This is a genomic window from Fibrella aestuarina BUZ 2, assembly GCF_000331105.1.
Lineage (GTDB): Bacteria > Bacteroidota > Bacteroidia > Cytophagales > Spirosomataceae > Fibrella > Fibrella aestuarina.
Map to the genome: position 1 here is coordinate 5,546,833 of NC_020054.1, position 57,671 is coordinate 5,604,503.

The window sequence follows — 57,671 nt, forward strand, 5'->3', positions numbered from 1 at the left end:
ACGGCACCACGATGGCGCTGACGCCCCAGCCCGTACCGGCACCCGCCTGACCCGCAATGAAGATCAGCGAAAGCAAGCTCAGAATGATGATGTGCCCCGCCGTGATGTTGGCGAACAACCGGATCATCAGCGACAGTGGTTTCATGATCAGGCCAACAATTTCGACCGGGATCATGATCGGCAGCAGCGCAACGGGTACGCCCGTCGGCTTCACCAGGTGCAACCAGTAGTGCTTGTTGCCGCTCAGGTTAGTGACTAGAAAAGTAATCACGGCCAGTACCAGCGTTACGGCAATATTACCCGTCAGGTTGGCACCGCCGGGCAGCAGCCCCAGCAGGTTGTTGACGAGGATAAAGAAGAACAACGTCAGCAGATAAGGCAGGTATTTTTCGTACTTGGGACCGAGGTTTGGCTTGGCAATTTCGTCCCGTACAAACACGACGATCGGCTCCAAGAAGGATTGCAGCCCTTTGGGTGCTTTTCCCTTATTCTTACCATAGGCACCGGCAATTGACGTAAACACGACCAGCAGAATAACGGCACTGAGCATGAGCGCAGCTACGTTTTTGGTGATCGAAAAATCACGAACGTGAACACCTTCAACCGGTTCACCCGCTTCAGTGACGCGGTGAATGTGACCGTGTTCTGATTTGTAGCCGTTGTAGATGGCCCCGTGGTTCAGACGCGACGACGAGAACACTTCCAGACCCCGATCGGCTGAATATAGTATGATCGGCAGGGGCAACGTAACGCCATGAGCAAACTCCCAGCCACGATCATCGCTGATGTGGTGAGTGATCATTTCCCCCACGTTGAATCCTTTCTTCTGTTCTTCGTGAGTCTCCTGACCGTCGAGGGTGTGTTCCTGCGCGAAGGCACCAGCTACCGTACTGATGATCAGCGCGAAGGCTAAAACCAATTTATTAATTGACGAGCACATCATATGAAATAAGTAGGCGTTTCTACGAATCGCGCCGCAATTTACGCGCAAGGGCGTAGATTTCAAAGCTCGTATAAACTAAATACAGTACAAGAAAGGTAATTACGAAAGTCTGGCGATCGGGTACACCATAATAGAGCAGTACGCCCATAAACAACAAGCTCAAAACGAGCTTAGCCGTGATGAACGTCATGTAGAATGAGGTGAATTGCGCTGATTTCGGGTCTTTTACAAAAGACATGAGTCGGTGCAGCAGCGCCGATATAGCCACATAAAAGAGCAGCAGATACGTCCAGTAGGGATGTACCCAGGCTGCGTTAAAATATTGTTTGGCTACAAAAAATACAATTCCAAGAAGAGCCGTAAGAAAGAGAGAGTATCGCATAGTTTTGTAGAGAAGAGTCTCTACTTGCTTCGCTCGATGGTGTACTGAATCAGGCCGTCGAGCGAATCGCGGTAAGTCGAGGGCGGCAACGTGTGCAACAACTCCTGTGCCTGCCGGACATAGTCTTCCATGGCCCGCGTGGCGTAGTCGAGCCCACCCGACTGCTTCACGAAAGTGATTACCTCGTTGACCCGTTTGGGCTCGTCGCTGTGGTTTTTAATGGTATTGATGATGCGCCGTTTCTCGCCCGACCCGGCCTGACTCAACGCATAGATGAGCGGCAATGTCATTTTCTTTTCTTTGATATCGATCCCCAGCGGCTTGCCTACTTCGGCGGTACCGTAGTCGAAGAGGTCATCTTTAATCTGGAAGGCGATGCCCACTTTTTCGCCAAAAAGCCGGGCCGTTCCCAGCACCTCGGCCGAGGCATTGGCAGAACGGGCGCCCATCGCGCAACAGGCCGAGATCAGCGACGCCGTCTTCTGCCGGATAATCTCGTAATAGACCGCCTCGGTGATGTCGAGGCGGCGGGCTTTCTCGATCTGCAACAGTTCACCTTCCGACAGGTCGCGGACAGCTTTTGAGGCGATACCCAACAACTCGAAGTCATGGTTGTCGACCGACAGCAGCAAACCCCTCGACAGTAAATAATCGCCGACGAGGACCGCAATTTTGTTTTTCCAAAGGGCGTTTACCGAGAAGAAACCACGTCGGTAGTTGGAGTCGTCGACCACATCATCGTGCACAAGCGAAGCCGTATGCAGCAGTTCGATCAGGGCGGCGCCCCGGTAGGTCGAATCGTTGATCTGCCCGCACACGCCCGCCGTCAGGAAGACAAACATGGGGCGGAGTTGTTTGCCTTTCCGCCGCACGATGTACGTCATGATCTGATCGAGCAGCATCACATCGCTTTTCATCAGGTCTTTGAATGTTTGCTCGAAACGGTCCATTTCGGCAGCAATGGGAGCCTGTATGTCAGCAATAGAAAGAGCCATTCGGGTACGTTATGTAGAGACGTTATCGGTGGCGTCTCCTGATGCATCAGCCAATTCAAACGCGGCAAAAGTAGCCATGAAATGATGAACTGTACGTAAAAATTGCAATCTTGAACAGGTTTGCGATTGGGCATTTTGTGATTTTGGGTTGTGCCACAAAATGATCATCTGGGTACGTCCTGCGCCAGCCCAACCCGTTACGCATTACTGTCAAAACCAATGCTCGACCAACCGACCATTCCCGCCGCCGAAGTCCATTCCTCTCCCCTACCCACTTCCTGCGGCCGAACCCTGGTACTGGGGGGCGGCTCACTGAAAGGTGCCTTTCAATGCGGCGCCATCCTGGCCGTTCTGGAAAGAGGGTTCAAACCCGAGTCGATCTATGGCATCTCGGTGGGTAGCCTGAACGCCACGTTCCTTACCCACGAAGCCAACCGGCAATTTGCTAAAACAGGGCAGATCGACTGGCCAAAAGCCGGTCGGGCGCTAATGGAGTTCTGGGTACGTAACATCACCAAGCCCGATGATGTTGCCGTGATCCGGTCGCGCTTTCTGACAGGCTACAACACGTTGATGAGCCGGTTCGATGGCTATCTGGATAATACGCCCCTCCAGAACCTAATTCGGCGCCATATCGACGTAGCGGTGTTACGGCAGGGACCGATCAAATTAAAGGTAGGCGCGGTGAACATTATCGAAGGCGATATGGTCTACGTAGATCCCAGCGATGAGCATTTTCTGGAGTATGTGTTCGCCAGCAGTTCGCTGCCGTTTCTGATGCCGGCCGTGCAGATTGGCGGCGACCACCGCAAGGCGTTTCTCGATGGTGGCCTGCGCGAAGTAGCGCCCGTGCGTGAGGCGATCGACGACGGTGCCACCGAGATCATGTGCATCGCCTGCCACGCCAAGCGGGTGTTCAATGAGGCCTTCAACTACCGCAGTTTGCTCAACCTGATGGAGCGGGTGAAAGACATCACGGTCAATCAAATCGTGAACAACGACATTGCCTGGGCCGAGCGCTTTGTGGAGCGGGAAAAGCTGCGGGGTCATGCGTTCAGCCTCACCGTCATCCGCCCGACGGTACCCTTAACGCTGAACCTTCAGAAATTCGACTCCAACGACATCAGTAAGCTCATCGTGCAGGGCTACGAAGCCGCTACAGCGGTGCTTCAGCAACCTGCTAAGGCATAAAAAAATCCCCGACCAGTTGGCCGGGGATTTTCGCAGGTACGTTGGTTACATCTTAGTTGAAGATGTAACGCACACCAAATTGCGCCTGCCAAACGGCGTTCAGCGACGAGTTCGGCGTAAATGAATCACGCAGTAAGATAGTTCTCTGCGCATTTCCCTCGGTGATCGACTGAGTTGCCAAGCGATACGATAGTGTACCGTTTGAGTTCACAGTAGCGGCAAGCGGGTTGAACGTTGTTGTTACGTTGCCCACACCCCATTTGTCGTTGAACAGGTTGCCAACATTCAGGATATCTGCACGCAATTGAATCGTGTTCCTCTTGTTTTTCTGACCCACGGCAACATAGAACTCCTGAATAAATGTGAAGTCAACGCGGGTCAACCAAGGGAACGCACCACCATTGCGCTCAGCGTATTGCCCCCGGCGCGTCTTCAAGTAGTCGTTGCCATCGATGTATGCATCAAAAGCTGCTTGCTGCTGTGCAGGCGAGTATGTAACCGATGAGGCTGGCGTAGTGCCTACTCCTGGCGTGGTAACTACCAGCGGCAGGAATGTCAGATCCGATGCCCGGTTGGGGACAAAGATCAGATCTTGGTTAGTCTGACCATCCCCGTTTACGTCCTGCGCATAGGTGTACGAGATTTTCGAACCACTGTTCGATACCAGACCCAGCGAGAACGTTGACGAACCACCTATTTTGCCACCATAGTTCAGGCGGTAGTTTAGGAAGCCGACAATCCGGTGACGCAGATCATTGTCTGAATACGTCAGCGGCAAGTAGTTCTGTCCCACGACCGTAGGTACGTTAGCCTGCACCGTGCTGCCAACAAAGGCAATGTCGCGTGCTTCACCATAGGTGTAAGAAATAAATCCTCCAAAGCCACGCGAGGCTGGCTTTTCCAACTTAATTGTTGCGATGTACGAGTCTCCTTGGTTCGTATTTTTCAATACAAAGGCATTGCTGATCGTCGGATTGATGAAACGAGCATTGGTAGCTGCTGAACCTGATAAACCCGAGGCAGGAAAACGTGGGCGATTGTCGGGACCTGTCAGTGTACTGGTCGGAGCAGCCAGGTTGGCGTCGATATACCGCAGACCATTCAACGTTTTGTTGTAGATAAACTCAACCGTACCAATCAAGCCCAGGGGCAAACGCTGATCGACAGCGATGTTTGTTTTCCAGATCTGCGGGTATTTGAGTTCTTGATCTGAAGCGTTAATGGTATAACCTGTTAGCTTAGAGGGATCTTGCCGATCAGGCAAAATACCAGCAGGTAGCTTGCTAGGATCAGTCACGAAAGGAACCCGTTGATCAATCAAGTTAAAGACAGCTGTATTGATACCATTGTTACCTAACTGGTTAGAGATCAATACCTCTGGAATACGCGATACAAAGAAGCCAGAACCACCACGAATTTGCGTTGTCTTATCGCCTTTTACATCCCAGTTAAATCCAATACGAGGCGAAATGAGCAGGCGTGGCTTGGGGAACGAGCCTGTCGTGATTTTGTACGGATTTCCATTTTCATCACGGAATGTGAGCTCCGTTACCTTTTGGTTATTAAACGAAGCGGCATTTGAATCATCATAAGCAAATACGTCACCTCGTAATCCGAGCGTCAGTTTAAAATTCGGCGTTACCTGAAATTCATCCTGGATGTAGGCACTATACAGATCACGATCCAGGCGTTGCAGTGGCTCAGCCCCTCCATCGACCAACGAATAACGCAGGTTGTAACGTGGAACTATTACAGGTGACGTTGTGCTGTTTGGGTTCGTGATTGATGCCAACGCAGCTGTTTGGAAGTCAGCAATTGAGTTGTAGACATATACACCATTTGATGCCGGGAAGAATACGTTGTTCGACGTGAAATGTTCGTAAACCAGACCAGCCGTCAGGGTGTGTTTGCCGGCATAGTAGCTGAAATTATCCGTGATGTTAAATGTCGAATAATTCAGTTTATTGTTAGGCGTAAACGGATCAAACCCGATTGAGGTTAACGTACTGCCGCCAACGCCATTCAGAATATCGATCGTTGGGAACAAGCCCGTCTTGTATGTTCTGTCTTCAATCTGCTTGTTATAGGTAACAATCAGGTCGTTGGACATCTTATTGCTGAATGTTGACGTCAATTCCGCCGCGATAGAACGTGTGTTATCGGCAATGATATAGCCAGAGCTTTCAGGCGATAAAGCGTCACGTAGGTTAGTCCGGTTGCCATTACCAGCTGTGTTACTGCTGCTACTGTTGCTGATAATTTGATCCGACTGCGAATCGTGGTGAGAATATCGTACTGACAGTTTGTGGTTGTCGTTGATGTTATAATCGATACGTGCCAACCCTTTCAAACTCTTAACCTGGTTGTTGAAACCGTCGAACGGCCCCAATGTCCGGTTGAAGTTGGTCTGCATAAACTGCGTCAGATCATTAGCTTGTTCCAGTGTCAGACGAGAAACGTTGCTACCAGGCGTTCCTCTGTTGAGCGAGAATGTCAACGCAGGTGTGCTGCTAGTGAATTGCTCACCATTGACGAAGAAAAACAGTTTGTTTTTAATGATCGGACCACCCAACCGGAAACCATACGTTGTTTCGCTCAAATTAGGAGCCGGTGTGATCGTTACCCCATCTACCGTTTTGCCGACAATCTTATCTGACCGGAATAGCGTATAAGCAGACCCCGAAAATTCGTTCGTACCTGAACGTGTTACAGCGTTGATACCGGCCCCAGTGAAGCCTGATTGCCGAACGTCATAAGGAGCTACGTTAACCTGTACTTGATCCAAGGCGTCGAGCGATACGGCGGTTGTACCCGTACGACCACCAGCCTGTGCTGAGCTACCTAGACCAAAGCCGTTGTTAAATACGGCACCATCAATAGTGATGTTGTTAAAACGACTATCCTGACCAGCAAATGACTGTCCATTACCATACGGGTTATATTTGGTAATGTCGTTGATCGTCCGTCCAATAGTAGGAGTCGTGTTGATCGTTTCACGGCCAAATGAAGAAGCCGCCCCTGTACGGTCTGAGCTAAAGATGTCAGAGCGGTTGGTGGTAATGACTATTTCATTTAAACTAGTGCTTACATCTGATAGTCGGAAATTAGCATCAGTTGCCGTTCCAAGGTTTACTGCGATATCCGACAGTTTCTGTTCCTGATAACCTACGAACGTAGCCGTAATGGTGTACGGTCCGCCAACACGCACAGTTGGTAGCGTATAACGGCCTGAGGCATTTGTTGTGATGCCGTAGCGCGTTCCTGAAGGTTCATGAACCGCAACGACAGTTGCGCCCGGAAGACCCTCTCCCTTTGCATCGGTAACGATACCGTTGATGGCACCGCTTGTCACCTGCGCTAGGGCTTCACTGCCGAAACCCACAGACAACAACATACTGCCAAGCAGTAGGAAAGCTGCCCGGAAGTGCAGTAGCTTTTTAAACATAGAAGTGTTTGGTTTGATTGTTAATGCAGTCTGGTCCATACAACTGGACACTAGGTTGTTTCCAACACAAATGTCACACAACTTTTCGGGACCGCCAAGTACCGATTCTCCAAAAAGTCATATAAAAGTGTTAGCATACGGCTGTTTTCTTTAAAAATTCCATATTTCTCTTTCAATCAGGCAGGTTGGCCTTTGTTATGTTTTTATTAAGTAGCCAAAACCTTATGTAACCCGCTTTTGCCTAATCAAAATCCGGGCCGCGTTTTATGACGACAACTGACCAAGTAAAATTAACCCAGTATAGCCACGGAGCTGGCTGTGGCTGCAAGATCGCCCCCAAGGTACTCGACCGGATTCTGCACGCTCAAACGGCGGGCCCTGCCTCTGCTAGTCAGGTATTTAGTGCGTTACTGGTGGGCAATGATGCCCGCGATGATGCCGCCGTGATGGACATCGGTAATGGCGACGCCATCATCAGTACGACCGACTTTTTTATGCCTATTGTCGACGATGCGTTCGACTTTGGCCGTATCGCTTCGGCCAATGCCATCAGCGATGTGTATGCCATGGGCGGGCAGCCGATTATGGCCATCGCCATTCTGGGTTGGCCGATCGACAAGCTGACGCCTGAAATAGCCGGGCAAGTGATTGCAGGCAGCCGGGCAATCTGCGCGGAGGCGGGTATTCCGCTGGCAGGTGGGCACAGCATCGATTGCCCTGAACCGGTTTTTGGACTAGCAGTAACGGGCCGGGTGCGAATCGATCAGTTGAAACAGAATAATACTGCCACCGAAGGCTGCCGCCTGTATCTGACCAAACCACTGGGCGTGGGCATTCTGACGACGGCGCAGAAGAAAGGCATTCTTCAACCGGACCATGCCGATCTAGCTCCCCGTCAGATGGCGCAACTCAACTCGTTTGGGGCCGTGCTGGGTACGTTGCCTTACGTGAAAGCGCTGACCGACGTAACGGGATTCGGACTGCTGGGGCACCTGGTCGAGATGGCCGAGGGAAGCGGGCTGAGCGCCACTGTGTCGTTTGACGACGTACCCAGACTGGCCGTTATCGACACGTATCTGGCGCAGAACAGCATTCCGGGCGGTACGCACCGCAACTGGGATAGCTACGGCCACAAAATTGCCGACCTGACCGATCAGCAACGCTTTGTGCTGGCCGACCCGCAAACATCGGGCGGGCTGTTGATTGCCGTTGCCCCCGACAGCACGACCGAATTTGAGCGCGTCGCGGCCGAGAACGGCTTCAGCCTGAAATCCTTTGGCGAGCTGGTAACAAAGCGCGATAAAGTCGTGTATGTGAATTAAACGATGACCGCAAAGGCGCAACGGGTTCGCCAAGAGCGCAACGTATTTTTGCTGATATTAAAAAGCATTGCGCTCTTGGCGAACCCGTTGCGCCTTTGCGGTCAAAACTAGTATGAAGCTTTACTATCGTGAGGTGGGCGACCCATCCGCTACGCCTCTTCTCATCGTCCACGGCATTTTTGGCTCGTCGGACAACTGGCTGACGATCAGCAAAACTATTGCCGAGCAGGGCTACCGCGTGATCCTGCCCGATCAGCGCAACCACGGCCAATCGCCCCGCAGCGACGATTTCTCGTATGCCCACCTGGCCGACGATATCCATGAACTGATTCAGGACCTGAAGTTGGATAAGCCCATTCTGGTGGGGCATTCGATGGGCGGCAAAACCATGATGCAGTACGTCATGCAGTATCCAGGTACGTTCCAGGCGCTGGTCGTCGTGGATATTGCGCCCAAATTCTATCCGGTGCACCACAGCGACATTTTGCGCGGTCTGGCGGCGATTGATCTGGCGACAATCCGCACCCGCAACGATGCCGATGACATATTGAGTGCTTACGAACCGTCGCCAACGGTACGACAGTTTCTGTTGAAGAACTTGTACCGGGAAATGGTCAACGGCACGTCGCAGTTTGCGTGGCGGCTCAACTTGCCCGTTATCAGCCGGGAGATTCACGGCGTGGGCGAAGAACTGACCGGCACACATCCGGTGACCGAACCGACCCTGTTTATCCGTGGCGAACGGTCGCCCTACATTCTCGATAGCGACTGGCCTGCTATCCAGCGTCTTTTCCCCAATGCCCGGCTCGTCAGCATTGCCGACGCGGGCCATTGGGTGCAGGCCGAACAACCCGCCGCCTTCGTCGACGCGCTGATGGGCTTTTTGAATGAATAATGAACGATGTACATGTACAATGGCCCGAACGCCATCAAGTTAGGGAGCCATTGTACATTGTACATCGTTCATTATTCATTCAGATTACCGTCCCGCCGTCGGCGTAGAAGAGGCTGCCGGTGCAGTAAGATGAGGCCGACGACGCCAGGAACAGGGCCATGGGGCTGATCTCGTCGGTAGTGCCCATGCGGGCAATGGGGAGCCGTTTGGTGAAGTGCGCCAGGATTTTTTCGTCCTGCCACAGCGCCTGGCTGAATTTAGTTTTGATCAGGCCGGGGCAAATGGCGTTGACGCGGATGCCATCGGGTCCCCACTCCTTCGCCAGCACTTTCGTGAGCATGTTCATAGCCGCTTTGCTCACGCTGTAGAGGCCCAGGCCGGGGTCGGGCGTATGGCCGGCGATGCTGCTCATCATGATGATGCTACCGCCGCCCCGCGCTTTCATGCTGGGGTAAACCAGTTTGCTCAGTTCAAAAGGAGCCTTCACGTTGGCCTGCATGATTTTGTCGAACGCCCCGCCATCGGCCTCCACCGACGGGCCAAATATGGGGTTCGAGGCGGCGTTATTGACCAGAATATCCACGCCACCGTAGGTTGCCAGCGTTTTGTCGACCAGTTGTTGCAACTGCGCCATGTCGCCCACGTGGGCGGCGATGCCGGTGGCCTCACCCCCATCGGCGTTGATCTCGGCGGCGAGGGCATCGCAGGCGTCCTGCTTGCGGCTGCTCACCACCACTTTGGCACCAAATTTGGCGTACATACGTGCGATGTCTTCGCCAATGCCTTTGCTGGCACCGGTGATGATCGCCACCTTGTCGGTCAGGTCGAAAATGGCCTTTTCAGGTTGGGGGGATGTCATGGATTTGTTCTGGTTTTGTAGACTCGTAGTTTTGACGAAAGATAGTCGTAAAACGTAAAGGGCCTGAAGCAGGAGGCATCAAGTAGAATCGCCGACCCTGCGCCCTATGTACCAAACCCCTACCCTATGCCTCAACCCGCTGACTCGCCGCTTTTTGGCTCCTGGAACCGTGCCTATGCTGTCGTGCTGGGTGCGTTGTTGCTCGAAATGGTGCTGTTTTACGGCTTAATGCGCTGGTTTTCATGAGTGAGTTAGACTGGTGGGTACTGGCCGGTACGTTGGTCGCGCTGGTGGTATATGGGTTGTACCAAAGCTGGGGCAAGCAGAATTTCGACGATTACATGCTGGCTGGGCAATCGCTGCCCTGGTACCACGTCGGGCTGTCGGTGATGGCCACACAGGCGAGCGCCATCACGTTTCTATCAGCGCCAGGCCAAGGGTTTGCTGACGGTATGCGGTTCGTGCAGTTCTACTTCGGGTTGCCGCTGGCGATGATCGTGTTGTCAGTCACGTTTGTGCCCATTTTCCACCGGCTGAAAGTATACACCGCCTACGAATTTCTCGAAAACCGCTTCGACGGTCGGGTACGTTCGCTCACGGCGGGGCTGTTCCTGCTGCAACGCGGGCTGTCGACAGGCCTTTCTATCTACGCCCCGTCGATTATTCTGTCGACGATTCTGGGCTGGAACATCTACTGGACCAACACGATCATGGGCGGACTGGTGTTGCTCTACACCGTCACGGGAGGTACCAAAGCCATCTCACACACGCACCTGACGCAGATGCTCATCGTGACGGTGGCGATGGGGCTGGCGGGCTGGCTCACGGTTAGCCTCCTGCCCGACACGGTAGGCCTCAGTGAAGCCCTGCACGTAGCTGGCAAAGCGGGGCGGATGAACCTCATCGACACCAAATTCGACATTCAGAATCGGTACAACATCTGGTCGGGGCTGATCGGCGGGTTTTTCCTGCAACTATCCTATTTCGGGACGGACCAATCGCAGGTGGGGCGCTACCTGACCGGCGACACCGTAGCGCAAAGCCGTATGGGCCTGCTCATGAACGGGCTGCTGAAAGTGCCGATGCAGTTTCTGATCGTGCTAGTGGGGGTACTCGTCTTCGTCTTTTACCAGTACAACGCCTCGCCTATTTTCTTCAACAAACAGGAGGCCGACGCCCTGCGTAACAGCCCGTTGGCAGGGGCGTTTCAACAGCTCGAAACGCAGCATCAGGCGCTCACCGTTCAGCGGCGCACCGACGTGGAAGCGCTGCACGCGGCCCTGCAAGCCGACAACGATGCGCAAACCGATGAAGCGGGGGCGAAGCTGAAAGCGACGGATAAAGCCATTGCCGATCTACACAGCAAAGTGGGCGACCTGATCAAACAGCACAACCCGGCGGCCGATACCAAAGAGGTCAACTACGTCTTTCTGCGCTTCGTGCTCGACTACCTGCCCCATGGCCTGATTGGCCTGCTCATCGCTGTCATGTTTGTGGCGTCAATGGGGTCGATTGCCTCGGCCTACAGTTCGCTGGCCTCGACCACGGTGGTCGACGTGTATAAACGCATTTGGCCCGTGGGTACGTTGGACGACGTGGCCCTGTCGCGCTGGATTACGGTCGGCTGGGGCGTGTTCTGCATTGTGGTGGCGCAGTTTGCCAACCGGCTGGGCAGCATGATCGAGGCCGTCAATATCCTAGGCTCCTTATTTTACGGCGTCATTCTGGGCGTTTTCTGCGTCGCTTTTTACGTTAAATCGGTAGGCGGACGGGCTACGTTCTGGGCAGCCGTGATCGCCGAGGCCGTGGTGGTGGCGTTCTATTGGTTCGACCTGATCGCGTTTCTCTGGCTCAACGTGCTGGGTTGCCTTCTGGTGGTATTCCTGGCCTGGGCGCTGGCGAAGCTACCCGCCCGCTCCTGATTTTCGTTCGACCAACCTATCAACGGTCTGTTCTGTAAGCGTATGCATACCACGTCATCAACGGATTCAAGCGATAAACTCAAACGGCTGGAGCAGAAATATGCCGCCATGGGGCAGGATATGGCCTCGTACCTCGACGGCCTGCTTCAGGCCGACTACCTGACCTACTGGGACTACGTACACCTCGACACGCTGCTGTCGCTGCAACAGCCCCGCACGGCCTATCCCGACGAACTGATTTTCATCACGTACCACCAGATTACCGAGCTGTATTTCAAACTGATCCTGCACGAGGTCCGGCAGATCATCGACCACCCGGCGCTGACGCCCGATTTTTTCGAGCAGCGGATGGTGCGCGTGAACCGGTACTTCGACATTCTCGAACGGTCGTTTGCGATCATGATCGAAGGGATGGACCGGGAGCAGTTTCTGAAATTTCGCATGGCCCTGCTCCCGTCGAGCGGCTTTCAATCGGTGCAGTTTCGGCAGATCGAGATTTTGTCTACGGATTTCGCGAACCTGCTGGCTCCCAACCACCCGCTTCCACCCAACGCGCCCATCGCCGAGCAATATGACTGGCTGTATTGGAAACAGGGTGCTACCGAGTTGGCTACGAACCAGAAAACGCTAACGCTCCGGCAATTTGAGCAGCAATACGGCGACACGCTGATCCGGCTGGCGCAGAACGCCCAAACCCGCAACTTGTGGCAATGCTACCAGCGCCTTGAGGCAGCCGGCCAACCGCCAGAAAACCTGATCGCCCAACTGCGCGACTACGACGACCGGGTAAACGTGCGCTGGAAACTGGCGCACCTGCGGGCGGCGGTAACGTACCTGCACAAGGAGCCGGAGCAGATCAAAGCCACGGGCGGCACCAACTGGCAAACGTACCTGCCACCCGTTCAACAGCAGCGCCGCTTCTTCCCCCATCTCTGGACCGAAGCTGAGCAGCAACAGTGGGGAAAACGTTGACTGTCAATGCGCAACGGATCGGCCTTATTCTATGTTAAGGTATTCGTAACTTCCAGCAGTTTATCCGCTTATAAACGCCATTCCTATGCAGGCAATTAGTGAAATCATCGACCTTGACGGTCCGGAGCTGCATTATACGCTGCCTGAAGGATTTGAGGCCAAGCGGATACAACTGATTATTCTGCCTGCCGACGGTCCAGAAAATCCTCCTAAAAAAAACCGCATTCAGTCGTTGCGGGGTAGCGTTACGGGGGCCGCCGCCACCAGTCTGGCGGCTCATTTACAGGCAGTTCGTAACGAATGGTAACTCGTTATCTGATTGATAGCTCGGCGATTAGCCAATACCTCGAAGCCCGTATGCCAGAAAGCGGCTTACAATTCATGGACAACGTGTTTGCTATCGAAAGCAACCTGTCTGTGATCACGCAGATCGAGTTACTGACGTGGCAACCGCCTGAAACCGACCTAGCAGAAAAAATTACCATCTACATTGATGATTCGACCGTATTCGAGTTGACACCTGCTGTCGTTGCAGAAACCATTCGGCTACGGCGTAAGTATCGGATCAAGACTCCCGATGCAATTATAGCTGCTACCGCGCTCGTCAACGGTTTTCAATTAATTACCGATAACGAGCGGGACTTCAATAACATAAAAGGGCTGCGCGTAATTAATCCGAACCGACTATGACCTTTCCCTGTCCGGTTCGTCTTAAAAAATCCTAAAGACAGCACCAACCCCACCCGGCCTTCGTTACCAAGCCATCCATCTTTCGTAACCGTGAGCATCCGTTTTCTTCTCGTCGCCTGCTTCTTCCTGCTTGCCAACCTCACCGCCCTGGCCCAGACGCCCCGGTTCATCATTGGAAAAGTACTCGATCAGGAAAACGGGAAGGGCGTCAACAATGCGACGGTGATCAACCCACGTACCCAGGCCATCGGTCGCACCAACACGTTGGGTGCTTTCTATCTGGAAGTGAAACCCGGTGATTCGGTGATCGTAACCAGCCCGAGCCACGGGCGGGCGGGCCTCAAATGGGATGGCGTGACCAAAGAGCCGCAGTTGGCCATGAAACGGCAACTCTCCGACGACGTGGTGAACCTGCCCACCCTGACCGTACGGGGTAAGCGGGAGGCCGAAGTTCGGAAAGAGCTGGAGCAGATTCTGCGGGAACCCGAGGCGCGCAAAAACCTGTCGGTCGACGAGGCGTTCAGTTTGGCGCAGTCGCCCATCACCTTGCTTTATGAACTGTTCAGCAAGCAGGCGCGGGCCAGCCGGAAAGCCGCCGTGATCAGTCAGCAGCACCGCAAACGCATGCTGGCCAACTACCGCGTGGAGTTGATTGCCCAACGCGCCACCGACCTACAGGGCGAGGCGATCGAGCAATTCCGCGATTATTGCAATTTTAACGACGACTTTGTGCTGCAATCCAGCGAGTACGATCTGACGTTTGCGCTCCTGCAACGGTATAAGCAGTATTCGCGGCGCTAACTGGCCGTAGTTCGTTACAAAACAGCCACATAGACCTGCCTTGTTATCAGGCTGAACCGAACGTTCGGCGGCATCTGGTTGTTCTCTTTGTAGACCACTTCCTACCGTTTTACTGCCCATCACTGCTTGCGCCGTTGGCGCGATATGATCGGTTTGCGTCTATATTTGGCCGCAACCTATCCTGTTAGCCTGTATTTACCCGACGTATGAAACGCGAAGTTGTATTCCATATCATCAACTGAAAGACACTTTATGTCGAAGAACCTAGTCATTGTCGAATCGCCCGCAAAGGCAAAAACAATCGAGGGCTATCTGGGCCACGACTTCACCGTCCGGTCGAGTTTTGGCCATATTCGTGACCTGCCCAAAGATGGCCTTGCCGTCGACGTGAAGAACGGCTTTGCCCCTTCTTACCAGATTTCGCCCGACAAAAAGCAGTTGGTGAGCGAATTGAAACGACTGGCCAAAGACGCCGATGAGGTTTGGCTCGCGACGGATGATGACCGCGAAGGCGAAGCCATTTCGTGGCATTTGAAAGAAGCGCTGGGCCTGAAATCCAATACCAAACGGATCGTTTTTCGCGAGATCACGAAAAACGCGATCCAGAAAGCCATCCAGCAACCCCGCACCATCGACCTCGATCTGGTGAACGCCCAACAGGCGCGCCGCGTGCTCGACCGGCTGGTGGGCTACGAGCTCTCGCCGGTGCTGTGGCGTAAGATCAAAGGCGGTAGTACGGGCCTCTCGGCGGGCCGGGTGCAGTCGGTCGCGTTGCGTCTCGTGGTTGAACGTGAGCGCGAGATCGACAAGCACAACGCCAAATCAAGCTATAAAGTAACAGCACAGTTTCTGGTTGATGGCGGCAAAATTCTGAACGCCGAACTGCCCAAAAACTTCGCGACGGCAGACGAAGCCCGCAGCTTTTTGGAGCAGTGCATTGGGGCTACCTTCACGATCCGGAATCTGGAGGTGAAGCCCGCCAAAAAGTCGCCGGCGCCCCCGTTTACGACCTCTACCCTGCAACAGGAAGCCTCGCGCAAACTCGGTTATTCGGTAGACCGCACGATGCGGATCGCCCAGAACCTATACGAGGCCGGTAAGATCTCCTACATGCGGACCGATTCTCTGAATCTGTCGGAAGAAGCCGTCGAGAAAGCGACGACCGAGATCCGGGCCGCGTTCGATGAGCGCTACGTTCATCAACGGCATTTCAAGAACAAAAACGAGTCGGCGCAGGAAGCCCACGAAGCCATCAGGCCGACCAATTTCAGCGACCATAGTGCGGGGGCCGATCGCGATCAGAAGCGGCTGTATGAGTTGATCTGGAAACGGGCCATTGCCTCGCAGATGGCCGACGCCCAACTCGAACGCACCACCGTTACGATCAACATCCGTACAACCGGTCGCCCGACCGAGAATTTCCCCAGCGACCTTATCGCGCAGGGCGAAGTGATCAAGTTCGACGGCTTTCTGAAGGTCTACCTTGAATCGAAAGATGATGAGGATGACGAAGATGCCAAGGGGATGTTGCCGCCGCTCACGATTGGGCAGGAACTGGACCTGAGCCAGATGAAAGCGTCGGAGAAGTTTACGCGCCCGCAGCCCCGCTACGCCGAAGCCTCGCTGGTGAAGAAACTAGAAGAAATGGGTATCGGCCGTCCATCGACCTACGCGCCAACCATCTCGACGATTATTAACCGTGGGTACGTTACCAAACAGGATAAACCCGGTCAGGAACGTGCTTTCCGCGAAATCACGCTGGAACGCGACGCCCTGACGGAGAAAGTCGGTAAGGAAACCTATGGTTCCGAGAAGGCTAAACTCTTCCCAACCAACACGGGCATCGTGGTCAACGATTTCCTGGTCGAATACTTCCCCGACATTGTTGATTACAAGTTTACGGCCAACGTTGAGCAGGAATTTGACCTGGTGGCGGGCGGCAAGCTCGAATGGCAGCGGATGCTGGAAGCCTTCTACGGCGATTTCCACAAGAACGTAGAAGAGATACAGGGGTCCAACGTGGCGTCGTTCAAAACCGGCGCGCGCGAACTGGGCATCGATCCCAAATCGGGCAAGAAAGTGTCGGCCCGGCTGGGCAAATACGGAGCCTACGTGCAGATCGGCGAATCGACCGACGAGGAAAAACCGCAATACGCCAATCTCCGCGACGGTCAGTTGATCGAGACTATCTCGATCGAGGATGCGCTGAGCCTGTTTGCGCTACCGCGCGAAGTGGGTTTCTTCGAAGATCAGGCGCTCACCATCGGCATTGGCAAGTTTGGCCCTTACGTGAAACACGACGGCAAATACGTCTCGCTCACGAAGGAAGATGACCCCTACACCATCACGGCGGAGCGCGCCATCGAACTGATTCAGCAGAAGCGGGCCGAGGCCGTCAGCGATACGCTGGGTGAGTTTGAAGGCAAACCCGTCGTTACGGGCAAAGGCCGTTTTGGTCCCTACGTGAAGTTTGAAGACAAGTACATTTCGCTGGGCAAAGGCGAACAGTTGGCGGGCCTGACCCTCGAACGGGCCATCGAACTGATTCAGCAGAAGCGCAACGCCGAGGCCAACAAATACATCAAGGAGTTCCCCGAACGGCCTGAAGTGAAAGTGGTCAACGGGATGTATGGGCCGTATCTGGCCGTGGGTAAACGTAACGTGCGCCTGCCGAAAGACATCGACCCCGCCGAACTGACGCTGGAAAAATGCCTCGAGCTGGCGGGTGAAGACCCCAAGGCCGAACCGGCAGCCAAGAAAGCGGCTCCGGCGAAAAAAGCCGCGGCCAAGCCCGCCGCTAAAGCACCGGCGAAGAAAGCCGTTGCCAAGAAAAAATAAAGGTAACTGTGAGACCGAAGCGCCAGTTTCGGCAGGCCAAATGGGATACAGATCGTGCCCCAAGCCTGCCGAAACTGGCGCTTTTGCTTTACCAATGACCCGTAATCTGCGTATCTTGTTCCTATGAAAACGCGTAAGAAAATCGTCGTTCTGTCGGGGGCGGGTATCAGTGCCGAAAGTGGCATCGCCACCTTCCGCGACTCAAATGGGCTCTGGGAAAACCACCGGATCGAAGACGTAGCCACACCCGAAGCCTGGCGACGTAATCGGGAACTGGTGCTCGATTTCTATAACCAACGCCGCAAACAAGCCCTTACCGTTGAACCCAACGCGGGGCATCAGGCGCTGGTACGGCTGGAAGAGGCCTACGACGTGACCATCATCACGCAGAACGTCGATGGGCTGCACGAGAAGGCGGGTTCGTCGCACGTACTACACCTTCACGGTGAACTGTCGAAGGCACGGAGTTCGGTGGATGAGTCGCTCATTTACGAGATCGACGGCTGGGAAATCAAACTGGGTGATACCTGCGAAAAGGGCTCACAACTTCGCCCGCACATCGTGTGGTTTGGCGAAGCCGTGCCAACGATGGAGGAAGCTGTCGACATTGCCATCACGGCCGATATGTTCATCGTCGTGGGTACGTCGTTGGTCGTCTACCCAGCGGCGGGGCTGGTCGATTTTATCCCCGACACCGTACCCATCTACGTAGTCGACCCGAATTTGCCGGAGGTACGTCGCCGCCCTAACCTGACGCTCATCGGCGAACCCGCCAGCACAGGCCTAACCAAGCTGGCCGATCAGCTTTTGGCAGAGGCACAGTAAGAGTAAATTTGTTGGTACTACGGGTGCCACTCCCTCGTAAAACCCGCCGTTGACGGTGTAACCGAGTTTCATTCGGCATGACTCAACAGGAGAAAACGCTACTGGCGCACGAACGGCTCAACGAGGCGTATGGCATTCAGCCGGTTCGGGGGCGTAAAGACCCGATGCACGAGTTGATCGGGACGATTCTGTCGCACCGGACCACGCACGCCAACGAAGTGACGGCCTACCGCACCATGCGCGAGCGATTTCCGACCTGGGAGGCGGTTCGGGATGCACCGCTGCCCGACCTGATCGACGCTATTCAGACGGCCAATTACCCCGAAATAAAAGCACCTTACATTCAGAACGTGCTACGGGTGCTTATTGCCGAACGGGGCACCGCCAACATTGATTTCCTGCGTGAGTTGTCGACCGAAGAGGCGATGCAGTGGCTCACGAACTTACCCGGTATTGGACCCAAAACGGCGACTTTGCTGCTCCTGTTTGCGTTTCAGAAGCCCGTGCTGCCGGTTGATACCCACGTGCACCGGGTAACGCAACGTATCGGGGCTATTGGCCCAAAAGTCAGCGCGGCCAAAGCGCACGATCTGCTGCTGAGCTACCTGCCTGCCGACGCACCGGTATTGTTCAATTTCCACAAGCATTTTTATTGGCACGGTCAGCGCGTCTGTACCTGGTACAATCCCCGTTGTGAAGCCTGCGTGCTTGCCCCTGACTGCGATTACCTGCAATCGGGTAAAACGATGCTGCTGACCAGCACGCCCTCAAAAAAGCCAAAGGGGTAACAACCCTTGTTGCTACCCCTTTGGTCCGGCTCAGGTACGTCCTAGGCTCGGCTGCCGTACTTTCTTTCGTAAAAAGCCTGCGACTGACTCACCCAATTGTCGCGCTCGATGCGGCCGGGAAAGAACTCGATAATCTCGTTGACCTTGTCGATGTCTTCCTTCGTGAAATTGGCCACCTGCCGGAACGTGTAGATACCGAGGCTATGTAGCTTGCGTTCCAGAAACGGCCCTACACCCACAATGTCTTTCAGGTCATCGGCGTCGGCAGCGGTCGCCCGGCCAATCCGGTCAAAGTTGATTTCGCTCGCGCGGGCGGCAATGCGGTTCAGCACGGCATCTTCGCTATTGCCAGCGGTTGACGGCGGTGCAACGGGAGTGACATTGGCCGTGGGTACGTCGGAAACGGCTACCACCGGCGCAATTTCGACCGGCACATCGAGCACGGGCGCTGCCATAACGGGTACAACGGGAGGCGCCGCGATAGGGTCGACAACCGGCAGGGCTGCTGGCTTGTCGACGGGGGGCGGCGTGGGGCGAACGGGCTGTAGCGGGGCAACGGGTTTACTGGCTTTGCGCCGACGGCAGTCTTCGAGCTCGCTTTCCTTCTGGGCAATGTCGGCCTGAAGGGCATTGATCCGGCCGTTCAGGACAAGTCGGCCCAACAGCCATCCGATAAAAGCAGCCAACGACAGAAGCAGCAGGATTTCGGCAACGGCAACGGGGCGGCTAAACGGGTCTAATCCAAACATGGTATTTTGTGCGGTTAAGGCGGTCTACATTCGTTTCTTACGCTCAAATTCGGCCGATTGGCCTACCCAATCGTCGCGTTCGATGCGGCCGGGGAAAAACTCGATGATGTCGTTGACTTTATCGACATCGTCTTTGGTGAAATTGGCGATCTGCCGGAACGTGTAGATACCGACGGCATGCAGCTTCTTTTCCAGAAACGGCCCCACGCCCACAATATCTTTGAGGTCATCGGCGTCGGCAGCGGAGGCAAGGCCAATGCGCCCAAAATCGAGCTCCCCGGCCCGCGCCCGTACCCGGTTTAGAATTACCGCTTCCTGATCGGCGGGGGCCGCCGGTACGCGCTGGCAGTCGGCCAGTTCACGTTCAGTACTGGCCAAGTCGCCTTCCAGTTGGGCAATCAGGCCTTTGCGGGACACATAACCGATAATAAACCCGAGCGTGCCCGCCACAAACAGCATGATCGCGTGCTGAAGGGTCGCATCGGGGAAACTTAAAGGGTTCATCTCAAACATAGCTGTGCAAAAGTAGAGGTGATGGATGCGCTTATTGAACGACAACGGTTACGCGGCGGTTGGCTTTGCGGCCTTCCAGGGTGGCGTTCGACTCTTTAGGTTCGGTTTCCCCCTTAGCGTTTACCTCGATCTGATCCGTTTTGATACCGGCCCGGGTCAGGCGGTTCTTTACGGTAGAGGCCCGCGCTTTCGACAGTTCGAGGTTAACCCCTTCCGGTCCCCGATCGTCGGTATGGCCGGTCAATACCAGTTTTTTGTCAGTATGCTCTTTCAGGTAAGCTTCGGCTTCCTTGAAGAATTTTTTGGTATCCTCGGTCTGAATGTAGTTCGACTGCCCCAACTTGAAATACAGATCGATCGGCTCGAATACCGACGTGAATTTCTGGGCTTCGGCCAGCGCTTCTTCGGTTTTGGGCTTCTCAGCCACCGTCGTGTCGGCTTGGGCCGCTTCGGTCTTCAGTCCATCGAACGCAAAAGCCAACCCACCATAGAGCGAGTCGCCCGGCGTGTTATAGGGCATTTGATTCGTATCCGTAGCCTGTACGCCACGGGTTGCCAGTTGCGCAGCCGGTACCCCCAGTGCGACCAGTTTCGCCTTAATGCCCTCGGCACGGGCTACACCCAGGTTAGCAAGGGTGGTTGTGTTCTGCTCGTCGGCATGGTAATAGCCGGTCAGGGTCAGCACCCGCCCCGGATTGGCTTTGAGGTAGTCGGCCACCGTCTGCAGGGTGTTGCCCACGGCTGCTTCACTGGCGACAGCACCCGACTTGGCAAAGCTGAAATTACCAGGTACGTTCCAGTTCAGTTTATCACCGTCGACGACAATCAGCGACGGCATGACAGCCGATGCGGCAGCAACAGGGGCGGTAGCGCTGGGCGGTGAGTCGCCGCATAGCTGCTTGATTTTGCAGACGTGCCACCAGGTCGAACCGCCCATCCAGAGCAGCAGCAGGACAATCCAAGGGGTTTTGTTCGTGAACATAAGGGTGGTTAACTAGGGCTAGTATTCCCGCTCATGGGCGCACCATTAAAGCGCAAACGTATGACGGGAGGTTAGTCGGTCAAAAATAGGCCCGTTCCCCATAATTGCAACACTGTCAGGGATTTTGCGGCGGTGGCAAGCTTACTTTTTACTTAGTATCACCCGCCTAAATCCATGCATAAACAAAACGCCCCTTCATGGCGAAGGGGCGTCGGAATCACGGATCAACTGAGAGTGCTGGAAAGCCCTTTACCGGCCTACCTCGGTGAAATGTTCACCCACCACCTCGTTGAAAATCACGTTGGACAGGATCGCAGCCTGCGCCTGCGCCTGAGCGGGCTTGGCGTTGCTTTTCACCTGTACATTCAGGATATGGTTGTTAAGCAGAACGTGCATCACGCGGGCTGAAGGGTCCCAAACGGCTTTATCGCCCAGACCCGGGTAGGCCAGAAAACGACCCGTGCTGGCGGCGGGCGTGGTGAGTTTGGTGGCGGCGGCTGTCACTCGCGACACGGTTGTAGCGGTGTCGTTGGCGGCCGAGGTGTCGCGTTTGGCGATGGTCCCCGTAGCCGATTCGGCCGGTTGCTCGGCGGCGGTACCTTCCGGCTCAGGGCCACTCAAGGCGGGCTTTTCGTCGGCCATCGCCATGGGCTGCTTCACGCCGGGCTGATATAGTTTATTGAAGACGTATTCGGCGTGGTAAATCGACGGGTAGGGTTTCACCGATCCGAACGAGACGGTCACCTGGTTGTTTTCCCAACTGAACGTACAGCCACGCGGACCGTCGACTTTTTCCATTTCGGTGGTGGCGCCCAGCTTGAAGGTGTTTCGGATAAACTCTTCGGCCAGGTAATTGCAGGGTTCATCGTAGTTCGCATCGTTGGAAAGCATGCGTACACCGACAACCTCGCGGGCCAATTTGGCGTTGGCGGTTCCGCCGGCGTCATTGGCGTCATCCTGAGTACTGGGGCGGCACGAAGCCAGGGCCAATAGGGCCAGTGAAAGCGGGAGAATGGAGTTTTTCATAGCAAGACCTGTAACAGGGTTATCAACCTGATTCGGGCGTTTACTGTTTACAGTTTACTGCATGCGGCCCGCCTGACGCTTACCTTTGTGTCGCATGAACGCCGTAGACCACCTTCCACTCGCGCCGGGGCAGCGCATCTATTTCGCATCGGATTTTCATCTGGGGGCGTTCCCTGCCGAACACAGCCGGGAGCGCGAACAGGCGATTGTGCGTTGGCTCGATCTGATTCGGCCCGATGCCGCCGCCATTTTTCTGGTGGGCGACGTCTTCGACTTTTGGTTTGAATACAAACACGCCATTCCGAAGGGGTTCATCCGGTTTCAGGGCAAGCTGGCCGAACTGGCCGACGCGGGTATCCCGATTACGCTCTTTACCGGCAATCACGATATGTGGATGAACCAGTACTTCACCGACGAACTGGGCATTCCGGTGTTTCGGCAGCCGCGCTCCTACCAGTTTGGCGAAAAACGGTTTCTGATCGGCCACGGCGACGGCCTCGGCCCTGGCGATCATGTTTACAAACAGTTGAAGAAGGTATTCGAGAACCCACTGGCCCGACAGGCCTTCCGCTGGATTCACCCCGATTTGGGCGTTGGGCTGGCACAGGCCTGGTCGCGCCGGAGCCGGGTGAGCAACAGCAAGAAAGGCGAGGAGCAGTTTCTGGGCGAAGAGCGCGAATGGCTCTGGCTTTACTGCCAGGCCGTGGAGAGCCAGCAACACCACGACTACTACATTTTCGGCCACCGCCACCTCCCGCTCGATCTGGCCGTGACGCCCAGCAGCCGGTACATCAACCTCGGCGAGTGGGTCAGCGCCCGCACGTACGGCGTTTTCGACGGTACTACCATGGTGCTGGAGCGGTTCTAGCGGCCTGGTGCGCTGGTCGTCTGCCATTCATCGCCGATTCTGACCGTTTCCGTATCTATCGATAAACGGGTGTAAATCAAGCCGGTATTTCGCGCAACTATCTAATCCAGCCACTTTATGCCTACCCGTTTACTCAGCTTGCTGGTCCTGCTGGCAATAGGCCTGTCGGTGCCCGTACAGGCCCAACGGAGCAGCCTTTCAGGTACGTTGCTGTCAGCCGACCAGACACCCCTCGACGGGGCCGTCGTGACGATGCTTCGCGCTGCGGATTCGACGTTTGTGAAAGCGGCCGTATCGGAGGCCAACGGTGCGTTTGTGCTGACGGGCCTGAAGCCAGGTACGTTCCGGCTGGCCATCAGCCACGTCGGTTACCAGCCCTATCGGAGCGCCCTGATCACGGTCGACACGGCCATGGGCCAGCAGACGCTCCCGCCGATTACGCTGCGCCCCGCCGACCAGACGTTGAACGCGGTAACGGTTGTGGCCAAGAAGCCGTTTGTGGAACAGCGCCTCGACCGGCTGGTTATCAACCCCGACGCCCTCATCACCAACGCCGGTACCAACCTGCTTGAGGTACTCGAAAAGTCGCCCGGTATTCAGGTCGATGCCAACGGAGTGATTAGCCTACGGGGCCGGTCAGGGGTGGTTGTCTTTATTGACGACAAGCCGACCTACCTCTCGGCCGACGATCTGGCCAATTACTTACGTTCGCTGTCGTCGGGGGCGGTAGCCAGTATCGAAATCATGACCAACCCACCCGCCCGCTACGACGCCGCCGGCAACGCGGGGGTGATCAACATCCGGCTGAAGAAAACGACCGTCAAAGGGCTGAACGGGGGCGCGAGTGTGTCGTACGGACAGGGGCGTTACCTGCGCAGTAACAACAGCGCTAACCTGAACTACCGCGTCAACAAGCTCAATTTTTTCACCAACCTCAGCGTCAACACCAACCGCACGTATCAGGACCTGACCATCTGGCGGTCATATTTCACGCCTACCCGGCAGTTGCAGTCCAACTTTACACAGAATTCGTATTTCAAACGGGCTCTGAACAGCGCCAATCTGAAAGTTGGCATGGATTGGTACGTATCCGACAAAACAACGCTGGGCGTGGTGCTAAGCGGCTTTCGCAACCGCAACCTGACGCCCATCACCAACAACGCTACCATCAGCAGCCCAACCGACGCCGTGACGGGCCGCGTGGAAGCATTGGCCAACCGCGACCTGCTCCTGCGCAACGGCAGCGTTAACCTCAACGCTACGCACCGCTTCGATACCACCGGGCGCGAGCTATCGGGCAACGTCGATTTGATTACGTACCGGTCCATGCAGGATCAGTCGTTGAGCAACACCATTTTCACGCCCGGCCAGCCCGTGGGGCAGAGCCTGCTCGAATCGACCCTGCCGACCAACATCACCATCCAGACCGCCAAACTTGATTACACGCACCCGCTTCGGGCGGGCGAGCGGTTTGAAGCCGGTGCCAAACGCAGCCAGATCGTAACCAGCAACGTCGCCGAGTTTTTCGATGTGGTCGACGGTGAACGCCTGCCCAACTACACGTTTACCAACAGCTTTGCCTACCACGAAACCATCAACGCGGCCTACATGAACTACGCCCTCAGCCAGGGACGATTTTCGGTACAGGCTGGTTTGCGGTTCGAGAATACGGCCATCCGGGGCGATCAGACCGGCAACATCACCCGGCGCGACTCGTCGTTTACACGTACCTACAACAGCCTGTTCCCGACGTTCTACGCCAACTACAAGCTCGACAAAGCGGGGAAGCACCTGATCAGCGTCAACTACGGGCGGCGCATCGACCGGCCCGACTACCAGAGTCTGAACCCGTTTACGTACCCACTCGACCTGTTTACGCTCTACGGCGGCAACCCGTTTCTGCGGCCCACGTTCTCCAACAATCTGGAACTGTACCACGCCTACAACAACAAGCTGACGACGGTGCTGCGCTACAGCCGCACGCGCGATGTGGTCACGGAAACGATCGAACAGGGCATCAACGCGCAGGGCAATAACATCTTCTACAGCCGCCCCGGCAACATCGGTGAACTCACGAGCTACGGCGTGGCGATGAACGGCAGTTTTCAACTCGCCAAGTGGTGGACGCTGCAACTGTACACGGAAGTAACGCACAACGCGTTTCAGGCCACGCTCTACAACCAGCTTCTCAACAACTCGGGGGCCTACTGGTACGTGGCCCCAACCAACCTGTTTCAGCTGAGTAAATCATGGAGCGCCGAGGTGGCTGGTACGTATCAGACGAAGGTCTACACGGGGCAGTTTGTGCTCATTCCCGTGGGTAGCGTTCGGGTGGGGGCTTCCAAACGGTTGTGGGCCGAGAAAGGGACGCTCAAAATGTCGGTGAGCGATCTGTTCTACACCAATCAGCCCGGCGGCACGATCCTGAGCATCGCCAACTCGACAGCCCGCTGGTATAGCCTGCTCGACAGCCGCGTGGCCACGGTGGCGCTGTCGTACCGGTTCAGCAATGGCAAAACGCTCGCCCCGCGCAAAACTGGCGGTGCCGAAGCCGAACAGGGCCGGGTAAAGAGCTAGCCTGACGTTTGAAACACGACAAACGGCGCTGGGCCCGACGTAGGTACGTACCTGCATCGGGCCCAGCGCCGCGCTATTTTTCCTACGACGGTTATGAGTTCTGGCCTTCTTTCTTGCTTTCGCGGTTGGCCTGCTTAATGCTCTCGCCGATCATGTCCCACTGCTCGGGCGTGACCTGCTCAAGGTGGCTGAACTCCCCGGCCGACAGTACTTCGCCGCCGTCGATGGTGATGCACTCACCTGTAACGTACCCAGAGAAATCCGACAGCAGATAAGCCGCCAGGTTGGCCAGTTCCTGATGCTCACCCACGCGCTTCAGCGGAATGCGGCTGGTTGGGTCCATCAGTTTCATCAGCGGCTCGGGAAAGAGCCGATCCCAAGCCCCTTTAGTTGGGAAAGGCCCCGGCGCGATGGCGTTAAGCCGGATGCCGTAGCGGCCCCACTCGGCGGCCAGTGATTTCATCATGATCAATGCCCCGCCCTTAGCTACCGCCGATGGCACAACGTACCCAGACCCCGTGGTAGCATACGTCGTGGAGATGTTCAGCACCGTGCCTTTGATCCCTTTTTCGATCCAATATTTGCCGACCGCCAGCGTGAAGTAATACGTACCCCGCAGCACAATATCGACTACCACGTCGAACGCCTTGTACGACAGCCGCTCGGTTGGGCTGATAAAATTTCCCGCCGAATTATTGAGCAGGCCATCAATCTGCCCAAACCGCTCAACCGTTTTAGCAATTACGTTTTCAATCGCCATTGGGTCGCGCACGTCGCAGGCCACCGCCAAGATTTGACCCGGACTAGGCGACCCCGAGTCGGCCCGTGCACTCATTTCGGCAGTTAGCTCAGCGGCGGTTTGGTCGAGCACGGCCTGTCGGCGGCTACAAATCGTGACGTTGGCCCCCAGTTGCAAGAAGTAGCGGGTCATCGATTTGCCCAGGCCCGTACCACCGCCCGTAACAATTATGGTTTTTCCTTTCAGCGCATCATCGCGCAGCATGCCTGTCGTGTTCATGAATGTATGGGATATGCTGAATGGACAATTAATAATGTACAATGTACAATGGTTTACGTTAGCGTAACCGCATTGGTCAGTATACATCATTCATTGTCCATTATTCATTCAATACCCCCGGCTGATTTTCTTGTTGAAGGCGGCTTTACGGCGCTCGGCGGTGGCCTGCATCGCTTCTGAGAAATCGGGCAGTTGCAGTTGAGAGGAGTTCAGGTCGGCTACGTACTGGAGGCCTTCTTCGATGCCCTTACCCATTCCGTAGTTGAGCACGTTTTTGGCGCCCTGCACGGCCGAGGCCGCGTTTTCGGCAATCGTCTGCGCCATTGCCATCGCTTCGTGGAAAAGTTGCTCGGGCGAATCGAACACGTGGTTGACCAGTCCCGTGCGAAGGGCAAAGGCCGCGTCGTAGTCGCCAGCGGTAAAGGCCATTTCGCGCGTAACGCCTTCGCCCACGATCCGGGGCAGCCATTGCAACCCGCCGATGTCGGGCGTAATGGCCAGCTTGGCTTCGCGCAGGCTGAATTTAGCGTCGGCAGAGCACAGCCGGATATCGGCCGCCGAAATCAGGTTGAGCCCGCCGCCAATGCACCAGCCGTGTACTGCTGCAATGAAAGGCTTGGGCGACTCGTGAATTTTCTGAAAACCCGACTGCATCTGCCGAATCATGGTCACCAATTCCTGCCGCCGATCGGTTTGCTGGGGATCGCCTATCATAGCGGCCATGCGGGGCATCATCTGATTCAGATCGAGGCCATACGAGAAATGGTCGCCGCTGCCGCGGATCACCACCACCCGAACCTCATCCATCGCCGAAATGGCCTCGATAGCACGGGGCAATTCGTCCCAAAATGCCGGGCCCATGGCATTGCCTTTACCCGGTCCCAGCAGCGTGAGCGTCAGCACGCCTTCCGCCTGCTCCAGCGCGAGCGATTCGTATTTTTCTTCCACGGATACTCTGTTGATTATGCGTTGTTGATCGGTAAAATAACGGGTTGTCCTGTCATGTTGTGCGTATTTTTTTGGACAAGACATGGGCAAAGCGGCCAATCAGCCCCTTCACCCGCACCCTATTGATCATAAAACGGGAAATCGTCGAGGAAGTTAACCGAAGCCGTTTGGTGGCACACCTGGCAGCAGTAGTGCGTCAGGCCGTTGGTCACCACAATGTAGGGAGCCTGATGCACGTGGTTGTAGCGCGTAGCCTGATCAAACACCGCCTGCGTCAGGTCGACGTGCGACGCCTTGCACTCAACCAGCAGATACGGTTTACCATCGCGCGAAAAGGCCAGCAGATCGGTTCGTTTCTGGGTGGCGTTCAACGACAGCCCCCCCTCCGATCGGATCAGCGCCTTGGGGTATCGGTAATGCACAACCAGCAGATTGATGACGTGCTGACGTACCCATTCTTCGGGCGTCAGCCGGACGTACTTGCGGCGTAACAAATCGAAAACATAGGGTTTGCCGTCGATCTGCGTAAGTTTACAGTCAAATTCGGGCAGGTTCAGCGCGTCCATACACGAAGATACCCCCTGACTCCCACTTCATGAAAACCAAAGACGAAATCGTTCAGAATTGGCTTCCCCGGTATACGGGCACGCCCATCGAGCAGTTTGGTGAGTATATCTTGCTGACCAACTTCATCAACTACGTTGAGCTGTTTGCTCAGATGCATAACGTAGAGATTTATGGCATGGGTCGGGCGATGCAAACGGCAACGGCCAACAACATTACCATCATCAATTTCGGGATGGGTAGCGCCATGGCGGCCACCGTCATGGATCTGTTGGCGGCTGTCAGCCCCAAGGCGGTGCTGTTTCTGGGCAAGTGCGGTGGTCTGAAACGACGTACCCAGCTCGGCGATTTGATTCTCCCCATCGCGGCCATTCGCGGCGAAGGGACGAGCAACGATTACATGCGCCCCGAGATTCCGGCTCTGCCTTCGTTCCGGCTGCAACGGGCCGTCTCGTCGATGATCAAACGCCACGAGCTCGACTACTGGACCGGCACCGTGTACACGACCAACCGGCGCATCTGGGAACACGACGAAGCCTTTAAAGAGTACCTGCGCGACACCCGGGCAATGGCGATCGACATGGAGACGGCCACGATCTTTTCGGTGGGTTTCGTCAACTCCATCCCCCACGGGGCCTTACTGCTGGTATCCGATAACCCGATGGTGCCCGAAGGCGTGAAAACCGAAGAGAGCGACAAGCGCGTGACGGCCAACTTCGTGGAGAAACACCTGCAGATCGGGATCGACTCCCTCAATGAACTCGCCTCTTCCGGCGAATCGGTGAAGCACTTGCGGTTTGAATAAACGAGTCTGGCAAGTCGTAGAAATAAGAGTCCGAAGTCTGGAAAGACGGTTTACCTGTTGCCTACGCACAGTACTTAAACCGACTTTCCAGACTTCGGACTCTTATTTCTACGACTTGCCAGACTTATACTAATTACAGAAATCGCTGATCACTTTATAGGCTGGTGTGTACCCCAGTTCACCCGCTTTCGACAGGTCGAGGCAACCGCTGTTTTCGTCACCCAGTGCGTGCTTGATCACGCCCCGGATGTAGTAGGCCTCCGCATAGCGCGGGTTCAGTTTGATCGCGCTGTTGCAATCCTGAACGGCCCCTTTCTGATCGTTCTGTGCCGATTTGATCATCCCCCGCGTGAAATAAGCTTCCGAGTAGGTTGGGTTCAGTTCGATTGAGCGGTTCAGATCAGCAATCGCATTCTTCACATCACCCTGTTTGTTACGGCTTACGGCGCGGCTGAAATACGCTTCCGACCGCTCGGCCGACAATTCGTTGATCTTGTTTTTCTCCTGCACAACGCCCCGCAGTTCGTCCAGCTTGTCGTGGCTAATGCGCCCACTGTAGTACACCTTCGTTTCAACGTTGCTGTTTTTCACTTCGATCGCCTGGTTGAAATCGGCAATCGCGCCTTTCTGATCACCCAGCTTACTGCGGCAGAAGCCCCGGCCGTAGTAGCCCCGGAAGCTATTCACATCAAGCGTGACGGCTTTGTCGTAATCGGAGTTGGCCCCTTTGTAGTCTTCCAGCTTGCTTTTGGCATACCCCCGGTTCAGCAACGACTCGGCATCGTCGGGATTCAGTTCGATGGCTTTATTACAATCGGTAATCACACCGGCAAAGTCATTCAATTCCAGCCGCGAAGCCGCCCGTGCGGCATAGGCCTGCGCTCGTTTGGGATTCAGTTCAATCAGTCGTGTAAAATCGGCCAGACTGCTCGTGTACTCCGCTAGGCGCTGCCGGGTAATGCCCCGCGCGTAAAGAGCCGCCTGGTTGGTAGGGTCCAGTTCAAGTGTGCGGGAGAAATCCTGCAAGGCGCCCCGGTTCTGATCCAGGCGGCTGCGGCTGGCACCCCGGTTGTAAAAGGCCTGCGGGTCGTCGGGGTTCAGTTCGATAGCCCGGTTGAAATCGAGCAGCGCTGAGCGGTGATCATCCTGTTTGCTTTTGCTGACGCCACGGCTCAGAAAGGCCAGGGCATCTTTTGGGTTCAAATCGATGGCCCGGTCATAATCGAGCACTGCCCCCCGGTGGTCTTTCAGGTTGGCTTTGGCCAGCCCCCGGTTGTAATAACTGGCCGAATTCTCGGGATTCATTGTAATGGCCATGCTAAATGCCTGCAGGGCCCCCGTGAAATCCCCCGAACGGCTTTTGGTCACGCCACTTTCAAAATAGTCAACAGCCGTTTGCTGTGCCCAGCTTTGTAGCGACACACAAACAAGCAAGCCAACTACCAGCCTAGTAAAAATTTTCATGGATTGCAAGATCTTTAAGAAAACGGAGACTTTTATTAGTTAATGACCTTTAAAAGTACGTGTTACGGCCTTGCCACCCAAATTGTTCATATACAATTTGGCGTATAAACCCTCTAAGAACTCTAAGTATAACTAATCATAAAACGCGTGTCAACGTACCCATCTCAACCAGAATGACAGCGCCTATACTGCCATTTTGACCTTAAAAGATGGGCGAAAGCCAAAAAATCGGCCATTTTGACCGACAAAAGCGAGTGGTACATGATTTGACTAAAGGATGGTATCCTGCTTATGAATGCAGTTAACCAACACAACTATGAACACCTTAGCTCGCGTAAACAACATGCCGACGTTGCTCGACACTTTTTTCGGTCCTTCATTGATGACTCGCCCTTACGTAACCCGCTACGCTCAGCCTACGCTGACCACGCCAGCCGTTAACGTGAAAGATACGGAAGCCGCCTACCAGATTGACGTGGCTGCTCCCGGTGCCAAAAAAGAAGATTTCGGTTTGTCGCTGAACCAGAACGTATTGACGATCAGCTTCAAACATGAGAAAAACACGGAAGAAACCAACGATAATTACGTTCGCAAAGAATTTGCGTTCCAGTCGTTTGAGCGGAGCTTCCGGTTACCCAAAACGGTGAACGCCGAAGGCATCAAAGCCACCTACACCGACGGTATTCTGTCGGTTGAGTTGCCGAAGATGGAAGAGCCGAAGCCCGAAGTGAAGCAAATCGCCATTGCCTAATGACCCGTCCGGCGGCTTTCGTCGGATAAACAAACCAAGGCAACCGTCGACTGACGGTTGCCTTTTTTATTGCGGGTCAATGAGCCAGATTCGGTCCTGTTCGGCGCCCTGTTCAGTCCATTCGACCAGCACCCGCTGGGTGTCGAGCGTGTGTACCCGCTGCCCGATGTAGTCGGGTGTAATGGGTAAATCGCGGTTGTATTGCCGGTCGATCAGCACCATCAACTCTACTTTGGCAGGGCGCCCGAAAGCCGTCATGGCGTCCAGCGCAGCGCGTACCATCCGGCCCGTCGCCATTACGTCGTCGATCAGAATAACCCGCTTCCCTTCCAGCAGGAACGGCACATGGGTGGTGTTTGCGCGCAGCGGGGAGTCGCGGCGGCGGAAATCATCGCGGTAGAAAGTCGCATCCAGATAGCCCAGCGGTACATCCTTGCCCAGGGCGCGGTTCAGTTCACGCACGACCCGTTCGGCAAAGTAAATCCCGCGGGGTTGCAGGCCCAGCACTACGGAGTTAGCAAAATCAGTGTGATTCTCAATCAGTTCCTGACTAAGGCGGCTAATAACAATTTCAAGCAGTGGACTGGCCAGTACAAGACGTTTCTGATTCATGCATTAAAAGTAGAAATTTGCCGGGTAAATAAAGTTATACCGTTGTAACCGCAGCAGCGGACTATACAGCGCTCTGTCTCATTCGCTATGAAATTCCTGATTGTGGGCTTGGGTAACATTGGCCCCGAATATGCTCTGACCCGGCACAACGCGGGCTTTATGGTGCTCGACCGACTGGCCGCCCAGCATGGCTTTTCCTTTACAATGAACCGACTGGCCTATACGGCCAAATGGAGCTACAAGGGTAAACAGTTGTTCCTGATCAAACCCACTACGTTCATGAACCTGAGCGGCAAGGCGGTGTCTTATTATATGAAACAGGAAAACATTCCCCTGGAGAATGTGCTCATCATCACCGACGACAAAGATTTGCCCTTCGGCAAACTGCGCCTGAAACCGAAAGGCTCACCCGGTGGGCATAACGGACTACGCCACATCGACGAAGTGCTGGCCACCCAACAATATGCCCGCCTCCGCTTTGGGATCGGGAATGATTTTGCCCGCGGCCGACAGGTCGACTTTGTTTTGGGTGAGTTTCCGGAGCCCGAATTGAGCGAGTTACCCGCGGTTTTGGACCGGGCGGGTGAGATGGCCGTCAGTTTTTGCACTATGGGCATACAGCAGACGATGAATAATTACAACCAATGATTGTACTTAATAAAGAATTTTCACTATTCTTGAAAAAGTACAAACTGGATGACTATCGTCAAATGACCCATATAATATTTTGTCAAAATATCTATTTTAATAAAATTTTCGCTTTTGATTCGCGAATTCAATAGCTTATTTCAGAACAATATTCTAAAGCGCGCTATCTGTTGGTTTGTAATATTCAAACTTCGATAGATCTTTGTGTGTTCTTTAACCAAAAGGAAAATAGAACAAAACAATGAAAACGCGTGTTATCTTTGCATCGTTGATTCTAGGATTAGGAATCACAGCATCGGCAAGCGCGGCTACCACCAATTTTGATGATAGCCCCGCTGCTAGCAAGGCGGCGGGAACGCTGCTGGTTAATGGTTCGGAAAAGTCGTTTGCTTCGTTTATCGGGCAGAAGGCCAACCGGATTACTCGTCAGCCGGAATGGCAAACGTACATGGCCGTCGTGTCGATGTACAACCAAAATCCGGTATCGGTACTGAGCTTATCAGCCGCCGAGCGTGACGAGTTTTTGAAAGCTTCGTCTAAGGTGACGGGTCAGTTAGCCAAGCTAACCGACGCTACCGCCACACAGTGGTTGGCCCAGGCTACCAATACCGTCCGGATACTTACTTATTTCTGGACAGTAAGCGCCGATCAGCCACAACTGCCTGACAATGAGTAGTTAAAAATTCTACTGATTTAGTTGGGTTCTTGGAACAAGAAAGGGTTTAAGTTAGTTTTTCATGTAGAAAAGGTTAAGGGTTTAGGAATAGTCAGTAAAGAGCCAGGTCGATGATCTGGCTCTTTCTTTTTGTGCCCAATCACATTGCAGGGGCAGGTACGTTATCTTGGCAGGTCTGCTTATCAGACTGATTGCTGACACGTATGCGCGTCTGTTTCTCTTCGATATTGCTTCTTTGGCTTCTTCCCTTTGTGGTGCTTGCCCAATCAGCCAACGGCCTGCGGCTCTACAGTCCCAACCCGCACTACCTGGCTTATCGGGGTAATCCGCTTGTGTTGGTTGGTTCCGGCGAACATTATGGGGCGCTCATCAACCTCGATTTTGATTACCGAACGTACCTGCGCGCGCTCGCCGCCGACGGCCTCAATACCACGCGCCTGTTTATGGGGGCGTATGTCGAGAAATTAGGCGATTTTGGCATTCAGAAAAACTCGCTGGCACCGGCCAACGGGCAACTACTGCTGCCCTGGCGACGCAGCCATCAGCCGGGCTATGCGTTAGGCGGCAATAAGTTTGATCTGACCACCTGGAATGATGCCTATTCGGCCCGCCTGTTCGACTTCATGACGCAGGCCCGCCAATTGGGCATCATCGTTGAGGTGGTTTTGTTCTCGTCGCACTATGCCGATGGCTGGGCGTACAGCCCCTTCAACCCGGCCAACAACATCAACCAGACCGATTCCATAGCTTCGGCGAAGGTGAACACGCTGGAAAACGGCAATATCCTGACCTTCCAGGAACAGTATGTGCGCGAGTTGGTGCATCAGTTGAATCCGTTCGACAACTTTTACTTCGAAATTCAGAATGAACCCTGGGCCGATCAATCAGATGTGGTCAGAATGCGGAACGCCTATGGCCCACCCACCGATTGGCGCGCTACGCTACAGGTGGTATCGCAACGCTCGGCCGACTGGCAGCGACGTGTGGCTTCCTGGATCGTCGACGAGGAACAGAAGCTGATCAACCGCCACCTGATCGCGCAGAATATCAGCAACTTCGACTACCCCATCACCGATCCTGACCCCGCCGTTTCGATCTTCACGTTTCACTACGCATCGCCTGAAGCCGTGCGGGTTAATGCACACCTCAACAAGGTAATTGGCTTCAACGAAACCGGCTTTGCCGGTCAGGCCGACTCGACTTACCGGCGACAGGCCTGGCGCTTCCTGATGAGCGGGGGTGGCCTTTTCAACCAACTCGATTATTCGTATTCAGTTGGTCACGAGACCGGGCGCGATACCGTGGGTACGTCGCCGGGCGGTGGCGGTCCCGCATTGAGGGCCCAACTCCGCGTGTTGAAGTCGTTTGTCGAGGAGTTGGTTATTGTTCAGCTTCAACCCGACTACACCGTTGTGAAAGCGGCCCCAGGTACGCAAACCTGGGCCATGAGCAACGGCAAAACGCGCTGGGCGATCTACTGCGAAACCCTCGCCACTCGGTCGTATCCCCTTACCTTGTCGCTGCCCACAGGCAACTATTCAGCGCAGTGGATTGATGCAAAGACCGGGCAGCTCGTCGCCACCGAGAAACTGGTTGCCGGACAGCCGCTGCGTGCGCCCGCCGGTGTGGTCGATCGGGTTGTTATCATTAAACGCCTCTGACTGGCACTCAACGTACCCAGCAACAAAAAAGGGCGTTACAGCTAGCTGTAACGCCCTTTTCGGCAAAAAGCAACGTACCTAGGCAGCGGCTTCCTCCGTGATCTGGATCGACTGGATTTTGTCGCCCTGCTTGATCTGATCGATCACGTCGAGGCCTTCCGTCACCTTACCGAATACCGTGTGGTTCCGGTCTAGGTGGGCGGTGTTCTGGCGGTTATGGCAGATGAAGAACTGCGAACCACCCGTGTTGCGGCCCCGATGCGCCATGCTCAGCACACCCCGGTCGTGGTACTGGTTGTCGCCGGTCAGCTCACAGGGAATGCTGTAGCCGGGACCACCCGCGCCGGTGCCGGTGGGGTCGCCCCCCTGAATCATGAAGTTCGGAATGACGCGGTGAAACAGAACGCCATCGTAAAAGCCCGATTTGGCTAGCTTAACAAAGTTGGCAACAGTACCGGGTGCATCTTTCTCGAAGAATTCGATGGTCATCGAGCCCCGGTCGGTGTTCATTATCGCTTTCATAGAAGGAAGTTTGACGTTTACTGTCTAACGGTTGGTGTTGCTAACGCGTCGATTCGTGCGCCAGCGACGTTAAACAATAAACGTCAAACAGATTTTAGTTAAACAGTTTGTCCGTAGAGTTCCTCGCGCTGCTGCTTCACACGCGGGTCGGAGATGAACTCGTCGTAAGTCATAAGTTTGTCGAGCATACCGTTGGGCGCCAGCTCGATGATGCGGTTGGCAATCGTCTGCACGAACTGATGGTCATGCGACGAGAACAGCACCGGGCCTTTGAACTCGATCAGCCCCCGGTTTTCGGCTTCGATCGATTCCAGGTCGAGGTGGTTGGTCGGCTCATCGAGCAGCAGGGCATTGGCGCCCGACAGCATCATTTTCGAGAGCATGCACCGCACTTTTTCACCCCCCGACAGCACCGTTGCTTTCTTCAGCGACTCTTCGCCCGAAAACAGCATCCGGCCCAGGAAGCCGCGAATGAAGCTCTCGTCTTTTTCCGCCGAGAACTGCCGCAGCCAATCGACCAGATTCAGGTCGACATCCTGGAAGTAGGCGTCGCGGCCCGTATCGTTGGGGAAATAGGAATTCGTGATCGTAACCCCCCATTTGAACGTACCTGAGTCGGGCTGCTTCACGCCCGCCAGGATATCGAGCAGGGCCGTAACGGCCAGGCTGTCGCGGCTGTACAGGAAGATTTTATCCTGCCGACCCATCGAGAACGACACGTTTTCAAACAGCTTCTGCCCATCCTCGCCCGTGTAGGTCAGGTTCTCGACCGTCAGGATCTGATCGCCAGGTTCGCGTTCGGGTTTGAAGTGGATGTACGGGTATTTCCGCGACGACGGCTGAATGTCGTCGATGGTGAGTTTTTCGAGCAATTTGGCCCGGCTTGTGGCCTGCTTCGACTTCGAGGCGTTGGCCGAAAAGCGCCGGATAAACTCTTCCAGTTCTTTCCGCTTGTCTTCAACCTTCTTGTTCTGATCCTGACGCTGACGCAGGGCCAATTGGCTCGATTCATACCAGAACGTGTAGTTACCGGCATACATCTTCACCTTCGCGAAGTCGATATCCACGATATGCGTACACACCTGATCGAGGAAGTGACGGTCGTGGGAAACGACGATCACAGTGTTCTTGAAATTGGCCAGGAACCCTTCCAGCCAGATGCTCGATTCAACGTCGAGGTTGTTGGTCGGTTCGTCGAGCAGCAGAATGTCGGGGTCGCCAAACAGGGCCTGCGCCAACAGCACGCGCACCTTTTCGGAGGCGTTGAGGTCACCCATGAGCGTGTAGTGCAGGTCTTCGCGGATACCCAGCCCCGACAGCAGCGAGGCAGCGTCTGACTCGGCATCCCAGCCATTCATCTCGGCAAATTCGGCTTCCAGTTCGGCGGCGCGTTCGCCATCAGCATCCGAGAAATCGGTCTTGGCATACAGCACGTCTTTCTCCTGCATGATGTCGTACAGGCGCTGATTGCCCATAATCACCGTTTGCAACACGGGGAATTCATCGAAGGCAAACTGATTCTGTTTCAGCACCGACATCCGTTCGCCGGTGCCAATGCTGACGTTACCTGTCTGCGGCTCAATTTCGCCCGACAGGATTTTCAAAAAGGTTGATTTACCGGCTCCGTTGGCCCCAATCACGCCGTAGCAGTTACCGGGGGCAAATTTTATGTTGACGTCGTCGAAGAGCACGCGCTTGCCGTAGCGCAGCGAGACGTTTGATACTGATACCATTCGTATACGTTGTGGCTGAATTCAGGCCGCAAAGGTACGAATTTTTAGCGGGAAAGGGGAGCGACCAGCGTCATTCGCTCAGGTTATAATCGGCCCAATCACTTGAACTGAAGTAGCTTCTTGATCAGTCGATGTACCTCTGTCCTAGGGTTATGGTCGGCATAGTCTGTACGATCTCCGAAGGGTTCCGCTAGCCGTTCCGCCCGCTTGATGGCTTGTTCAATGTCCCCATGTTGCATCAACAACGCGAACATCGCTTCGCTGTTCTTCTGATATTTATAAGGCTTACCCAGGCAGCGTGTCAACTCTCGTTCAATAACCTTCTGATACTGACTTCGACTCATGGCGTGCTCAATAAGCTGGAAATGCAAAATATACCAGAGTTCAAAGGCCTCATTGGTCCAGGCACAGTGCATACCTATTTGCAGGGCTTGTGTGATAGCAGCATTTATGTGCTGCTTTGGGAAGCTGTCCCGATCAAAGACAACCCACACTTCGTCAATCGGCTGCGTCGAACCTGATTTTTTATGTTGCTCTAGAAGTCGTTCTGCTTCATCAATGACTGACAGCGTATTCTTACCCGTTCCGGCTGCTTTGAAATCGGCGACACGAACTATGTTTGGCGGCAGATCTTTCTTTATGCCTTCGAAATAATTAGGCTCCGTTTTAGTCCCTTCGCAGACGATTAGAAAGAATTTTCGCAGTGATTTGGTAGCCTCTACCCGGCGTGTTTCCTGCCTAGCAAACCGGCCCGGATTGATCGTACCTTTTCGAGCCATTACGAAAGCAGTTTCGAGAAATCACCAATATACGGAATCGCTCCATAACGCCCCTGAATATAATCCTTCTCAAATGACCGATCTTTTCGCACAGTCGTACCGTCTTCCTCTTTGTAATCGACTAAAGAATATAGGCTAGTCGCTCCATATTTATCCTTTTCCGTAAAGTAGATCTGATCCCTCCGAAACTGTCCATAACTCAACAGATTAGTGTCGTGGGTGGCAAAAATTAACTGAGCGCCTGTAGGGTTGTTTTCAGGACCATTAAATAGATTGATTATTTCTTGTGTTAAAAGTGGGTGAAGTTTCGCATCTAGCTCATCAGTCAACAATACTCCACCTTCTTTTAGTACTCGGAAAACAGGATATATTAGATCAATAATTTTAACTGTCCCTGATGATTCTTGAGTATCCAAGTCAAAGTAAACTTTATCAACTTCTTTTCCTTTTTTATCAAATTTTATATGTACTGATTTCGCTTCAAGAGCGAGCAAATCACCTATCCTAGACAAAAACTTACTTAGTGATGATTCATCATCTGACTCTTCACGTTCCTTAGAAAACAACTTTATGTCTAGAAATCCGAGGTCCATCCTTTTTATAAACTTCCTTATATTCTCAGATTGATCTCCTATGTTCATCGACAATCTTGATTCGAATCTTCTTTCTTCATGCAATATACCAGAAACTGATAGAAAATTATAGAAAAGCCATTGTATAATCTTAGTTGAAACTGCAACATTAAATTGATCCGTAATTGTAAGAAAAAGCTTGTTATTACTTGTACGCTGCTCTAGCCCTTTGCTCTCTTTAAAGGCTTTGCTTACCTCTATTATTTCACCTTCACGAACAAATAATACTTTTTCCTGCTGCTTTTTTGCCTCAAACAGCCATTCAGCGTAAACACGCTCTTTATTGGCTTCAAAGCCGTAGCGGTAACGTACCCCATCAAGCAGGAACAACATTTCGAAATAGCTGGGCGCATGCTCGGTTTCTGTGCTAAGCAGAAAAGGCTCAACAGGAATAGTAGCTGTTGACGATTGAGCAGCAGATGTTAAGATAATCTGGCGCATAGTCGCCATTGCCTTCAGCACGTTTGATTTACCGCTGGCATTAGCTCCGTAGATTACGGCGGAACGCAACAGTTTGTACCGCCCCGCGTCGATCAGGCGGTCCTGGTATTCCGTGATGGACGAGGCATCCATCCGTAACGTTTGCTTGTCTTTTATCGACAAGTAATTTCCCACACTAAACTCGATCAGCATAATTCCGCTATTGATTGTGTGCAAATAACGCAGAAGTACGCAAAAACGTCCGTTTATGAGAAATCTTCTCACCAACTGAATATTACAAGCCAACTTTCTATAACCGCCCGGCTTTCAGCTCGCGCACAGCGTAATCGGCGGCGCGGGCGCTCAGGGCCATATAGGTGAGCGACGGGTTCTGGCAGGGCGACGACGTCATGCAGGCACCGTCGGTGTTGAACACGTTTTTGACCACGTGGTGTTGGTTCTGCCCGTTGAAGACCGACGTTTTGGGGTCGCGCCCCATCCGCGCCGTGCCCATCTCGTGAATGCTCAGGCCGGGGTGCGCGGGGGCATCGAACCCCTCGATGTTGGAAAATCCTGCTTTCTCGAGCATCAAGACGGCCTGTTCCTGCGCGTCTTTGCGCATCAGGCGCTCGTTGTCGCGGTAATGCACGTCCATTTTCAGCACGGGCTGCCCCCATTTGTCTTTGACCTCGTCGGTCAGGTACGTTCGGTTGTCGTAATACGGCATGCATTCGCCAAAGGCATCGAGCGTGATCGTCCAGGGCCCAAACTGGGTGGCTTTCTCTTTAAAATCGGCCCCAAAGCCTTCGTCGCCGAAGCTGTGTTCCCAATTCTGCCGCCCTGTGTACACCTCGAAGCCATAGCCCCGCTTGAACGCCTGTTTGTCGGCCCCCACGTTGCGGAAGCGCGGAATGTAGAGCCCGGCCGGGTGCCGGCCAAAGTAGGCTTTATCGGCAGCATCGTTCCAGACCGCCGACGCCCCCACATGGAAATGGTGGTCCATCAGGTTGTGGCCAAGTTGCCCGCTATCGTCCATGCCGTTGGGAAACCGGTTCGATTTGGAGTTGAGCAGAATGAACGTGGACCCCAGCGCCGACGCGTTCAGAAAAATCAGCTTAGCCTTGAAATCAATCCACTCGTTGGTCTGGGCGTCGATGACACGTACCCCGGTGGCCTTGCCAGACGTGGCACCGTGGGTACGTTCGTCGTAGATGATGGAGTTGACGATGGAGTGCGGGCGTACCGTGAGTCGACCGGTTTTGCGAGCGGCGGGCAACGTAGCCGATTGTGTGCTGAAATAGGCACCAAACGGGCAACCCCGCATGCACAGGTTCCGAAACTGGCATTTAGCGCGCCCCAATGCCTGCTGTTCTTTCGTGGGAGCCGTGAGGTGCGCCGCCCGCGCTGAGATCACCTTCCGATCCGAAAACTGACTGTTGACCGATTGCCGGAAATGGGCATCGATGCAGGAGTCGGGCAAGGGCGGCTGAAACTGACCGTCGGGCAAATGAGGCAGACCATCGCGGTTGCCGGCGATCCCGGCAAACCGCTCGACATAGTCGTACCAGGGCGCCAGGTCTTTGTACCGAATCGGCCAGTCGACCGCGATGCCATCACGCAGGTTAGCCTCGAAATCGAGGTCAGAGAAGCGAAACGAATATCGGCCCCACATCAGCGACTTGCCGCCCACGTGATAGCCCCGAATCCAGTCGAAGGGTTTTTCTTCGACGTACGGATTCTCCAGATCATTAACAAAGTGCTGGTGTGTCGCCTCTGTAATGGTAAAACCCGTTCGATTTTGAACCGGATAGTTGTTGAGCAGGTCGGCGGGCATCTGCTGATTCCGATGCGGGAACTCCCAGGGGGGCGTTGTGGCGGTATGGTAGTCCGTTACGTGCTCGATCATCCGGCCTCGCTCCAACATGAGCACACGTAACCCTTTCTGGGTCAACTCTTTCGCTGACCAGCCACCGCTTATGCCTGATCCAACAACAATGGCATCATATTGAACAAGTGGGTCGGCAACTGGGTAGGTGTGCATGGCGTAAGCGGCTGATTGATGAGGAAAATAACCAAGAAAAGTTAAAATTATGAACGTCTGTAGGCTTACTTCATCAATACTCTGCCTATCTATGCTTATATTTTTGGATTGAATTGACTTTGGCGTGTATCGCTGTTATGAAAAAAATTCTCTTCTTCACGCCACATGGTACGTTGACGGGCTCAGAAGTGCTGTTATGGAGCTTTCTGAAAAACTTTGATCGGCAACAGTTACAGGCAGCTCTCTACTGCGAACGTTCGGGCCCCTTGTTGTCGTCTGTCCCCAATGATATTGCCAGTTATACGTCGCCCTTTCTGCAGGGTGGACTAAAAGGATTGACCCACAAAGCCGTACGGCAAATCGGGTTGTATTCACACGAGAAGGCCATTCTCAAGATGCACCGTCAGGTACAGCCCGACTGTTGGTATCTCAATACCATTCTGATGTTTTACCTGATACCGCTGGCTAAAAAGTTAGGCGTCAAAACGGTGGTCCATATTCACGAACTCAACTCGATCTACGAAGCCAGTTCATACGAGGATATGGCCCTGGCTATGCAGCAGGCCGATCTGGTCATTGGCGTGACCGACAAAATATGCAAACTAGCCCGGACGATGGGGGCCACCAACGTAGTCCGGCAAAAGTGCCTGATCAACCCCAGCCGTGAGCACGTCAACCTGACCCGATCACGTAAACTGCGAGAAAGCCTTGGCATCGCTCCAAATACGTTCGTCTGGCTGATGATTGGCACACCTACGCATCGTAAAGGGTTCGATTTCCTGCCTGCCATCGCCCGGCATTTCCAGCACCAACCCTGCCACTTTATCTGGATGGGCTACACGCGCTATTCGGGCCTTACGTACCTGGTGGAGAAACAGTTAGCTGAGCTTTCTAACGTAACACTGCTGACACCGCAGACAACCGATTACCACAATTACATTCAATTGTCGGACGGATTTCTGCTGTGTTCCCGCGAGGACCCGTTCCCTCTCGTAATGATCGAAGCGGCCAGTCTGGCTAAACCGATTGTAGCCTCTGAAGAAGTCGGCGCGGTCGAATTCATCCAGCCGGGTATGGGCGAATTGGTATCGCTGAGTACACCTCAGCACTTCATCGAGGCCATGCAGCGCGTTATGGACAATCCCGATACGTATGACCAGACGTTGCTCATCAATGAGAGTAGCGAATACAGCGTTGACGCACAGATCGGGCCGTGGCAAGAAAAGATTCTGGCTAGCTGGTCGCCCGCCCCTACGGCAAGTAACGCCGTAGCCTGTGAAGTCTAAGGGCTTAGACACCCGGCTTGGCGCTTCCGGCTGATGGACCTACTTTTGCGGTCATTTGTTGCTCGCCATGCCCAACGACGTACCCGATCTGTCGATTCTGATTGTCAATTACAAAACGCCCCGCCTTATAGTCGACTGCCTGCGTTCGGTGTACGAACACACGCGCGACGTGCAGTTTGAGGTGTTGATTATCGACAATCAGTCTGACGATAACAGCGAGGCCATTGTGCGGGCAACGTACCCAGCCGACCAGTTTCCGGCGATTCGCTGGTTTGATATGGGCTACAACGCGGGTTTCAGCCGGGCCAACAACCTGGGCATCGACAATGCCCGGGGCCGCACGATTCTACTGCTCAATTCCGACACGCTGCTGATCGACAACCTCATCGGGCGAGCCGTGCGCATACTCGATGAGCAGGCCGACGTAGCAGCGGTGGGTGCCATGCAGATCAACCGGGAGGGACAGGTGCACGATCAGATGTATTGCTGGTTCAATGACCTGCTCCGCTTCAGCTACATCGTTCCGCAAAAACTACAGGGCTGGCTCAAACGCCGCCTCCCTGACCCGCATTACGACGACCCGAACCAGGTCGACTGGATTATCGGTGCCTTTTTGATGACCCGCCGGAGTACCATCGAGCAAGCCGGTAAGATGGATGAAAACTTCTTCCTCTACGGCGAAGACGTCGAGTGGAGTTATCGGTTGGGTAAGCAGGGGCGCATGCTGGTGCTCCGCGATGGTTTTTTCGTCCATCTGGAATATGGCAGTTCGGAGAGCTATCAGGTACAGGAACTGAGCTACATCAACCGATTCAAGACCCAGCTACAGTTGTCCAACCTGCTTTGGATCCGGAAACAGTATGGCATTGGCGCGTTTTTGCTGTTGATGGCGCACTATTACACGCTTATCCCGATTCTGTACATCTGGAAAATCAGTGTCAACCTGAAGCAGCGCAAACCGCTATTTAGTGAGTTAAGCAACCAAACAGCCTTTGCCAAACAGGTGGGTGTCTTTTCGCGCTTTTTCTGGAAGATCCTTTTCAACCGCCCCGGCTTTTACAAAGTGTAACGCACTACATGAAAATTCTTTTTATTACGCCGCACGGTGGCTATACCGGCTCAGAAATTCTGATCTGGCAACTGATGCAGGAGCTTCACAAACGCGGCAAATCGGTAGCTTGGTTTTCCAGAAAAGCGGGCGCCCTAAAGCAACAGCAGCAGGAAGTTGGGTTCCCTAACCAGTTTTTCCCCCAAAAGCAGTCGTTCCTCAATTCCTTTTACGAAGGTGTCTACGTACAGGCCACCGGTACCCTGCCGGTATATCAGGCCTTGTTGCGTTACCACCGCGAAGTCAAACCCGACCTGTGGTACCTGAATACCGCTATTCAAGCCGACGTCGCTGGTATCGCCCGCAAGCTGGGCATACCTTACGTGGTTCACTTTCAAGAGCTTATCTCTACCTTCGACGAACAGAAAGCCGACGAATTTCTGGCGATGCTATCGGGGGCCACTCGCCTGATTGGCTGCTCACATATTGTACAGCAGCGGATCGCCCAAATTGGCTTTCCGGGCGCGGCGCTCCTAAACAGCTTTGTCGACCACAGCAAGATTCAGGTACGTCAGGACCGGATGGCGCTGCGACGGCAATTGGGCCTACCCGACGACGCCTTCGTTTGGCTGATGTCGGGTACCGAGTCGCTACGAAAAGGCTATGATCTGGTGCCCGACATTCTGGCCAACCTGCCCGACAACGCGTATCTGGTGTGGCTGGGTAAACCCCGCGACAGCGCCCTGCGGGTTTACGTAGAGCAGCGCGTCAAGCACGAAAACTTACGCTATTTGGCACTCGGTGAGCACTCCAGCGATTATTTCGACTACCTCAACATTGCCGATGGCTTCGTGCTGACGTCACGCGAAGATCCACATCCGGTGGTGATGATCGAGGCGGCGGCACTGGGCAAACCGATTGCCGCCTTCGATTCGGGGGGTGTCACCGAGTTTGTACAGCCCGGTATGGGTGGTGTTGTAGCCAGTTTCAACCCGGCCGACCTGGCCCGCCTGATGCGCGATATCATGGATGGTACACTTCCCGTTTCTGCCGCTACGAGTCAGGCGCACGCCAGCCAGTTTTCGGTCGCTAACCGAGCCGATGATTTTTGCCGTATTTTTAATTTATAGTTTGTTTGCCAAAGCAAGCGACCACCTATTGTGACTGACCGATAGGGGTATTATGAATTGACTATGTCTATGACCGAACACAGCAAGACCTTCCTGTACCAATACCTGAATAACGCCTCGCCTACCGGCTTTGAGTCGTCAGGGCAGCAGATTTGGCTCGATTACCTGAAGCCCTATATCGACGAATACATCGTTGACACCTACGGGACAGCCGTCGGCATTATTCACGGGGCTGACGATTCGCCTAATAAGGAATACAAAGTAGTAATCGAAGCCCATTCCGACGAGATCTCGTGGTTTGTGAACTACATCTCCGACGATGGCTACCTCTTCGTTCGGCGTAATGGCGGCTCCGACGCTGTCATTGCCCCGTCCATGCGCGTCAACCTGCACACGAAGCAGGGCGTCGTTGAAGGCGTCTTTGGCTGGCCCGCCATCCACGTGCGCGACCTGGCCAAAGACACGGCTCCCAAAGTAACCGACCTCTTTATCGACGTGGGCGCGGCCACCAAGCAGGAAGTGCTCGACATGGGCATTCACGTGGGTACGGTCTGCACCTTTGTGGACGGCCTCACCGAGATGAACGGACGCTATTTTGTGGGCCGCGCACTCGACAACCGCATGGGCGGCTTTATGATCGCCGAAGTGGCGCGGCAATTGAAAGAGAACGGCATTCGCCTCCCTTACACGCTGTACATCGTCAATGCGGTGCAGGAGGAAATTGGCCTGCGCGGGGCCGAGATGATCGCCCGCCGCCTGCGCCCCGACCTGGCAATTTGCACCGACGTAACCCATGATACCCAATCGCCGAAGTACGACAAGAAAGAACAGGGCGACCTCAAATGCGGCGACGGCCCGGTGCTGTGCTATGGTCCCGCCGTGCAGAACAACCTGCTCGATTTCATGATCGACGTGGCCAATCAGCAGGGCATTGCCTTCCAGCGGCAGGCCGTGAGTCGGTCGACGGGTACTGATACCGATTCGTTTGCCTACGCGGCCGAAGGAGTGGCCTCGGCGCTGATTTCGCTGCCGCTGAAATACATGCATACAACCGTGGAAACGGTGCATCAGGAAGACGTGCAGGGCGTTATCCGGCTCATGTACGATGTACTGCTGGCCTTGAAAGGCGACGAAGATTTCCGATACATTAAGTAGTTTTCTGTCTCCAGTTTGGCGTTTTCAGTTGGCTGGCGCAAGCCTGCTTGAAAATCACCTAGCTGAAAACGCCAAACTGGAAATTAGAAGCTACCTATGCTGTTTTCTGCCGCTGTCCTTAGGACGTACCGCCGCCGTCTGACCAACCTGAGTAGCCGCAATCGGTCGTTGTTACTCAGCAGTTTGCCCGCCGATCAGTTTGTCGATCTGCACGAGGCCGATTTCCGGCTCAACAAAGCCTCGTTTGAGCTTATCGCAGCGCTCATCGCCCGCAAAGCGAACGTACCTGTCTGCGCCATCACCGACCCGCGCGACGAACGCAGCAACACGCTGAGCAAACGCCTGCGCCGCCTGCAACGCACCGATGCCTTCATCGAAGCCGAACGTGGCACTGAAGACCTGTACGTAGGCTGGCCCTTTGTGCGCGGCCGCTTCAACGACGGCACGCCTGTGCACGGTCCCCTGCTCTTTTTTCCGGTGCATCTGGCCACCGAAGGCAACCAATGGCGGCTGGTACGGCGGGGCGACGAGAATGCCCTTATCAACCAGTCGATGCTGCTGGCGTATGGTTATTTCAACGGCATCAAACTCCCTGACGAGTGGCTCTCGCCCGATCTGGACAGCTTCGATAAAGACCCGCTGGTGTTTCGCACGCAGCTTTACGAATGGCTGAAAGCCAGCCCATTGGCCATCAATTTCAACCCCGATACGTTTACCGATACGCTGCTGCCGTTCGACCGGCAATCAGCCAAATCACTGTTGGAACTCGATGGGATCGGCGAGCTGAAACTCATCCCCGAGGCCGTACTGGGCATTTTCCCACAGGCAGGTTCTTTTCTGGTACCCGACTACGACGAGCTGTTGAGTGAACCAACACCCGGCTCCCTCCTTCCCGAAGATGGGGAGCCAGAACCGCCCCAATCCTCTTCCCTGATTGTTGACGAAGGGCGGCGGGTGGCGGGGCCAGCCCTGCTTCCGTTACCCATCGATGCCTCACAGGAAACGGCAGTCGAGGCGGTGCGGTTGGGGCAGTCGGTGGTGGTGCAGGGGCCGCCGGGTACGGGCAAATCGCAGCTCATTGCCAACCTTATGGCCGATGCCGCCGCGCGGGGGCAGCGCGTGTTGCTCGTTTGCCAGAAACGGGCAGCACTCGACGTGGTGCATCAGCGGCTGACCGACGTGGGTATGGCTCCATTCGTGGCGCTGGTGCACGATTTTCAGAACGACCGACAAGCGCTCTACGCCCAGCTCGCTGAGCAGATCGACGCCATCGACACGTACCGCAGCCAGAGCCGGAGCCTCGACGCGGTGTTACTCGAACGTGAGTTCGACACCGAATCGCGGCGTATTGACGGGCTGGTGCGCGAGTTACAGGCGTTTAAAACCGCCTTGTTCGATACGTCGGTTTGCGGCTTGTCGGCCAAAGAACTGTACCTAACCAGCACGCCCCAAACAGAGGCGGATGCGCCCGACCTAAGCACCGTTTACCGTCATTTCCAGTTCGGCACACTGACTGATTTTCGGGACCGGCTGACCAATTACCTGGCTTATAGACAGCAACTGGGTCATGAGCATCCCTTCACGGACCGGGTTAGTTTCGCCCGCTTTACCGGTGCCGACATCGCCAGCCTCCGCCTGCTAATTACGGACGCGGCAACGTACCTGCCGACTTTCGTGCAGCGGGCCGGTACGTTGCTGGGCGACCCCGCGCCGGGTACGTTGCTCAACTGGACCGAACTGACCAATCGATACGTACCCCAACGGGCCACGCTCGACGCCCTCGCCCAAACCGTAGCCGATCCGCTCGTTTGGTCGGTGCTGAGCCGGGTGGCGGCGGGGTCGTTGCCCGACTCGCCAACCAACACGCTCGCCGATGATCTGGCGGCGCTGGCGGCCATCGAAGCCCGCGGCCTCCTCCTTGGCCTTGTCCCCAACGGCATGGGCGAGCGTCTCCGGCAGGGCATTGAGGCGCGACAGTCATTGGTGAAATGGCTTTTTTACAAGGACAAAGCCTTCCTGAATGATGTATCACAGGCCAACGGGCTGGGTACGTCGCTGGCCGATTTGCAGACGCTCGAAAGCCGGTGGGTCAATCGGCAATCGTGGGAAGCGCGGGCGCAGGAGACGGGTCAGCAGTTTGCGGGTACGTCGTGGTCTGGCACGCCTGACAGTAGCCGTCAGCCCGAGCAGACCAAACAGAGGCTGGGTACGTTGCAGCAAACGGTGGCGCGGGCCGAGGCCGTCTGGCAAACCATTCGCAGCACCTTCCCCGAACTGGAGCGGGTCATTGCCCAGCAGCCCAGCGGCGGGTCGTTCGGGCAGGTGCTGAGCGGGCTGCGCCTGTTGCTCGACGAGGTCCATTTAAGCCAAAGCCGCTGGCAGACGTACCTGACCAGTAGCCAGCTAACGGCCCTGGCCGCCAACCCCACCGGGCAGGCCAACGCGTTGCAAACAGCCTTACGCACCGACGCCGACAACCTGATCGAGATGGATCGGCTGCGCGACACGTTCACTACGCCGGAACGCACCGTGGCCGATCAGGTACGTTCGGTCGCCGCCTTTGACAACGCGCTGCGCCTGGCCTGGATCGACCACCTCGAACAGCTTTATCCCGAACTGCGGAGCGTGTCGTCGCTGAAAATGGCGCAGCAGGAAACCGCTTTGCAGCACAGTATTCAGCGGCAACAGCAACTTACCCGCGCTATTCTGTTGCTCAAACTGCGCGAACAGACCTACCGCGATCTGGTGATCAACCGGCTCAACAACGTGGTCAGTTTCCGGGAGTTGCGGCATCAGGTCACCAAAAAACGGAACGTCTGGCCCATCCGGCAGGTCATGAGCCAGTATGCCGACGAAGTGTTCCGGCTACTACCCTGCTGGATGGCCTCGCCCGAATCGGTGTCGGCCCTGTTTCCCATGCAGCGGGGCCTGTTTGACCTGGTCATTTTCGACGAAGCCTCGCAGTGTTTCGCCGAAAATGGCCTGCCCGCCTTGTTGCGTGGCAAACAGGTGGTCGTGGCGGGCGACAGCAAGCAGCTTCGGCCCAGCGATCTGTACCGGGCCCGCATCGAGGATGACGCAACCAATGCCGAAACCACCGACGAGGCGGTGGCGCTGGAGGTCGAATCGCTGCTCGACCTGACCGCCCAATACCTGCCGCAGGTGTCGCTTATGGGTCATTACCGCAGCCGAAGCCTCGACCTGATCGCCTTTTCCAACGAACATTTCTACAACGACACGCTCACGCTCCTGCCCGATTTCGCCGAAGCCAACCGCCGCGAGCCGGGCATTCGGTACCTCCATGTGCCGGGGCAATGGCAACCCACCGACCGCACCAACCCGATCGAGGCGCAGGCGGTGCTCTCGCTGGTGAACCAGCTACAAACCGAGCTACCCGGCCGCAGTATCGGCGTCGTGACCTTCAATTTCCAGCAACAGCAACTGATTCAGGAGTTATGGCAGGAACAGGGCGAGCCGATGCCCACGGCGGTGCGGTTCGTCAAAAACATCGAGAACGTGCAGGGTGATGAGTGCGACGTTATCATTTTCTCCGTTGGCTACGCGCCCGACGAACGGGGCCGGCTGTCGGCGCAGTTTGGGAGCCTGAATGCGGGCGGGGGCGAAAACCGGCTCAACGTGGCCATCACCCGCGCCCGCGAGCGCATCTACATCATCACGAGTCTGCTGCCCGCCCAGCTGAACGTGGATGCCACCGCCAACGATGGCCCCAAGCTACTGAAACAATACCTGCACTATGCGCTCGACGTGTCGGAAGGGCGCTTCAGGCCGCACCCGAAGCGGGTTGTGGGCTTGCAGACCGGCGCAGGTACGTTGCTGAAAGACAAACTGGCACAGAGCCACCCCAACTGGCGCCCCGAACTCCCCTTTGCCGACCTCACCGTTCGTGGCAACGAACCAGTGATTTACGAAGGGCTGGTACTGACCGACGACGATCAGTACTTTCAGCAGACGATCAAGGAAGCCCACGCCTACCGGCCTTTTGCGCTGCAAAACCGCCATTGGCCCTACCGGCGCTTCTGGAGCCGGGACGTATGGCGTCAGGCCTGATTTACTAGTTTGTCGAGCTGCACGGCGCTACCCAGCAACCTGATTTTCTCGGCCACGCTGCCGCTCTCTCCCAACCGTATGATCCGCAGGGCCGACGATAAAAGCCAGCCCGGCCGGATAACGCGATCGGCCAGTAGTGCTACCTGCCGGTCCATCTCGCCGATTTTCGTACGTTTCTGGGCGTCGGCCAGCGGGGCGAGGGCGACAGCCGCCGACCACGAAAAGGTGCGGGCCACCCGGATGCTGAAGTTGATCATGCCTTCGTCGTCGGTTTTGAGCGCATCATCGAGCAGGCGAAACGGCAACCAGATGTCGGCCAGTTTATCCTGCACCTGTTCGGTTAGTTCGGCAATGATGGCGTTGATGCGGTTGAAATCAGTTTGCAGCGCGTGAATGGCCGCGCCGGGTGCGGTTTCGGCGGCGGCAATGGCCAGATCCAGATTGATGTGGGCGTTGATACCCAGGATCAGGTGTTGCATGACCGTGAGTTGGTTGTTGGCAGTGCTGGCAAAAGCCTGCTGCCAGGCCTGGGTGGGTTTGCGGCCCGCCAGGTACGTATCGTACGCGTCGATATAGCGCTTGGCAAAACATACGTCGAGCGCTTCCATGCGCTTAGCGTCGTCGAAACGCCCCTGCCGGATGCCATCCCTGACGGCGACGGTCATGCAGCGGTACAGAGCCGCAAAATAGCCTATCGGCGATTGATCTTGCTCGGCCGTGTGAACGATGATCGTCAGGCGATCGATGACGTCGTCAATGATGTGCATAGCGGGTAAATTTCCGCACCAATGAACACAAAAAACCGGAACCAGCCCATTTTAACAGACTGGTTCCGGGCCATTTATTTTCCTTTTTTCCGAATCGGCTTATTGCGGCTTTCGGCCCACTTTTCGGCCTGTGCTGTGCCGATAGCGATGGCTTTCTGCTCGTCGTTCCCGTCGGCGAGCAGGGCGTTAATGATCTCGATGGCTTTGTGCCGAACGGGCGCCATGAAGTTCGTTAGCGAGACGGGGTAATCCGTTTTTGAATAGGGCATCGGTTTATCCGTTTGGTTACCAGCTAAACCACTGACCCTCCCAACCGGACGGCCCGTTCGCCTCAACGGGCTATTTCGCGGCCTGGGTGCCGGCGGGTAAAAACTGCTGGCTGATGGTGCTGCTCAGGCGCAACAACTCGACTTCGGCCGCTTTGGCGTTGAACTCGGCGTTGAACAGGCGGGCCTGGGCAGCAATGGCGTTACGTTGCACATCCCGAAATTCAACGGCGGTGGAGTTACCCACCCGGTAGCGATCGTAGGCGATGTCGATGTTTTCGAGCGCAATTTTATAGTTCTGTTGCTCCACGTTGAGCAGCGCGAGGCTATTCTGATACTGCGCAAACGACTGGGCGATGGCCTGTTGCAGTGCCACTTCCTGATCGGCCCGCTGGTATTCGGCGGCCAATGCACTGGCGCGGGCATTGGCTTCGAGCCGCCGGATGTTACCCCCGTTGAAAATCGGCACTGCCGCCGTTACAGCATAGGTAAGGCCCCGGTTACGCGCATCTGCGACCCCAAAGCCCCCTTCGTTGTTGATAAACGTGAAGTTGTAGCCCGTTTGCAGGTTGACGGTCGGTTGGCGTTGTGCCCGCGCCAGCCGGATGTTGATGTCGGCCACCTTCTGGTTCAGTACCGCCGCCGCCAGCAAGGGGCTGTTGGTCAGCATGCTCTGCCGCAGTTGGTCGACGTTCAGATCGGGGCGCACGATGATGGTGTCGCGGATCGCAAACGGCGTAAACGGATCGCGCACAAGCAGGGTGTTCAGCTGAATCTTAGCCTGTTGCACATTCTGCTCCTGCGTTAGCAGCGTCACGCTATCGGCGTTGTAATCGACCTGAGCCGTCAGGAAGTCCACCTTCGAGCGGGTACCGACTTCGTAGTTGGCGCGGGCCAGTTCGAGCCGGTCGCGCGAGATGTCGAGCGCCTGCCGGAACGCCAGCAGTTGCTGTAACTGCTGGACCACGTTGTAATAGGCCGTTACGACACTAGCAATCGTTTGCTCCACACTGGCCCGGGTGTTCTCCTGGCTCAACCGCACCAGTTCGCCCAGACGTTCGTAAGTGGCAAAGTTGGCCAGTCCGTTGAAGACCGTCCAGTTCAGGTTGACGCCCGCCTGCGTTGTGCGGTTGGAAATGCCATTCAGCACCTGCGGCGGACGGATGTTATCGACGAAGGTCTGGTTGACCGATTGCCGACTGCCGTTGGTGCTGACGTTGCCCGTAATAAGCGGGTAGAAACCGGCGTTGGCGGGGATGCGTTCGTTGCGGGCAATCTGCTCCTGCGTTTGCAGTCCTTTGATCTGGTAATTACGGCCCAGTGCCGTAGCAATAGCATCCTGAAGCAGGAGTTGTTCGCCCTGCTGCACGATGTAGGCATTTCGTAGCGCTCGCTGCACCGGCGTTTGGGCGGGAGCCGGAGCAGGTTTCTGTTGGGCAATCAGGTACGTTGATGGCAGTAAAAAAAGAAAAGCGGCGATAAAACGCATCGGTATATAAATTGACGAATGACGAATTGGATAACAAACTTAGGGTTAGTTTGCGATTTGTTGCGGTAGCTTGCCCCCGCGCATCCACAAACCCTACTCCACAAATCACAAACTAGCTATAAGTTTACCCTATGCATCGAAACTATTACCTCGCCGGGCTGGTCGGGCTGTTGGCCGTAGCCGCCTGCTCTACGCGTCGCCCGGCCGATTATATCATTACCAATGCCACCGTCTACACGGTCAATCAGGGCGATTCAGTGGTGCAGGCGTTTGCCGTCGAGAAGGGGCGCATTCTGGATCTGGGCTCAACGGCTACCATCCTCGACCATTACCGGTCTGACAGCATCATCGACCTGAAAGGCAAGCCCGTTTATCCGGGTTTCTACGACCCGCACAGCCATTTTCTGGGGCTGGGCCAGATGCTCGATCAGGCCGATCTGGTCGGCGCCACGTCCTACGCCGACGTGATCGCCCGCCTGAAAGCCTTTCAGCAGAAGCACCCCGACGCCCTCTGGCTCATCGGGCGCGGCTGGGATCAGAACGACTGGCCCGCGGCCGACTCACCCGTGCGGGGGTTTCCGACCAATAAGCTGCTCAACGACGCCTTCCCCAACGTACCGGTGGCCCTGACGCGGATCGATGGGCACGCCCTGCTGGTGAACGACAAAGCCCTGCGGCTGGCGCAGATTTCGGGCAAAACGGCCATGACGGGCGGCGAAGTGGTGCTGAACGGCAGCCAACCCTCGGGCGTGCTGGTCGACAACGCCATGCAGATGGTACGCCGCGTGATTCCGCAGCCCGACGCCGACGCCAAAACCCGCATGTTGCAGGCCGCCGAGCGCGTTTGTCTGTCGCTGGGCCTGACCACCGTATCCGATGCTGGTCTGAACCGCGACGACATCGACCTGATTGACCGGCTGCATCAGGAGAAGAAGCTCAAAATCCGCGACTACGCCATGATCAGCCTCGGGGAGCCTAATCTGGATTATTACCTCAAACGCGGCCCCTACCAGACCGACCGCCTGTCGGTGACCTCCTTCAAGCTCTATGCCGACGGGGCGCTGGGGTCACGTGGAGCCTGCCTGCGCAAACCCTACAGCGACCGCCCCGAAACGAGTGGCTTTCTGCTGCTTAGCCCCGCCGAGTTGGAACGGGTGATTAAGCTGTTAGCCAACAGCGGCTTTCAGGCTAACACGCACTGCATTGGCGACTCGGCCAACCACCTCATTCTCGACCTGTATGGCAAGTACCTAAAAGGCCTGAATACCCGGCGCTGGCGTATCGAACACGCCCAGGTCGTTTCGCCCGAAGACCTGTCGAAGTTTTACAAATACAGCATCATCCCATCGGTACAACCTACGCACGCCACGTCTGACATGTACTGGGCTGCCGAGCGGCTGGGCCCGGAGCGCGTGAAGGGTGCTTATGCCTTCAACGACCTGCTAAAGCAAAATCACTACATCACCTTTGGCAGCGATTTCCCCGTCGAGGCGGTCAATCCGTTGTATGGGTTTCATGCGGCGGTGGCCCGGCAAGATGCCAAAAACTTCCCCAAAGGCGGTTATCAGCCCGAAAATGCAGTTTCGCGACGCGACGCGCTCAAAGCCATGACGCGCTGGGCTGCCTACGCCTGCCGGGAAGATTCGGTGCGGGGTACGTTGGAGAAACGGAAAGTGGCCGATTTCGTCGTGCTCGACCGCGACATCATGACCGTGCCCGCCGAGCAACTGCGCGACACGAAGGTGCTGCAAACCTGGGTCAATGGCGAACGGCTGTACACGGCTCCCAATCGCTGAACGTACCTGGACTGTCGTCCACGAGAAGGCCCGACTTCGCTGAAGTCGGGCCTTCTCGTTTAGTGGAGCAGTTCGCTGCTGATGGCTTCTTCTACAATGACCTGCGCCTGTCGCAGCGCCTGCGCGTAGGGTTGATGCAGGTAGCGGCCAGGTACGTCGCCTGTCGCCATGTCGACGCCTTCGGGGCGGGCATCCCATAGGCCCGAGCGGTGCCAGGGCGTAAGGTGATCCCAATCGGGGCGGTCGATGATGGGGTACAGGCAAACGCCTTCCAACGGGATTCCCGCCTGCCGGGTCAGGGCGCATTCGTGGGCGATCATCCTGACCCAGTTGGGCCGGTCGATGCCGGGGTGGCTTGTTTCGGTGAGGGCGATGGGTTTGTTGTACCGCTCGTATACCTCGGCAAACAGCCGGTGCAACGGCCGGAACCGCGGGTCGCGCCCCTCGTTGGCCCAGGGCAAAAGCTCAAACGACGGGTACACCCATTGATTGTTATAATAGAAATTCAGCCCGACGATGTCGACCATATCCGGGGCGCCCCCCAGTTCGGGATGCTCGCGCCCCACCAGGATGTCGACCGCCTGATACTGCGCATTGTGCCGGGCGCGGGCCTCGGCGATCTCTCGTCGGGTGGCGTTCAGCGGAGGCACCATATTGACGAGCGGCTCGGTCGTCAGCACCAGCACGTTGTTGTCGATTTCGCGCATGGCAGCCACGCCTTCGATGTAGGCGCGCATAAGGCCGATTTTCACCTCCACACCCTGTTTAGTGCAGTAAGGCGACGTACCGCAGGCGTCGCCACCCAGCCACGAGATAAAGCTCACCTCGTTGATGGGCGTTACGATCAGCGGGGCGTCTGGGTACGTTTCGCGGTAAATCGGGACGAACGCCCGGCAAATCGCCGCAAACCGACGGGCAAACATCGGGTGCAGGGGCGTCAGGTCGTCGGGGTAGCCGAAATGGCAGATGTCCCAGATTTGCTGGATACCCAAGGCCTTGCCCCGTTGCAGCATGTGGCGTACCACCGACCAATCGTAGGTATATGCCCGTTTTTCGACCTGACTCCAGCGGATACCCTCGCGCACCGTGCGGATGTTCACCTCAGTAATATCGCGGTAGTCATCGTCGAGGCGGTCGAGGTGCCCCGTCAGCGGCAGGAAATCCACGCGGTTGCCGAAGGCGTTCTGCTGATCGGTGCATTCGTAGCCAGCCCACCAGAAGGTTTTAAACAATGGTTGCTGCTGCGGAAGAGAATAATCTATCATGCTGGGTGCAAGGGGGACAGTCTACAAACACCCGATCGACGGGTTGTTGTTCAATAAATCGGCCAGATGATAACAAATCTAGCCTACCAATGACCCTTTCAGCATGTTTACCGAACAAATAAACTGTAACAAACACGATACCGAATCCAATAAGATAGTCAATATTATATATTGCATTTACGTCTGTTTAAAGAATTTCATTCTTTATTATTCACTTTTATCCATACATTATTTTATGTTAGCGGAGTACTAATTACTAATTCTATGATCACTTCGCTTACAAACAGAACGATTCCTTGCTCAATATTGATCTGGTTCGTGACGCTCACCGCCTCATTGGCACAGGGCGTACGCGGTCGTGTTGTCGACGTCAACAAATCACCAATTCCGGGGGCTACCGTGGTCGTGATGAGCAGTAACGTAGGGGCGACTACCGACGCCGATGGTACGTACAGCCTCCGATTACAGCCGGGTACGTATTCACTCCGGGTGAGTTTTGTGGGTTACGACAGCCAGACCGTCCCGGTTACCGTGCAGGCGGGAGAAACAGCCGTGGCCGATGTTTCGCTGGCGGAAACAGCCTCTAAGCTGGGCGAACTAGTGGTGATTGGCTCGCGGGCCGCCACGGCCCGTACCAACATACAGACGACGGTGCCGGTCGACGTTATTTCGACGAAAGAGATCAAGAATTTCTCGCAGGTCGATCTGGGGCAGGTGCTCAACTTTGTGGCCCCTTCGTTCAACTCCAACCGGCAGACCGTCACGGACGGCACGGACCACATCGACCCAGCTTCGCTGCGCGGCCTCGGCCCCGATCAGACGCTGGTGCTGGTCAACGGCAAACGCCGCCACACCTCGTCGCTGGTCAATATCAACGGGTCGGTGGGCCGGGGCGCCGTGGGGACGGATATGAATGTGATCCCCGTCGCCGCCGTCGAGCGGATCGAGGTGCTGCGCGACGGGGCCGCCGCCCAGTACGGCTCCGACGCCATCGCGGGCGTGATCAACGTGGTACTGAAGAAGAACTATCAGGGTTTGACGGCTTCGCTGATGACGGGCGGCAGCTTTACCAACATGACCTATCAGACGCCCAACATCGCCGGTGGCACCGACAACCACAGCGTTTCGCTTCACGACGGCAGGGTGTTTCAATTCGACATTTCAAAAGGGTTCCGGCTAGGTAGCCGGGGTTTCCTGACGGTGTCGGGGCAGGTGGTCGATCGCGAACGGACCAACCGCTCGGGTGAAGACAACGCACCGACCATCTACCTCGGCGCATCGGGCGGGTTCCCGGCGACGACGGCGTTACCGGCCGCCCAACGCCCGCAACTCCTGGCCGACGATGCTACGCTGGTGCGCCAACGCGGCTATGACCGCCGAAACATGGTCGTCGGCAACTCGAGCGCCCGCAACTACGGGGTGTTTGCCAACGGTAGCGTACCCCTCGGGCAGCGGTCGGAACTGTACTTCACGGGGGGCGTCACGAGCCGAAGTGGCACGGGCTACGGCAATAACCGCATCCCGGTTTCGCGCACGCAGCAGCCTCTCACCGCCGACGGCACCTTGTATTACCCGGATGGCTTCCTGCCCGCTATCAAAGCGACCATTGGCGACCAATCCTTATTGGCTGGTTTCAAAACCAAATTCGGCCAGTGGAACATGGACCTGAGCAACACGTTCGGCCGTAACCAGTTTCGGTTCGACGTAGAGAATTCAGCCAACGCCTCGTTGCCAAACAGCAGTACGCCGCAAACGGCCTTCTACGCCGGTACGTTGAGCTTCGACCAGAACACGACCAACCTCGATTTTTCGCGGCTGTACGAACGGGCGGGTAGCATTCGGAGCCTCAACCTGGCGTTCGGCGGCGAATTCCGGCGTGATCATTTCGTGATTGAACCCGGTGAAGTCAATTCATACAGTGGTGACCCCAACAAACGCGTTCCGCTCGCCCCGCTGTCGCTAACGGGTACGTCGCCGGGCACGACCACCCCGCTGCCGGGTGCGCAGGTGTTCCCCGGTTACCAGCCCGATTTCGCCGTCGATAAGTCACGGACCAACGTGTCGCTCTATGGCGATGTCGAAGGCGAACTGTTCAACCGGCTGCTGCTCGACGTGGCCGGGCGCTACGAGAATTACAGCGACTTCGGATCGGCCCTGACGGGTAAACTGGCCACGCGGCTGCGCCTTTCCGACGCCTTCAACCTGCGCGGGGCCATCAGCACGGGCTTCCGGGCGCCCAGCCTGCATCAGCGCTATTTCCAGAACATTAGTACGCAGTTTGTGAGTGGCAACCCATCGAACACGTTGACGGTCAACAACGACAACCCCATTGCCCGGAATGTAATTGGAGTCGATGCCTTGCGGGCCGAAAAATCGGTCAACTATACCTTGGGCCTGACAGGGCGCATCGGGCGGAGTTTCACATTTACGGTGGATGCCTACCAGATCGACATCACCGACCGAATCGTGTATTCGGGCGGATTCAACCGGACGCTGCTGGGCTTTGGAGCCAACGATTATCCGGGTGTAAATCTGGTTCGGTTC

At 55.5% G+C, this 57,671-nt stretch carries 48 protein-coding genes (2 of these 48 only partly in view); 25 read left to right on the forward strand and 23 right to left on the reverse strand.

What is annotated here, in order from left to right:
• The 3 genes in view from atpB to FAES_RS22960 are tightly spaced (at most 20 nt apart) and all read right to left on the reverse strand, a layout consistent with a single transcriptional unit that may run on beyond the window.
• Window positions 1-943, reverse strand: the 5' portion of a protein-coding gene (gene atpB / locus FAES_RS22950) for a F0F1 ATP synthase subunit A (protein ID WP_015333581.1). Its footprint begins 158 nt before the window's first position; the window shows 943 of its 1,101 coding nt (coding positions 1-943); it begins with the start codon at window positions 941-943; its stop codon lies off the left edge, out of view.
• 19 nt (window positions 944-962) lie between these two features.
• Window positions 963-1,325, reverse strand: a complete 363-nt coding sequence (locus tag FAES_RS22955) for a hypothetical protein (RefSeq protein WP_041258311.1) — start codon at window positions 1,323-1,325, stop codon at window positions 963-965.
• A 20-nt stretch (window positions 1,326-1,345) separates the two neighbouring features.
• Window positions 1,346-2,320: a polyprenyl synthetase family protein gene (locus tag FAES_RS22960; protein ID WP_015333582.1), complete on the reverse strand. Its 975-nt coding sequence runs from the start codon at window positions 2,318-2,320 to the stop codon at window positions 1,346-1,348.
• A gap of 219 nt (window positions 2,321-2,539) precedes the next feature.
• Here FAES_RS22960 and FAES_RS22965 point away from each other — a divergent pair, with 219 nt between their 5' ends.
• A complete protein-coding gene (locus FAES_RS22965; RefSeq protein WP_015333583.1) occupies window positions 2,540-3,511 on the forward strand; it encodes a patatin-like phospholipase family protein in 972 nt (323 codons plus the stop codon).
• Between the two features lie 52 nt (window positions 3,512-3,563).
• On the opposite strand, the gene FAES_RS22970 is transcribed toward FAES_RS22965, so the two are convergent.
• Window positions 3,564-6,956, reverse strand: a complete 3,393-nt coding sequence (locus FAES_RS22970; RefSeq protein ID WP_041258312.1) for a TonB-dependent receptor — start codon at window positions 6,954-6,956, stop codon at window positions 3,564-3,566.
• A 266-nt stretch (window positions 6,957-7,222) separates the two neighbouring features.
• Between FAES_RS22970 and selD the strand changes: the two genes are divergently transcribed.
• Both selD and FAES_RS22980 read left to right on the forward strand, forming a co-directional pair.
• Window positions 7,223-8,278, forward strand: a complete 1,056-nt coding sequence (selD, locus tag FAES_RS22975; RefSeq protein ID WP_015333585.1) for a selenide, water dikinase SelD — start codon at window positions 7,223-7,225, stop codon at window positions 8,276-8,278.
• 112 nt (window positions 8,279-8,390) lie between these two features.
• A complete protein-coding gene (locus tag FAES_RS22980; RefSeq protein WP_015333586.1) occupies window positions 8,391-9,173 on the forward strand; it encodes an alpha/beta fold hydrolase in 783 nt (260 codons plus the stop codon).
• 79 nt (window positions 9,174-9,252) lie between these two features.
• Here the strand turns inward: FAES_RS22980 and FAES_RS22985 are convergent, their stop codons facing one another.
• Window positions 9,253-10,032 (reverse strand): SDR family NAD(P)-dependent oxidoreductase, encoded by a 780-nt coding sequence (locus FAES_RS22985; protein ID WP_015333587.1) that lies wholly within the window; start codon window positions 10,030-10,032, stop codon window positions 9,253-9,255.
• A gap of 242 nt (window positions 10,033-10,274) precedes the next feature.
• Here FAES_RS22985 and FAES_RS22990 point away from each other — a divergent pair, with 242 nt between their 5' ends.
• From FAES_RS22990 to FAES_RS23025, 8 genes are all read left to right on the forward strand, one after another.
• Entirely contained in the window at window positions 10,275-11,954 is a 1,680-nt protein-coding gene (locus FAES_RS22990; protein WP_015333589.1) for a sodium:solute symporter family protein, read from the forward strand.
• A 42-nt stretch (window positions 11,955-11,996) separates the two neighbouring features.
• Window positions 11,997-12,926 (forward strand): tryptophan 2,3-dioxygenase family protein, encoded by a 930-nt coding sequence (locus FAES_RS22995; protein ID WP_015333590.1) that lies wholly within the window; start codon window positions 11,997-11,999, stop codon window positions 12,924-12,926.
• Between the two features lie 85 nt (window positions 12,927-13,011).
• Window positions 13,012-13,233 (forward strand): hypothetical protein, encoded by a 222-nt coding sequence (locus FAES_RS23000; protein WP_015333591.1) that lies wholly within the window; start codon window positions 13,012-13,014, stop codon window positions 13,231-13,233.
• Window positions 13,227-13,616 (forward strand): type II toxin-antitoxin system VapC family toxin, encoded by a 390-nt coding sequence (locus FAES_RS23005; RefSeq protein ID WP_015333592.1) that lies wholly within the window; start codon window positions 13,227-13,229, stop codon window positions 13,614-13,616. The genes FAES_RS23000 and FAES_RS23005 overlap by 7 nt, the downstream gene beginning before the upstream one ends.
• 90 nt (window positions 13,617-13,706) lie before the next feature.
• Window positions 13,707-14,417 carry a hypothetical protein gene (locus FAES_RS23010; RefSeq protein ID WP_015333593.1) on the forward strand — a complete coding sequence of 237 codons (711 nt, stop codon included), beginning with the start codon at window positions 13,707-13,709 and terminating at the stop codon, window positions 14,415-14,417.
• Between the two features lie 252 nt (window positions 14,418-14,669).
• The gene (gene topA / locus FAES_RS23015; RefSeq protein ID WP_015333594.1) at window positions 14,670-17,255 is read left to right on the forward strand and encodes a type I DNA topoisomerase; all 2,586 of its coding nucleotides are present in this window, start codon (window positions 14,670-14,672) and stop codon (window positions 17,253-17,255) included.
• A gap of 123 nt (window positions 17,256-17,378) precedes the next feature.
• The gene (locus tag FAES_RS23020) at window positions 17,379-18,080 is read left to right on the forward strand and encodes an SIR2 family NAD-dependent protein deacylase (protein ID WP_015333595.1); all 702 of its coding nucleotides are present in this window, start codon (window positions 17,379-17,381) and stop codon (window positions 18,078-18,080) included.
• Between the two features lie 77 nt (window positions 18,081-18,157).
• Window positions 18,158-18,868: an endonuclease III domain-containing protein gene (locus FAES_RS23025; RefSeq protein WP_015333596.1), complete on the forward strand. Its 711-nt coding sequence runs from the start codon at window positions 18,158-18,160 to the stop codon at window positions 18,866-18,868.
• Between the two features lie 41 nt (window positions 18,869-18,909).
• On the opposite strand, the gene FAES_RS23030 is transcribed toward FAES_RS23025, so the two are convergent.
• The 4 genes from FAES_RS23030 to FAES_RS23045 all read right to left on the reverse strand — a co-directional run bounded on the left by FAES_RS23030 (window position 18,910) and on the right by FAES_RS23045 (window position 22,138).
• Window positions 18,910-19,617: a helix-hairpin-helix domain-containing protein gene (locus FAES_RS23030; RefSeq protein ID WP_015333597.1), complete on the reverse strand. Its 708-nt coding sequence runs from the start codon at window positions 19,615-19,617 to the stop codon at window positions 18,910-18,912.
• 24 nt (window positions 19,618-19,641) lie between these two features.
• Entirely contained in the window at window positions 19,642-20,130 is a 489-nt protein-coding gene (locus FAES_RS23035; RefSeq protein WP_015333598.1) for a helix-hairpin-helix domain-containing protein, read from the reverse strand.
• Between the two features lie 31 nt (window positions 20,131-20,161).
• Window positions 20,162-21,112, reverse strand: coding sequence for an OmpA family protein (locus FAES_RS23040; RefSeq protein ID WP_015333599.1), 951 nt, complete (start codon window positions 21,110-21,112; stop codon window positions 20,162-20,164).
• A 249-nt stretch (window positions 21,113-21,361) separates the two neighbouring features.
• Entirely contained in the window at window positions 21,362-22,138 is a 777-nt protein-coding gene (locus FAES_RS23045) for a hypothetical protein (protein WP_015333600.1), read from the reverse strand.
• A gap of 94 nt (window positions 22,139-22,232) precedes the next feature.
• Between FAES_RS23045 and FAES_RS23050 the strand changes: the two genes are divergently transcribed.
• Window positions 22,233-23,006 carry a UDP-2,3-diacylglucosamine diphosphatase gene (locus tag FAES_RS23050; protein ID WP_015333601.1) on the forward strand — a complete coding sequence of 258 codons (774 nt, stop codon included), beginning with the start codon at window positions 22,233-22,235 and terminating at the stop codon, window positions 23,004-23,006.
• Window positions 23,007-23,123: 117 nt separating this feature from the next.
• On the forward strand, window positions 23,124-25,583 hold the full coding sequence (locus tag FAES_RS23055) for a TonB-dependent receptor (RefSeq protein ID WP_015333602.1): 2,460 nt from the start codon (window positions 23,124-23,126) through the stop codon (window positions 25,581-25,583).
• Window positions 25,584-25,674: 91 nt separating this feature from the next.
• Here the strand turns inward: FAES_RS23055 and FAES_RS23060 are convergent, their stop codons facing one another.
• The 3 genes from FAES_RS23060 to FAES_RS23070 all read right to left on the reverse strand — a co-directional run bounded on the left by FAES_RS23060 (window position 25,675) and on the right by FAES_RS23070 (window position 28,115).
• On the reverse strand, window positions 25,675-26,601 hold the full coding sequence (locus FAES_RS23060) for an SDR family oxidoreductase (protein WP_229364524.1): 927 nt from the start codon (window positions 26,599-26,601) through the stop codon (window positions 25,675-25,677).
• A gap of 108 nt (window positions 26,602-26,709) precedes the next feature.
• Window positions 26,710-27,549, reverse strand: coding sequence for a crotonase/enoyl-CoA hydratase family protein (locus tag FAES_RS23065; protein WP_041258313.1), 840 nt, complete (start codon window positions 27,547-27,549; stop codon window positions 26,710-26,712).
• 119 nt (window positions 27,550-27,668) lie between these two features.
• Entirely contained in the window at window positions 27,669-28,115 is a 447-nt protein-coding gene (locus tag FAES_RS23070; protein WP_015333605.1) for a type I restriction enzyme HsdR N-terminal domain-containing protein, read from the reverse strand.
• 29 nt (window positions 28,116-28,144) lie between these two features.
• Between FAES_RS23070 and FAES_RS23075 the strand changes: the two genes are divergently transcribed.
• Window positions 28,145-28,918, forward strand: a complete 774-nt coding sequence (locus FAES_RS23075) for an AMP nucleosidase (protein ID WP_015333606.1) — start codon at window positions 28,145-28,147, stop codon at window positions 28,916-28,918.
• A 129-nt stretch (window positions 28,919-29,047) separates the two neighbouring features.
• Here FAES_RS23075 and FAES_RS23080 read toward each other — a convergent pair whose 3' ends face one another.
• The gene (locus FAES_RS23080; protein WP_015333607.1) at window positions 29,048-30,382 is read right to left on the reverse strand and encodes a tetratricopeptide repeat protein; all 1,335 of its coding nucleotides are present in this window, start codon (window positions 30,380-30,382) and stop codon (window positions 29,048-29,050) included.
• A gap of 316 nt (window positions 30,383-30,698) precedes the next feature.
• Between FAES_RS23080 and FAES_RS23085 the strand changes: the two genes are divergently transcribed.
• A complete protein-coding gene (locus tag FAES_RS23085; protein ID WP_041258314.1) occupies window positions 30,699-31,133 on the forward strand; it encodes an Hsp20/alpha crystallin family protein in 435 nt (144 codons plus the stop codon).
• A 66-nt stretch (window positions 31,134-31,199) separates the two neighbouring features.
• Here FAES_RS23085 and pyrR read toward each other — a convergent pair whose 3' ends face one another.
• Window positions 31,200-31,745, reverse strand: a complete 546-nt coding sequence (gene pyrR, locus FAES_RS23090) for a bifunctional pyr operon transcriptional regulator/uracil phosphoribosyltransferase PyrR (RefSeq protein ID WP_015333609.1) — start codon at window positions 31,743-31,745, stop codon at window positions 31,200-31,202.
• A gap of 87 nt (window positions 31,746-31,832) precedes the next feature.
• Here pyrR and pth point away from each other — a divergent pair, with 87 nt between their 5' ends.
• From pth to FAES_RS23105, 3 genes are all read left to right on the forward strand, one after another.
• Window positions 31,833-32,393, forward strand: coding sequence for an aminoacyl-tRNA hydrolase (pth, locus tag FAES_RS23095; protein ID WP_015333610.1), 561 nt, complete (start codon window positions 31,833-31,835; stop codon window positions 32,391-32,393).
• A 268-nt stretch (window positions 32,394-32,661) separates the two neighbouring features.
• Window positions 32,662-33,069, forward strand: a complete 408-nt coding sequence (locus tag FAES_RS23100) for a hypothetical protein (protein ID WP_229364525.1) — start codon at window positions 32,662-32,664, stop codon at window positions 33,067-33,069.
• Window positions 33,070-33,296: 227 nt separating this feature from the next.
• Entirely contained in the window at window positions 33,297-34,730 is a 1,434-nt protein-coding gene (locus tag FAES_RS23105; RefSeq protein ID WP_148289434.1) for a hypothetical protein, read from the forward strand.
• Window positions 34,731-34,808: 78 nt separating this feature from the next.
• On the opposite strand, the gene FAES_RS23110 is transcribed toward FAES_RS23105, so the two are convergent.
• The 5 genes from FAES_RS23110 to FAES_RS23130 all read right to left on the reverse strand — a co-directional run bounded on the left by FAES_RS23110 (window position 34,809) and on the right by FAES_RS23130 (window position 40,857).
• Window positions 34,809-35,252: a peptidylprolyl isomerase gene (locus FAES_RS23110; RefSeq protein WP_015333613.1), complete on the reverse strand. Its 444-nt coding sequence runs from the start codon at window positions 35,250-35,252 to the stop codon at window positions 34,809-34,811.
• A gap of 98 nt (window positions 35,253-35,350) precedes the next feature.
• Window positions 35,351-36,985 carry an ABC-F family ATP-binding cassette domain-containing protein gene (locus FAES_RS23115; protein ID WP_015333614.1) on the reverse strand — a complete coding sequence of 545 codons (1,635 nt, stop codon included), beginning with the start codon at window positions 36,983-36,985 and terminating at the stop codon, window positions 35,351-35,353.
• 98 nt (window positions 36,986-37,083) lie between these two features.
• Window positions 37,084-37,764 carry an RloB family protein gene (locus FAES_RS23120; RefSeq protein ID WP_015333615.1) on the reverse strand — a complete coding sequence of 227 codons (681 nt, stop codon included), beginning with the start codon at window positions 37,762-37,764 and terminating at the stop codon, window positions 37,084-37,086.
• Window positions 37,764-39,029, reverse strand: a complete 1,266-nt coding sequence (locus FAES_RS23125; RefSeq protein WP_041258316.1) for an AAA family ATPase — start codon at window positions 39,027-39,029, stop codon at window positions 37,764-37,766. The genes FAES_RS23120 and FAES_RS23125 overlap by 1 nt, the downstream gene beginning before the upstream one ends.
• A 97-nt stretch (window positions 39,030-39,126) precedes the next feature.
• Window positions 39,127-40,857 (reverse strand): GMC oxidoreductase, encoded by a 1,731-nt coding sequence (locus FAES_RS23130; RefSeq protein ID WP_041258317.1) that lies wholly within the window; start codon window positions 40,855-40,857, stop codon window positions 39,127-39,129.
• 137 nt (window positions 40,858-40,994) lie between these two features.
• Between FAES_RS23130 and FAES_RS23135 the strand changes: the two genes are divergently transcribed.
• From FAES_RS23135 to FAES_RS23155, 5 genes are all read left to right on the forward strand, one after another.
• The gene (locus FAES_RS23135; RefSeq protein ID WP_015333618.1) at window positions 40,995-42,143 is read left to right on the forward strand and encodes a glycosyltransferase; all 1,149 of its coding nucleotides are present in this window, start codon (window positions 40,995-40,997) and stop codon (window positions 42,141-42,143) included.
• 67 nt (window positions 42,144-42,210) lie between these two features.
• The gene (locus FAES_RS23140; RefSeq protein WP_015333619.1) at window positions 42,211-43,212 is read left to right on the forward strand and encodes a glycosyltransferase family 2 protein; all 1,002 of its coding nucleotides are present in this window, start codon (window positions 42,211-42,213) and stop codon (window positions 43,210-43,212) included.
• Between the two features lie 8 nt (window positions 43,213-43,220).
• On the forward strand, window positions 43,221-44,321 hold the full coding sequence (locus FAES_RS23145) for a glycosyltransferase family 4 protein (RefSeq protein WP_015333620.1): 1,101 nt from the start codon (window positions 43,221-43,223) through the stop codon (window positions 44,319-44,321).
• A 69-nt stretch (window positions 44,322-44,390) separates the two neighbouring features.
• Window positions 44,391-45,476: a M20/M25/M40 family metallo-hydrolase gene (locus FAES_RS23150; protein ID WP_041258318.1), complete on the forward strand. Its 1,086-nt coding sequence runs from the start codon at window positions 44,391-44,393 to the stop codon at window positions 45,474-45,476.
• A gap of 96 nt (window positions 45,477-45,572) precedes the next feature.
• Window positions 45,573-49,544, forward strand: a complete 3,972-nt coding sequence (locus tag FAES_RS23155; protein ID WP_015333622.1) for a DEAD/DEAH box helicase — start codon at window positions 45,573-45,575, stop codon at window positions 49,542-49,544.
• Here FAES_RS23155 and FAES_RS23160 read toward each other — a convergent pair.
• The 3 genes from FAES_RS23160 to FAES_RS23170 form a co-directional block, all read right to left on the reverse strand.
• Window positions 49,535-50,311 carry a DUF5995 family protein gene (locus FAES_RS23160; RefSeq protein WP_015333623.1) on the reverse strand — a complete coding sequence of 259 codons (777 nt, stop codon included), beginning with the start codon at window positions 50,309-50,311 and terminating at the stop codon, window positions 49,535-49,537. The genes FAES_RS23155 and FAES_RS23160 overlap by 10 nt on opposite strands.
• A gap of 74 nt (window positions 50,312-50,385) precedes the next feature.
• On the reverse strand, window positions 50,386-50,580 hold the full coding sequence (locus FAES_RS23165) for a DUF2188 domain-containing protein (RefSeq protein WP_015333624.1): 195 nt from the start codon (window positions 50,578-50,580) through the stop codon (window positions 50,386-50,388).
• Between the two features lie 70 nt (window positions 50,581-50,650).
• Window positions 50,651-52,066 (reverse strand): TolC family protein, encoded by a 1,416-nt coding sequence (locus FAES_RS23170; RefSeq protein WP_015333625.1) that lies wholly within the window; start codon window positions 52,064-52,066, stop codon window positions 50,651-50,653.
• 131 nt (window positions 52,067-52,197) lie between these two features.
• Here FAES_RS23170 and FAES_RS23175 point away from each other — a divergent pair, with 131 nt between their 5' ends.
• Complete coding sequence (locus tag FAES_RS23175; RefSeq protein WP_015333626.1) at window positions 52,198-53,862, forward strand: amidohydrolase; 1,665 nt, start codon at window positions 52,198-52,200, stop codon at window positions 53,860-53,862.
• Window positions 53,863-53,921: 59 nt separating this feature from the next.
• On the opposite strand, the gene FAES_RS23180 is transcribed toward FAES_RS23175, so the two are convergent.
• Complete coding sequence (locus FAES_RS23180) at window positions 53,922-55,127, reverse strand: hypothetical protein (protein ID WP_015333627.1); 1,206 nt, start codon at window positions 55,125-55,127, stop codon at window positions 53,922-53,924.
• Between the two features lie 306 nt (window positions 55,128-55,433).
• Between FAES_RS23180 and FAES_RS23185 the strand changes: the two genes are divergently transcribed.
• Window positions 55,434-57,671 carry the 5' portion of a TonB-dependent receptor gene (locus FAES_RS23185; RefSeq protein WP_051054259.1) on the forward strand. The gene runs 690 nt beyond the window's last position, so the window shows 2,238 of its 2,928 coding nt (coding positions 1-2,238); it begins with the start codon at window positions 55,434-55,436; its stop codon lies off the right edge, out of view.

Coding starts and splice junctions, on each gene's coding strand:
- FAES_RS22955 (WP_041258311.1), bottom strand. CDS start 1,325: ATGCGATACTCTCTCTTTCTTACGGCTCTTCTTGGAATTGTATTTTTT.
- FAES_RS22960 (WP_015333582.1), bottom strand. CDS start 2,320: ATGGCTCTTTCTATTGCTGACATACAGGCTCCCATTGCTGCCGAAATG.
- FAES_RS22965 (WP_015333583.1), top strand. CDS start 2,540: ATGCTCGACCAACCGACCATTCCCGCCGCCGAAGTCCATTCCTCTCCC.
- FAES_RS22970 (WP_041258312.1), bottom strand. CDS start 6,956: ATGTTTAAAAAGCTACTGCACTTCCGGGCAGCTTTCCTACTGCTTGGC.
- selD (WP_015333585.1), top strand. CDS start 7,223: ATGACGACAACTGACCAAGTAAAATTAACCCAGTATAGCCACGGAGCT.
- FAES_RS22980 (WP_015333586.1), top strand. CDS start 8,391: ATGAAGCTTTACTATCGTGAGGTGGGCGACCCATCCGCTACGCCTCTT.
- FAES_RS22985 (WP_015333587.1), bottom strand. CDS start 10,032: ATGACATCCCCCCAACCTGAAAAGGCCATTTTCGACCTGACCGACAAG.
- FAES_RS22990 (WP_015333589.1), top strand. CDS start 10,275: ATGAGTGAGTTAGACTGGTGGGTACTGGCCGGTACGTTGGTCGCGCTG.
- FAES_RS22995 (WP_015333590.1), top strand. CDS start 11,997: ATGCATACCACGTCATCAACGGATTCAAGCGATAAACTCAAACGGCTG.
- FAES_RS23000 (WP_015333591.1), top strand. CDS start 13,012: ATGCAGGCAATTAGTGAAATCATCGACCTTGACGGTCCGGAGCTGCAT.
- FAES_RS23005 (WP_015333592.1), top strand. CDS start 13,227: ATGGTAACTCGTTATCTGATTGATAGCTCGGCGATTAGCCAATACCTC.
- topA (WP_015333594.1), top strand. CDS start 14,670: ATGTCGAAGAACCTAGTCATTGTCGAATCGCCCGCAAAGGCAAAAACA.
- FAES_RS23020 (WP_015333595.1), top strand. CDS start 17,379: ATGAAAACGCGTAAGAAAATCGTCGTTCTGTCGGGGGCGGGTATCAGT.
- FAES_RS23025 (WP_015333596.1), top strand. CDS start 18,158: ATGACTCAACAGGAGAAAACGCTACTGGCGCACGAACGGCTCAACGAG.
- FAES_RS23030 (WP_015333597.1), bottom strand. CDS start 19,617: ATGTTTGGATTAGACCCGTTTAGCCGCCCCGTTGCCGTTGCCGAAATC.
- FAES_RS23035 (WP_015333598.1), bottom strand. CDS start 20,130: ATGTTTGAGATGAACCCTTTAAGTTTCCCCGATGCGACCCTTCAGCAC.
- FAES_RS23040 (WP_015333599.1), bottom strand. CDS start 21,112: ATGTTCACGAACAAAACCCCTTGGATTGTCCTGCTGCTGCTCTGGATG.
- FAES_RS23045 (WP_015333600.1), bottom strand. CDS start 22,138: ATGAAAAACTCCATTCTCCCGCTTTCACTGGCCCTATTGGCCCTGGCT.
- FAES_RS23050 (WP_015333601.1), top strand. CDS start 22,233: ATGAACGCCGTAGACCACCTTCCACTCGCGCCGGGGCAGCGCATCTAT.
- FAES_RS23055 (WP_015333602.1), top strand. CDS start 23,124: ATGCCTACCCGTTTACTCAGCTTGCTGGTCCTGCTGGCAATAGGCCTG.
- FAES_RS23060 (WP_229364524.1), bottom strand. CDS start 26,601: ATGAACACGACAGGCATGCTGCGCGATGATGCGCTGAAAGGAAAAACC.
- FAES_RS23070 (WP_015333605.1), bottom strand. CDS start 28,115: ATGGACGCGCTGAACCTGCCCGAATTTGACTGTAAACTTACGCAGATC.
- FAES_RS23075 (WP_015333606.1), top strand. CDS start 28,145: ATGAAAACCAAAGACGAAATCGTTCAGAATTGGCTTCCCCGGTATACG.
- FAES_RS23080 (WP_015333607.1), bottom strand. CDS start 30,382: ATGAAAATTTTTACTAGGCTGGTAGTTGGCTTGCTTGTTTGTGTGTCG.
- FAES_RS23085 (WP_041258314.1), top strand. CDS start 30,699: ATGAACACCTTAGCTCGCGTAAACAACATGCCGACGTTGCTCGACACT.
- pyrR (WP_015333609.1), bottom strand. CDS start 31,745: ATGAATCAGAAACGTCTTGTACTGGCCAGTCCACTGCTTGAAATTGTT.
- pth (WP_015333610.1), top strand. CDS start 31,833: ATGAAATTCCTGATTGTGGGCTTGGGTAACATTGGCCCCGAATATGCT.
- FAES_RS23110 (WP_015333613.1), bottom strand. CDS start 35,252: ATGAAAGCGATAATGAACACCGACCGGGGCTCGATGACCATCGAATTC.
- FAES_RS23115 (WP_015333614.1), bottom strand. CDS start 36,985: ATGGTATCAGTATCAAACGTCTCGCTGCGCTACGGCAAGCGCGTGCTC.
- FAES_RS23120 (WP_015333615.1), bottom strand. CDS start 37,764: ATGGCTCGAAAAGGTACGATCAATCCGGGCCGGTTTGCTAGGCAGGAA.
- FAES_RS23125 (WP_041258316.1), bottom strand. CDS start 39,029: ATGCTGATCGAGTTTAGTGTGGGAAATTACTTGTCGATAAAAGACAAG.
- FAES_RS23130 (WP_041258317.1), bottom strand. CDS start 40,857: ATGCACACCTACCCAGTTGCCGACCCACTTGTTCAATATGATGCCATT.
- FAES_RS23135 (WP_015333618.1), top strand. CDS start 40,995: ATGAAAAAAATTCTCTTCTTCACGCCACATGGTACGTTGACGGGCTCA.
- FAES_RS23140 (WP_015333619.1), top strand. CDS start 42,211: ATGCCCAACGACGTACCCGATCTGTCGATTCTGATTGTCAATTACAAA.
- FAES_RS23145 (WP_015333620.1), top strand. CDS start 43,221: ATGAAAATTCTTTTTATTACGCCGCACGGTGGCTATACCGGCTCAGAA.
- FAES_RS23150 (WP_041258318.1), top strand. CDS start 44,391: ATGACCGAACACAGCAAGACCTTCCTGTACCAATACCTGAATAACGCC.
- FAES_RS23155 (WP_015333622.1), top strand. CDS start 45,573: ATGCTGTTTTCTGCCGCTGTCCTTAGGACGTACCGCCGCCGTCTGACC.
- FAES_RS23160 (WP_015333623.1), bottom strand. CDS start 50,311: ATGCACATCATTGACGACGTCATCGATCGCCTGACGATCATCGTTCAC.
- FAES_RS23165 (WP_015333624.1), bottom strand. CDS start 50,580: ATGCCCTATTCAAAAACGGATTACCCCGTCTCGCTAACGAACTTCATG.
- FAES_RS23170 (WP_015333625.1), bottom strand. CDS start 52,066: ATGCGTTTTATCGCCGCTTTTCTTTTTTTACTGCCATCAACGTACCTG.
- FAES_RS23175 (WP_015333626.1), top strand. CDS start 52,198: ATGCATCGAAACTATTACCTCGCCGGGCTGGTCGGGCTGTTGGCCGTA.
- FAES_RS23180 (WP_015333627.1), bottom strand. CDS start 55,127: ATGATAGATTATTCTCTTCCGCAGCAGCAACCATTGTTTAAAACCTTC.